This is a genomic window from uncultured Lacinutrix sp., assembly GCF_947500605.1.
In the GTDB taxonomy this organism is placed as follows: domain Bacteria; phylum Bacteroidota; class Bacteroidia; order Flavobacteriales; family Flavobacteriaceae; genus Lacinutrix.
In genome coordinates, this window is sequence record NZ_CANMSJ010000002.1 from 288,358 (window position 1) to 346,028 (window position 57,671).

38 protein-coding genes (2 of these 38 only partly in view) are annotated in these 57,671 nt (G+C 32.3%); 20 read left to right on the forward strand and 18 right to left on the reverse strand.

The window, feature by feature from the left end:
• Both Q0935_RS04490 and Q0935_RS04495 read right to left on the reverse strand, forming a co-directional pair.
• Positions 1–610, reverse strand: the 5' portion of a protein-coding gene (locus Q0935_RS04490) for a hypothetical protein (RefSeq protein ID WP_299382749.1). 98 nt of this gene lie to the left of the window's left edge; only the first 610 of its 708 coding nucleotides appear in the window; it begins with the start codon at positions 608–610; the stop codon falls past the left edge of the window.
• Positions 611–732: 122 nt separating this feature from the next.
• Entirely contained in the window at positions 733–2,286 is a 1,554-nt protein-coding gene (locus tag Q0935_RS04495) for an aldehyde dehydrogenase family protein (protein WP_299249753.1), read from the reverse strand.
• A 347-nt stretch (positions 2,287–2,633) separates the two neighbouring features.
• Between Q0935_RS04495 and Q0935_RS04500 the strand changes: the two genes are divergently transcribed.
• The 7 genes from Q0935_RS04500 to Q0935_RS04530 all read left to right on the forward strand — a co-directional run bounded on the left by Q0935_RS04500 (position 2,634) and on the right by Q0935_RS04530 (position 20,041).
• Positions 2,634–8,216: an Ig-like domain-containing alpha-2-macroglobulin family protein gene (locus Q0935_RS04500; protein WP_299382751.1), complete on the forward strand. Its 5,583-nt coding sequence runs from the start codon at positions 2,634–2,636 to the stop codon at positions 8,214–8,216.
• A 152-nt stretch (positions 8,217–8,368) separates the two neighbouring features.
• The gene (locus Q0935_RS04505) at positions 8,369–9,232 is read left to right on the forward strand and encodes an SH3 domain-containing protein (protein WP_299382754.1); all 864 of its coding nucleotides are present in this window, start codon (positions 8,369–8,371) and stop codon (positions 9,230–9,232) included.
• Positions 9,233–9,259: 27 nt separating this feature from the next.
• Positions 9,260–9,568 (forward strand): antibiotic biosynthesis monooxygenase, encoded by a 309-nt coding sequence (locus tag Q0935_RS04510; protein ID WP_299249051.1) that lies wholly within the window; start codon positions 9,260–9,262, stop codon positions 9,566–9,568.
• Positions 9,569–9,678: 110 nt separating this feature from the next.
• Positions 9,679–12,027, forward strand: coding sequence for a penicillin-binding protein 1C (pbpC, locus tag Q0935_RS04515; RefSeq protein WP_299382757.1), 2,349 nt, complete (start codon positions 9,679–9,681; stop codon positions 12,025–12,027).
• A gap of 157 nt (positions 12,028–12,184) precedes the next feature.
• Positions 12,185–17,164: a choice-of-anchor L domain-containing protein gene (locus tag Q0935_RS04520; RefSeq protein ID WP_299382760.1), complete on the forward strand. Its 4,980-nt coding sequence runs from the start codon at positions 12,185–12,187 to the stop codon at positions 17,162–17,164.
• Positions 17,165–17,195: 31 nt separating this feature from the next.
• Positions 17,196–18,101: a type IX secretion system membrane protein PorP/SprF gene (locus tag Q0935_RS04525; RefSeq protein ID WP_299249042.1), complete on the forward strand. Its 906-nt coding sequence runs from the start codon at positions 17,196–17,198 to the stop codon at positions 18,099–18,101.
• A gap of 32 nt (positions 18,102–18,133) precedes the next feature.
• Positions 18,134–20,041, forward strand: coding sequence for an OmpA family protein (locus Q0935_RS04530; RefSeq protein ID WP_299382762.1), 1,908 nt, complete (start codon positions 18,134–18,136; stop codon positions 20,039–20,041).
• A 165-nt stretch (positions 20,042–20,206) separates the two neighbouring features.
• Here the strand turns inward: Q0935_RS04530 and Q0935_RS04535 are convergent, their stop codons facing one another.
• Positions 20,207–20,815 (reverse strand): superoxide dismutase, encoded by a 609-nt coding sequence (locus Q0935_RS04535; protein ID WP_299382765.1) that lies wholly within the window; start codon positions 20,813–20,815, stop codon positions 20,207–20,209.
• Positions 20,816–21,018: 203 nt separating this feature from the next.
• Between Q0935_RS04535 and Q0935_RS04540 the strand changes: the two genes are divergently transcribed.
• The 5 genes from Q0935_RS04540 to Q0935_RS04560 all read left to right on the forward strand — a co-directional run bounded on the left by Q0935_RS04540 (position 21,019) and on the right by Q0935_RS04560 (position 30,616).
• Positions 21,019–24,183, forward strand: a complete 3,165-nt coding sequence (locus Q0935_RS04540; protein WP_299382768.1) for an exodeoxyribonuclease V subunit beta — start codon at positions 21,019–21,021, stop codon at positions 24,181–24,183.
• 40 nt (positions 24,184–24,223) lie between these two features.
• Positions 24,224–25,420, forward strand: a complete 1,197-nt coding sequence (kbl, locus tag Q0935_RS04545; RefSeq protein WP_299249030.1) for a glycine C-acetyltransferase — start codon at positions 24,224–24,226, stop codon at positions 25,418–25,420.
• 120 nt (positions 25,421–25,540) lie between these two features.
• Positions 25,541–26,953 (forward strand): OmpA family protein, encoded by a 1,413-nt coding sequence (locus Q0935_RS04550; protein WP_299382771.1) that lies wholly within the window; start codon positions 25,541–25,543, stop codon positions 26,951–26,953.
• Between the two features lie 70 nt (positions 26,954–27,023).
• Complete coding sequence (locus tag Q0935_RS04555) at positions 27,024–29,777, forward strand: PD-(D/E)XK nuclease family protein (RefSeq protein ID WP_299382774.1); 2,754 nt, start codon at positions 27,024–27,026, stop codon at positions 29,775–29,777.
• Entirely contained in the window at positions 29,777–30,616 is an 840-nt protein-coding gene (locus Q0935_RS04560; RefSeq protein WP_299382776.1) for an alpha/beta hydrolase, read from the forward strand. Before Q0935_RS04555 ends, Q0935_RS04560 begins: the two co-directional genes overlap by 1 nt.
• Positions 30,617–30,619: 3 nt before the next feature.
• Here Q0935_RS04560 and Q0935_RS04565 read toward each other — a convergent pair whose 3' ends face one another.
• A complete protein-coding gene (locus tag Q0935_RS04565) occupies positions 30,620–32,986 on the reverse strand; it encodes a hybrid sensor histidine kinase/response regulator (protein WP_299382779.1) in 2,367 nt (788 codons plus the stop codon).
• Positions 32,987–33,155: 169 nt separating this feature from the next.
• Positions 33,156–33,953, reverse strand: coding sequence for a universal stress protein (locus Q0935_RS04570; RefSeq protein ID WP_299249016.1), 798 nt, complete (start codon positions 33,951–33,953; stop codon positions 33,156–33,158).
• Between the two features lie 90 nt (positions 33,954–34,043).
• On the opposite strand from Q0935_RS04570, the gene Q0935_RS04575 reads away from it, so the two are divergent.
• From Q0935_RS04575 to Q0935_RS04585, 3 genes are all read left to right on the forward strand, one after another.
• Entirely contained in the window at positions 34,044–35,378 is a 1,335-nt protein-coding gene (locus Q0935_RS04575) for an MATE family efflux transporter (protein WP_299382786.1), read from the forward strand.
• Between the two features lie 139 nt (positions 35,379–35,517).
• Positions 35,518–35,967: a 6-carboxytetrahydropterin synthase gene (locus Q0935_RS04580; protein WP_055436306.1), complete on the forward strand. Its 450-nt coding sequence runs from the start codon at positions 35,518–35,520 to the stop codon at positions 35,965–35,967.
• Between the two features lie 197 nt (positions 35,968–36,164).
• Positions 36,165–36,917: a UDP-2,3-diacylglucosamine diphosphatase gene (locus tag Q0935_RS04585; RefSeq protein WP_299382791.1), complete on the forward strand. Its 753-nt coding sequence runs from the start codon at positions 36,165–36,167 to the stop codon at positions 36,915–36,917.
• On the opposite strand, the gene Q0935_RS04590 is transcribed toward Q0935_RS04585, so the two are convergent.
• From Q0935_RS04590 to Q0935_RS04610, 5 genes are all read right to left on the reverse strand, one after another.
• Positions 36,914–37,555: a hypothetical protein gene (locus Q0935_RS04590; RefSeq protein ID WP_299382793.1), complete on the reverse strand. Its 642-nt coding sequence runs from the start codon at positions 37,553–37,555 to the stop codon at positions 36,914–36,916. The two genes, Q0935_RS04585 and Q0935_RS04590, sit on opposite strands and share 4 nt — an antisense overlap.
• Before the next feature lie 128 nt (positions 37,556–37,683).
• Positions 37,684–38,343: a peptidoglycan-binding domain-containing protein gene (locus Q0935_RS04595; protein WP_299382796.1), complete on the reverse strand. Its 660-nt coding sequence runs from the start codon at positions 38,341–38,343 to the stop codon at positions 37,684–37,686.
• 81 nt (positions 38,344–38,424) lie between these two features.
• Positions 38,425–39,696 carry an MFS transporter gene (locus Q0935_RS04600; RefSeq protein ID WP_299382798.1) on the reverse strand — a complete coding sequence of 424 codons (1,272 nt, stop codon included), beginning with the start codon at positions 39,694–39,696 and terminating at the stop codon, positions 38,425–38,427.
• Between the two features lie 18 nt (positions 39,697–39,714).
• On the reverse strand, positions 39,715–41,406 hold the full coding sequence (gene recJ / locus Q0935_RS04605) for a single-stranded-DNA-specific exonuclease RecJ (RefSeq protein ID WP_299248995.1): 1,692 nt from the start codon (positions 41,404–41,406) through the stop codon (positions 39,715–39,717).
• A 136-nt stretch (positions 41,407–41,542) separates the two neighbouring features.
• A complete protein-coding gene (locus Q0935_RS04610; protein ID WP_299382801.1) occupies positions 41,543–41,965 on the reverse strand; it encodes an OsmC family protein in 423 nt (140 codons plus the stop codon).
• 57 nt (positions 41,966–42,022) lie between these two features.
• Between Q0935_RS04610 and Q0935_RS04615 the strand changes: the two genes are divergently transcribed.
• A complete protein-coding gene (locus tag Q0935_RS04615; protein ID WP_299382804.1) occupies positions 42,023–42,613 on the forward strand; it encodes a carboxymuconolactone decarboxylase family protein in 591 nt (196 codons plus the stop codon).
• 200 nt (positions 42,614–42,813) lie between these two features.
• Here the strand turns inward: Q0935_RS04615 and Q0935_RS04620 are convergent, their stop codons facing one another.
• The 8 genes from Q0935_RS04620 to Q0935_RS04650 form a co-directional block, all read right to left on the reverse strand.
• Entirely contained in the window at positions 42,814–45,492 is a 2,679-nt protein-coding gene (locus tag Q0935_RS04620; RefSeq protein WP_299382807.1) for a carboxypeptidase-like regulatory domain-containing protein, read from the reverse strand.
• A gap of 9 nt (positions 45,493–45,501) precedes the next feature.
• Positions 45,502–46,191 (reverse strand): GLPGLI family protein, encoded by a 690-nt coding sequence (locus Q0935_RS04625; protein ID WP_299382810.1) that lies wholly within the window; start codon positions 46,189–46,191, stop codon positions 45,502–45,504.
• Between the two features lie 72 nt (positions 46,192–46,263).
• A complete protein-coding gene (locus Q0935_RS04630) occupies positions 46,264–46,491 on the reverse strand; it encodes a hypothetical protein (RefSeq protein WP_299382813.1) in 228 nt (75 codons plus the stop codon).
• A 493-nt stretch (positions 46,492–46,984) separates the two neighbouring features.
• Positions 46,985–47,449: a GLPGLI family protein gene (locus Q0935_RS15905; RefSeq protein WP_367275010.1), complete on the reverse strand. Its 465-nt coding sequence runs from the start codon at positions 47,447–47,449 to the stop codon at positions 46,985–46,987.
• An 894-nt stretch (positions 47,450–48,343) separates the two neighbouring features.
• On the reverse strand, positions 48,344–50,701 hold the full coding sequence (locus Q0935_RS04635) for a transglycosylase domain-containing protein (RefSeq protein ID WP_299382815.1): 2,358 nt from the start codon (positions 50,699–50,701) through the stop codon (positions 48,344–48,346).
• Between the two features lie 82 nt (positions 50,702–50,783).
• Complete coding sequence (locus Q0935_RS04640) at positions 50,784–51,269, reverse strand: gliding motility lipoprotein GldH (RefSeq protein WP_299248983.1); 486 nt, start codon at positions 51,267–51,269, stop codon at positions 50,784–50,786.
• Positions 51,259–52,641 carry a regulatory iron-sulfur-containing complex subunit RicT gene (locus tag Q0935_RS04645; RefSeq protein ID WP_299248980.1) on the reverse strand — a complete coding sequence of 461 codons (1,383 nt, stop codon included), beginning with the start codon at positions 52,639–52,641 and terminating at the stop codon, positions 51,259–51,261. Before Q0935_RS04645 ends, Q0935_RS04640 begins: the two co-directional genes overlap by 11 nt.
• Before the next feature lie 216 nt (positions 52,642–52,857).
• Entirely contained in the window at positions 52,858–53,925 is a 1,068-nt protein-coding gene (locus Q0935_RS04650) for a rhodanese-related sulfurtransferase (protein ID WP_299248977.1), read from the reverse strand.
• A 524-nt stretch (positions 53,926–54,449) separates the two neighbouring features.
• On the opposite strand from Q0935_RS04650, the gene recA reads away from it, so the two are divergent.
• The 4 genes from recA to Q0935_RS04670 all read left to right on the forward strand — a co-directional run.
• The gene (gene recA / locus Q0935_RS04655) at positions 54,450–55,457 is read left to right on the forward strand and encodes a recombinase RecA (protein ID WP_299248973.1); all 1,008 of its coding nucleotides are present in this window, start codon (positions 54,450–54,452) and stop codon (positions 55,455–55,457) included.
• Positions 55,458–55,602: 145 nt separating this feature from the next.
• The gene (locus Q0935_RS04660) at positions 55,603–56,007 is read left to right on the forward strand and encodes a hypothetical protein (RefSeq protein WP_299382819.1); all 405 of its coding nucleotides are present in this window, start codon (positions 55,603–55,605) and stop codon (positions 56,005–56,007) included.
• A 29-nt stretch (positions 56,008–56,036) separates the two neighbouring features.
• Positions 56,037–56,582, forward strand: coding sequence for an RNA polymerase sigma factor (locus Q0935_RS04665; protein ID WP_299382821.1), 546 nt, complete (start codon positions 56,037–56,039; stop codon positions 56,580–56,582).
• A protein-coding gene (locus Q0935_RS04670) for a hypothetical protein (protein WP_299382824.1) crosses the window boundary here: on the forward strand, positions 56,583–57,671 show its 5' portion. It continues 597 nt past the right edge of the window; the window shows 1,089 of its 1,686 coding nt (coding positions 1–1,089); the start codon lies at positions 56,583–56,585; the stop codon falls past the right edge of the window. It begins immediately after the preceding gene.

Sequence of the window (57,671 nt, forward strand, 5' to 3'; positions counted from 1 at the left end):
CCGTTATAAAAGAGCTTGAAGTATTTTCATAGTCAGGACTATCATCATTTAGAGTTCTAAATACAGATACCATTCTATTACAATTACTAAGAGCTTCGTCTAAAACACCATTTACAAAAACCTCTTCACACAATGGACTTTGGTAACTTATATAAAAGTCAAGAGTTGATCCTGGAGGACTTGTTCTTGTGATATTAAAATTGATATTTGCTTTCTTTTTTAAACTCACCTCATCAAGGTTGAAAATAAAATTTTGAGGCTCAAAATCAAAAGTATCTGAAGAATAAATATAATTTGTACGCGAATCTCCTCCATCTACAAAAATGAAAAAATCCTGATCACTATCAAACAAAGACGCTACAGAGAAATCGCCATTCTCATCACTATTACTACTTCCTAAAAGATATTCTCTATCTCCATTTAAAGTAGGATAAAAACCCGTAAACCTTGCAGCTTCTGTATAAACACCAACAAATACATTTGGAATAGCAACGACATTCTCATCTACCGTTACACCAGTAACCTCTATCCTAACATTTCTATCGAATTGTACTTCGCAACTAAATACAAGAAATATTATTAATATTATAAGCGTGGTTTTTTTATACATGAGCGATTTGTTTGGTTAGTACTACTTTTCTATAGATGCAAGAAAACTAAAAGGTTGCGTCTAGAAATAAAAAAAGCCACATCTTTCGATGTGGCTTTACAATATAACTTAATACTTAAATATTATAGATCAAATTTAATACCTTGAGCCAAAGGCAATTCGTCTGAATAATTTACTGTATTTGTTTGTCTTCTCATGTAAACTTTCCAAGCATCAGATCCAGACTCACGTCCACCACCTGTTTCTTTTTCACCACCAAAAGCACCACCAATTTCGGCACCAGAAGTTCCAATATTTACATTAGCAATACCACAATCTGAACCAGCGAATGACAAGAACTTTTCAGCTTCTTTTAATTCGTTTGTCATAATTGCAGAAGACAATCCTTGTGCAACACCATTTTGAGTATCGATAGCATTTTCAACGTCTCCAGAATATTTTATTAAATATAAAACAGGAGCAAAAGTTTCAGACTGTACGATTTCGAAATCATTTTCAGCCTCAATAATTGCTGGTTTTACGTAACATCCAGATTCAAATCCTTCACCTTCTAAAACACCACCTTCTACTAATACGTTCCCACCTTCAGCTTTAGCTTTTTCAATTGCAGCTAAATAAGTGTTAACAGAGTCTTTATCTATTAATGGTCCGATATGATTTTTTTCATCTAAAGGATTACCAATTGTTAATTGCCCATAAGCTCCAACAATAGCATCTCTTACTTTATCGTAAACCGATTCGTGTATAATTAATCTTCTTGTAGATGTACAACGTTGTCCACAAGTTCCTACAGCACCAAAAACAGCACCAGGAACAACTACTTTTAAATCTGCAGTTGGCGTAATAATAATTGCATTATTCCCTCCTAACTCTAATAAAGATTTTCCAAAACGTTCTGCAACTGTTGCACCAACAATACGTCCCATTCTTGTAGAACCTGTAGCAGATATTAATGGAATTCTATGATCTGTAGTCATCATTTCTCCTACTTTGTAGTCTCCATTAATGATACAAGAAATGCCTTCTGGCAAGTTATTTTCTTTTAAAACCTCAGCAATTATGTTTTGACAAGCAATAGAACAAAGCGGTGCTTTTTCTGAAGCTTTCCAAACACAAACATCACCACAAACCCATGCTAAAGCTGTATTCCAAGCCCAAACTGCAACTGGGAAGTTAAATGCAGAAATAATACCAACAACACCTATAGAATGCCATTGCTCACGCATAACGTGACCTGGACGTTCAGATGGAATTGTTTGCCCATTTAATTGTCTAGATAAACCTACTGCGAAATCACAGATGTCAATCATTTCTTGAACCTCTCCATAACCTTCTTGCAAAGATTTTCCCATTTCGTAAGAAACTAACTTTCCTAAAGGTTCTTTTAATTCTCTTAATTTATTTCCAAACTGACGCACAATCTCACCTCTTTGAGGCGCTGGCATTGCTCTAAAAGATGTAAATGCAGCTGTTGCTGATTCCATTACTTTCTCGTAGTCTGCTTTTGTAGTTGTTGTAACTTTTCCAATTAAAGAACCATCTGTTGGTGAAAATGAAGAAATTGCCTCTCCACTACCAAAGTTATTAGAACCTGTAGATGTTCCATCGTTTACTTCTTTAACACCTAATTGTTTTAGTGCTTCTTTTATTCCGAAATCAGCTGAAATTGCCATAATATATCTTGAATTTTTAAGAATTATTAAATTTTTAGCGAATATACTAATAAATCTATGTTTTTAAGGTTATAACTTTCTTAAAAATAGTAACTTTATTGCGGCTAATAGTCGAACCTAAAAACAAAGAAAAATAACGCTCTACAATCCCTTTCTTCATAGAGTAAAGCAACGTATTTAGTTTTTTAAAGATGACACCTAAGGCTATTAAAATTTACTAATAAAAAAATTTAACAAAAACATAACAATTAACCAAAGACTAAATACAAACTTTCTAGCGTAATTATATTAATAAGAATACTCTTACCTGTTTTCTTCCATCGTTATTAATCTTTAAAACCAACACTCCTATGCAATTAAAATCAATTTTTGCCCTAATTCTCTGTATCGCTCTAGCACAGTCTTGTAAGAAAAAGGTAACCGAAACCGACAACCTTTTTAAGTTTAAAGACTACATAAGCTACACAACTTCTGGTTTAGTTTCTAAAACTAGTAGTGTTCAAATTAGCTTAGCTAAAGAAGTTGAAGCATGGGAAGTTGGCAACGAAATTGATGCTAGCATAATCTCCATTTTACCTAATGTTTCTGGAAATTTAAAAGTAGCCAATAAACACGCTTTAACTTTTACACCTAACGAAAATTTAAAACCAGACACAGAATATTCGGTAACCGTAAAATTAGATAAGATTTACAACGATATGCCTTCTGGTTTTTCAGAATATACTTTTCAATTTAAAACCATAGCACCAAACTTTAATGTAAGCACAAACAATTTACAATCTTACGACAAGGAATGGCAATATTTATTAGGTGTTGTAAAATCTGCAGATAATATTACCACAGATCAAGCAAAGGAATTAATTGAAGCATCACAAGGAGGAAGACAATTAAACATAGAATGGAACGAAGAGCGCGTACCTGCAAGAGCTTTCGAATTTAAAATTGATAGCATAAGTCGTAAAATTGAGGATAGTGAAATTTTAGTAAAATGGAATGGAAAAGCAATAGACGCAGATAATTCTGGTGAAAACACAGTTATTATACCTGGTAAAAACAACTTTACGATTACCAAAATAGATGTTGTACAAAATCCAGAACAATATCTTTCTATTAATTTTTCTGATCCTATTAAAAAACAGCAAAATTTTGATGGCTTAGTAACTATTCAAAATACAAAAAACCCAAAATACATTGTAGATGGTAATGTTTTAAAAGCCTATCCAGATTCTAAAATAACAGGAAATGTTCAAGTAGATATTTTTCAAGGCATAAAAAACACGGAAGGTTATAAATTGAAAAAACCTTTTTCTGAAACCATTTCTTTCGAAGAAGTTAAACCTCAAGTAAGATTAGTAAATAGCGGTGTAATACTACCAAACTCACAAGAATTAAAATTTAATTTTGAAGCCGTAAACCTTAAAAAAGTAGACTTAAGGGTTATTAAAATATACGAAGACAATGTGCTCCAGTTTTTACAAGACAACGAGTTACAAGGCGGTAATAACAACAGCATAAAACAAGTTGGTAGAAGAATAGCAAAACAAACGATTACCCTAGTAAATGACGGCGTAGAAAACACTGGCAAATGGAAAACCTACAGTGCAGATCTTTCTAAAATATTTAATGCAGATCCTGGTGCGCTTTATAGAATAGAACTAAGCTTTAAAAAGGACTATTCTTTTTACGATTGCTCTGTAAACCAAAACATAACAAATTCTGAAGATAATGACGATTACTACGAAGACGAGTATTACGAAGAGGATTACTACGGAGATTATAATGAAAGCACAACCGAAGACGACGACCTTCGTGAAGAAGAATACTGGGATAACATAACTTACAGGTACAGAAGTAGAAACTATAACTGGAGAGAATACGACAACCCATGTCACGATGCTTATTATAACGAAGATCGCGAAGTGTCTCAAAATTTATTAGCATCAAACCTAGGTGTTATTGTAAAAAAAGGCGCAAATAACAATTACTACTTTGCGGTAACAAACATATTAAATACCAATATTGAAGCTGGCGCTAAAATAACATTATACAACTACCAACAACAAGAGATTTCTAGTACAACAACAGACCAAGAAGGTTTAGCAAAAATAGAAACTAATAGTCATGCTTCATTTGTAATTGTAAGCAAAGGCAACAACAAAACATATATTAAACTAAGGGACGGACAAGCTTTATCCCTTAGTAAGTTCGATGTTTCTGGAAACCATTTACAGCGCGGTCTTAAAGGCTATATTTATGGCGAACGTGGTGTTTGGAGACCTGGAGACTCACTTCACCTTACATTTATACTAGACGATAATGGTAACAAATTACCTAAAGGTCATCCTGTAAAAATGGAAGTTACAGATCCTAATGGCAAATTAGCTTACAAGAAAATAACTAGCGAAAGTGTTAACGATTTTTACACCTTTACAGTACCAACTTCTACCAATAACAAAACAGGTAATTGGAACGCTAAAGTAAGTGTTGGTGGCGCTACTTTTTACAAAGGTTTAAAAGTTGAAACAGTAAAACCAAACCGATTAAAAATTAAAGTAGATTTTAAAGATGAAATACTCTCTGGTAGCGAAGCATTAAAGGGAACACTTAATGTAAACTGGTTACATGGAGCACCTGCCAAAAATGTTAAAACCGAAATTAAAGCAAAATTTAGCAACGCATATTATCCTTTTAAAAACTACAAAGAGTATGTGTTTAGAGATCCTTCGCGTTCTTTTTCTCAAGAAGAATTAAATGTTTTTGAAGGTAATGTAGATGAAGACGGTTTTACTGAAATCAAGAACAAACTAAGTGTAGGACAAAACGCACCCGGAATGTTAAACGTACAATTTTTAGTACGTGCTTTCGAGAATGGCGGCGATTTCTCTATGGATGCTTTTACAAAACAATATGCACCATACAAATCTTTTGTAGGACTGCGTTCACCTAAAGGTCGCGCTTACGATTCTTTTTATACCGACGAAAACCAAACCTTTGATATTGTTGTAGTAGACGATCAAGGAAATCCTATAAAAAGAAACGGATTAGAAGTAAAAGTTTATAAAGTAGAATGGCGCTGGTGGTGGAACTCATCTTACGACAATTTATCAAAATACACATCGAGCTCGTTCCACAAACCTTTTATTAGCAGTAAACTAAATACAGATTCCAAAGGAAAAGCAAGCTTAACTATTAATGTTCCTGAAGAAGAAGGCGGACGTTATCTAATTCGTGTTTACGATCCTAAAAGTGGTCACGCTACAGGTCGCACAGCTTATTTTTACAAAAATTGGTGGAAAAAACAACCAAGCGGAGACAAAGAAGCTGCTAAAATGTTAGTTTTTTCAGCAGATAAAGAGAACTACAATGTTGGTGAAACAGCAAAAATAACATTCCCATCAGGAACAGAAGGTCGTGCATTAATTTCTATAGAAAACGGCACAGAAGTTATTGAGTACAAATGGGTAAAAACAAAAGCAGGAGAAACTGTTGTAAATATTCCTATTACTAAAGCAATGGCACCAAATGTGTTTGTAAACATTTCATTATTACAACCACACGCTCAAACTGCTAACGATTTACCATTACGTTTATATGGTGTAATCCCAATTCTAGTTGAAGATCCAAACACTAAACTAGAACCAGAAATTAGAATGCCTAGCGTTTTACGTCCAGAGGAAGAGTTTACGGTTATTGTTTCAGAAAAAAACAATAAAGCCATGACTTATACCATTGCAATGGTAGAAGAAGGTTTACTCGATTTAACTCGATTTAAAACACCAAATGCGTGGTCTGCCTTTTACGCTAGAGAAGCTTTAGGTGTAAAAACATGGGATATTTATGATGATGTTATTGGCGCTTATAGCGGAAGTATAGATCAAATATTCGCTATTGGTGGAGATGGAAGTGCCGCAGATGGAAAAAATAAAAAAGCAAACCGTTTCAAGCCTGTAGTAAAAGTACTAGGTCCTTTTAAAATGGAAGCTGGCGGAAGAAAAACGCACAGCATTAAAATGCCAAATTATATTGGAGCTGTAAGAACAATGGTTGTTGCAGGTAATACTAAAACTGAAGCTTATGGAAGTACAGACAAATCTGTAGAAGTTAAAAAGCCATTAATGGTTTTAGCAACATTGCCAAGAAAATTAAGTCCTGGTGAAAAAGTAACACTTCCTATTACTGTTTTTGCAATGGAGCCTAATATTAAAAATGTTGATATTGAACTTAAATTAAGTAACGGCATTAAAATAATTGGTGAGCAATCTAAAAAACTAACTTTCGCTAAACCAGATGAGCAAATGGCTTATTTTGAGTTAGACGTAAGTCAGGCAAACGGCATAAATACTGTAGAAGTTATTGCTACTGGAAATGGAGAAAAATCAACCTACAAAGTAGAATTAGATGTTGAAAATGTAAACCCAATTAGTTCTAAGGCGCTAGAGCAAACACTAGAAAAATCAGCCTCAGCTAGTCTCGATTTCGATACGTTTGGAGTAGTTAATTCAAATAGTGCAACGGTTGAGTTTTCAACTATGCCACCAATGGATTTCTCTCGTAGACTTCAATATTTAGTACAATATCCTCATGGTTGTGTAGAACAAACGACGTCAGGAGTGTTTCCGCAGTTATATTTAAATGAGATTTTTGATATTCCGTTAAAGAAAAAACAAGAAATTCAATCTAATATCGAAAGTGGAATTAAACGTCTCGGAAATTTCCAAAGACCAAATGGTGGCATGTCTTACTGGATGGGAGAAAATAATGCTAACGATTGGGGAACAAGTTATTCTGGACACTTTATGATTGAAGCCGAAAAACTAGGATTCGTTCTTCCGCTTACTTTTAAAAGCAATTGGATTAAGTACCAAAAAGAAGCCGCCAGAAGCTGGAGACCAAGCTACAAAACATATAATAGCGATTTAGCACAAGCCTACAGATTATACACATTAGCTTTAGCAGGAAGCCCAGATTTAGGAGCAATGAACAGACTTAAAGAGTTTAGTGAAATCTCTAACGAAGCAAAATGGAGATTAGCAGCTGCTTATGCATTAGCAGGACAAACAGAAGCTAGTAAAGCTATTTCTAAAACAGCAAACATAGAGTTTCAAGCACCTAGACATAATTACTACACTTATGGATCTATAGATAGAAATCGTGCCATGGCATTAGAGACTATGGTTTTAACCAAAGATTCTAGAATGAAAGAATTATCTAAAACTTTAGCAAAAGATCTTTCAAGTAACCGTTGGATGAGTACACAAACTACAGCCTACAGTTTACTTGCTATGTCGAAAATGGTTAAAGAAAACGGAGGAAAATCTCTTGATTTAGAATATACTATAAATGGTAAAACCGAAAGCATAAATACCAAGAGCGCTATTGCACAAAGAGAACTAAAAATTAACGATGGTAATAATAAATTAAGCTTTAAAAACAAACAAGGCAATGTTGTTTATGTTCGTGTTTTAAATTCAGGAAAACTACCTCTAGGAGAAGAGCTAGTAGAGCAAAGAGGCTTAAGCACAAGTGTTGTTTATAAAGATTTAAAAGGAAATACTATAGAAATAGACAACCTAAAACAAGGTCAAGATTTTGTTGCAACAGTAACGGTTTCAAATCTTAAAAACGAACGTGTTACAGATGTTGCATTAACTCAAATATTTCCTTCTGGTTGGGAAATTGTAAACACTCGATTTACCGCCTTTGGAAATGCCGCTAAAAGAAGCGATGCGCGTTTTACAGACATTCGAGATGATAGAGTTAATTTCTATTTCGATTTAAACAAAAAAGGACAGTATGGAACCAATACATTTAATGTTATGCTAAACGCATCGTATTTAGGAACCTACTATTTACCAGGAGCTCAAGCCGAAGCAATGTACGATAACGAGTTTCTAGTACGTACAAAAGGAAAATGGGTAACTGTAGAAAAGTAATTTAATTCCTGCGAAAGCAGGAATCTAAGATAAAAAAACCAATATGATTTGAATATGAATATTAATAAAGGACGCTTTATTTACAACACTTTCAAGTGATAACAAACCAACTAGAATGTTTAAATGTCATATTAATTTTAAAACAACACATTATGAAAACGACAAAACATTTTATCACAGCAATTTTATTATTATTCGTAGCATTTTGCTACAGTCAAGATTATGCGTATGTAAACGCAGATAGCGGTTTAACCGTTAGAGAAAGACCAGATATTGGAGCCTCAAAATTAGGCAAGCTTATGTACAATGAAGCTGTTGAGGTAATAGAGAAAACCGATGTAAAATTGGTTGTAATAGACCAAGGCAATAAAGTTTCTGGAGAATGGGTGAAAATAAAAATGAATGGTTACCAAGACTTAAAAGGCTATGTTTTTAATGGTTTTTTATCTAAAAATAAGCTAGCGAAAATTGTTAATATAAAACTCACAGAAGCAGATATTCACATTAAAAACCTTTCCATTTATAATGACGACGAGCTTTTAGATCTAACAACTAATAATAGTCTAAATATTGGAATACATGTAAAAAACACACCTGGCAAAAAAACCATTGAAGTTAAAAACAACAACTATAAGAGTGTGAAAATTTTACAACGCTACCAAAACACTTTAAATATTATAGGTGAAGATTTACGTTGTGATTTATCTGAATGGAAACAATATGAATCTGAATGGAAACCAATCAAAAAAATTAATAATACAAGATTTCAAACATTAACTTACACTGAAGCTGATGCAAAACAATTTGTTCCAATTTCTATCGAAAATTTAAAAGCAATTGTAACAGAAAAATGTGGAGAAGATTGGTCTAAACGCATTGATAAAATTTCTAATATCAATCAATTTCCTATTAGTGTCGACACAAATGAAGTATTCTTAAAATTTATCTTAACCGATTTTGATGATAATGTTACAGAAAAAACAGTAACCTTTACAGTACCAAAACACGAGAAATAAACACAACTATTTCATAGAAAATAAATTATGAACAATTTTAAACCATACTACGCAGTGATCTTTACTTCTACCAGAACTGAAGGCGACAACGGTTATAACGACATGGCAGATTTAATGGAAACTTTAGCTAAAAAACAAAACGGTTTTATAAGCATAGATTCTGCTAAAAACGAAGTAGGAATCACTGTTAGTTATTGGGAAAGCTTACAAGCAATACAACATTGGAAACAACAAACCGATCATGCTTTAGCACAACAAAAAGGAATAAAAGACTGGTACAAATGGTATAATGTGCGTATTTGCAAAGTAGAACGTGAATATGAGTTTAATAAATAATTCAGCTCTCCTCTTATTTTAAGAGGACAATGAATTATAATTTTCACTAAAAGGAAATTATAATAAAGAGGAGTTAATATGATAAGATTTCTGTCTTTGCAGGAACTAAAATGAAAATAATATCCTACATAAAACGAAACAAAATAAAGTCGATAATTATCGCTTCACTTTTACTTGCCTATTATTTTTGCCTTCCAAAAGAACTTTTTAAAGATCCTACAGCAACAGTAATTACAAGTGCTAATAACACTTTATTAGGTGCACAAATAGCTAAAGATGGACAATGGCGTTTTCCAAAAAACGATAGTGTTCCAGGAAAATTTGAAGTTTGTATTATCAATTTTGAAGATGAATATTTTTACAAGCATCCAGGTTTTAATCCTATTTCGATAGTTAAAGCTTTAAAACAAAACATTAATTCTGGAGAAGTAAAACGCGGAGGAAGCACACTTACACAACAAGTTATTCGTTTATCGCGAAAAGGACAATCGAGAACGTATTTTGAAAAAATTAAAGAAATAATTTTAGCAACACGTCTAGAATTAAAAGAAAGCAAAGGTCAAATATTAGCCTACTATTCTAGTTATGCACCTTTTGGAGGTAACGTTGTCGGGATTGATGCAGCTTCTTGGCGTTATTTTAATAGAAATGCTCACGACTTATCTTGGGCAGAAAGCGCAACACTAGCTGTTTTACCAAATGCACCAAGCTTAATTTATCCTGGTAAAAACCAAAAACGATTACTAAAAAAACGCAATAGATTACTTGAAAAACTACTTAATAAGGAAATTATAGACTCATTAACTTATAGCTTATCAATAGCAGAAGGTTTACCACAAAAACCATATCCATTACCACAAATCGCACCTCATTTACTTCAAAAAATAGCAAAGTCTAATTATGGAGAACGTACACAAACAACAATAGACTGCAAGCTTCAAAGGCAAGCAAATAATGTAGTTTACAACCATTATAATTTACTGAAACAAAATGAAATTCATAATATTTCTGTTTTAGTTTTAGATGTAAAAACAAGAAAAGTACTTACCTATATTGGTAATGCTCCAACAACTAGCAAAAACCAAAAAGATGTTGATATTATAGACAAACCACGTAGTACCGGAAGTATTTTAAAACCCTTTCTATACGCTGCAATGTTAGATGCAGGAGATTTATTACCAAATGCTTTGGTAGCAGATGTACCAACACAGTTTGGGAATTATGTACCCGAAAATTACAATAAAGAATTTGATGGTGCAGTACCAGCAAGTCGCGCCTTGTCTCGCTCGTTAAACATACCAGCAGTAAGAATGCTTAGAGATTTTGGACTGGATAGATTTCATCATTATTTAAAAGATTTAAAACTTAGAGATGTAAAATACAATGCCAATCACTATGGCTTATCTTTAATACTTGGTGGTGCAGAAAGTAATTTATGGGATTTATGCAAAAGCTACGCGAGTTTTTCTTCAACATTAAATCACTTTAACGACTCTTCAAGCGAGTATTTTTCTAATGAATTTTGCGAACCTATATTCTATGCTTCGGAAACTATTGACTTCGGAAAAAAATCAGCAGAAAAAACACTGTTTGATGCCGCTTCAATTTATTTAACCTACGAAAGTTTAAAAGAAGTAAACAGACCAGAAGGTAACGAAAATTGGGAGTTTTTTGACGATTCTAAACAAATAGCATGGAAAACAGGCACAAGTTTTGGTTTTCGAGATGCATGGGCCATTGGCACAACAAAAGATTATGTTGTTGGTGTTTGGGTTGGAAATGCAGATGGAGAAGGAAGACCAGGTTTGGTTGGTGTTCAAGCAGCTGCTCCTATTCTGTTTGATGTTTTCGATTTATTACCAAATAGCGATTGGTTTAACAAACCATTTGACGAAATGCAAGAAATAAGTATTTGCAAAGAAAGCGGTTTTAGAGCTGGACAATATTGCGAGAATAACATTAAAAAGTTTGTTCAAAGAAGCGGACTTAAAACTAAACCGTGTCCTTATCATAAATTAGTCCATTTAGACGCTACAAAAACACATCAAGTAAATACATCATGCGAAGAATTAAATGCAATTACAAATACCTCATGGTTTATATTACCTCCTTTAATGGAATATTACTATAAATCTAAAAATCCGTTTTACAAAACACTACCTCCTTACAGAAATGATTGCGTTGGAAATCAACAAACAAGTATGCAATTCATTTATCCTAAGGACAATAGCATTATCTTTTTGCCAAAGGATTTTGATGGAAAAATAAATGCACTCATTTTAAAAATAGCACACTCTAAATCAGAGACTAAAGTGTTTTGGTATTTAGACACTCAATTTATCGGAGAAACCAATGGAATCCACGATTTACCTGTGACTCCGAACGAAGGGAAACACACCATTACAGTTGTTGATGAATTCGGAAACGAAATCAATAAAAGCATAGAAATTAGCAAGTAAAAATGTTAATTTTATTAGAATAATTTTTTATTACCCAAACAAAAACTCCTTTCATCGAATAAGAGTGCACTTTATCTATCTGTAAGCATATAGTTTGACAAATTAGTATATATTTAACATTCAATTTTGTAACAACACATCTAACACTAACCATAAAATGAAAAAAATTACTTTATTGTTGATTTTACTTTGTTTAAGTTTATCAATTAATGCACAAATTACAACCTATCCATACTCTGAAGATTTTGAAGCAGGTGATGGTGGATGGATTGCCGATAATGCAACAAATGGAACATGGACTTTAGGAACTCCTGCTGCAACTGTTATTAATAGTGCTGCCTCAGGAGTAAACTCATGGACTACAAATTTAACAGGAGATTATAATAATTCAGATAACTCTACAGTTACAAGTCCTATTTTTGACTTTTCAACTTTGGCTGCACCAGCTATTTCTTTGAGTATATGGTGGGAGTCAGAATTTAGTTGGGATGGCACAGTTTTACAATCTTCAATAGATGGAGGTACAACATGGGTTAATGTTGGAGCGCTAGGTGATGCAGGCAACTGGTATACAGATGGAACAATAGGCGGAAACCCTGGTGGTCAGCAAACAGGTTGGACAGGACGAAATGGTACAGGATCTAATGGTTGGGTAACAGGCAATCATGCACTAACAGGTTTAGCAGGACAATCTAGTGTAATATTACGTATCGCTTTTGGTTCAGATGGATCAGTTTCTAGTGAAGGTGTAGCTTTCGATGATATATCTGTTTTCGATGTAACATGTCCAGAACCTTCTGATTTTGCTTTAGTTAGCGCAACTTCAACTACCGCAACTCTATCATGGACAGCAGGTCCAACGACAGCATGGGAAATAGTAGTACAAGCTCCAGGAACAGGATTGCCTTCGGCAGCAGGTACAGCAACTACAAACAATCCACATACTGAAACGGGATTAACGCCAGCAACAAACTACGAAGCTTATATACGATCAGATTGTGGTGGTGAGTTTAGTATTTGGGTTGGCCCAATAAATTTTGCTACAGAATGCACAACATTTGTTGCTCCTTATACAGAAGGTTTTGAAAATGCAGGAACAATTCCTTTATGCTGGACAATGGATGGTGGTGAAGATTGGGAGTTTGCAGATAATGGAGGTTTTGACCATATTGGTAATAATGGAACATTAACTGGTTCTACTGCTACAAATGGTTATTTTGCTTGGGTAGATTCTTCAGGAACACAAGCAGCTGCAAATTTAACTACGCCTTTAATAGATGTTTCGGGTTTAACTACTCCAGCAATAACTTTTTATGAGATTAGTGATAATGAAGGTGATGCTAACTCACAACTAGACGTAGAAGTTTGGGATGGTGCTGCATGGAATCTAATGGCAACATATAATACAAATACTAGTGGTTGGGAACAGCGCACAATTAATATAAGTACACTAACTATTACTGGAGATGTTCAAGCTAGATTTGTTTTCTCAGAATTAGTGTCTGGTGATTTTAGTGATGATATAGCTATAGATGATGTTACTTTTGATGAGCTACCTACATGTGTAAACCCATCAAACTTAGTTGTTGATAGTACAACATCAACTACAGCTACTTTATCATGGACTGCTATCGGATCTGAAACAGTATGGGAAGTAACAGTACAAGCACTTGGCACTGGTACACCTACAACAGCAGGTGATTCTACTACATCTAATCCTTATGTTGCTACTGGATTAACACCAGCAACTTCTTACGAATATTATGTAAGAGCAGATTGTGGAGGTGGTGATTATAGCGACTGGATAGGAATAGGAACCTTCGATACAGAATGTACAACATATATAGCACCATATACAGAAGGTTTTGAAAATGCAGGAACTATACCTTTGTGTTGGACAATGGATGGTGGTGAAGATTGGGAATTTGCAGATGATGGAGGTTTTGACCATATTGGTAATGATGGAACATTAACTGGTACTACAGCTACCAACAATTACTTTGCTTGGGTAGATTCTTCAGGAGACGATGGACCATCAACATTATACACACCATTTGTAGATGTTTCTCCTTTAGCAACACCTACACTTTCATTTTATGAAATTAGTGATAATGAAGGTAATGCCAATTCTACTTTAGAGGTAGAGGTTTGGGATGGAGCAGCTTGGAATCTGATGGGAACATATAACACAAATACTAATGGTTGGGAAGAAATATTTATAGATTTAAGTGGGTTAACCATTACTGGAGATGTACAAGCGCGATTTATCTTTTCTGAAACAACTAATGATTTTTTCGATGATATTGCAATAGACGATGTTACTTTCGATGAGGCACCAACTTGTTTTGATCCAACCGCTACTTACACTATTATAGATGACTGTATCAATGGTTCTCAATTTTTAGTAGATATAGATGTAACTTATTTTGGTGGTGCAACATCTGTTTCAGTACAAGATAATCAAGGAGGTACTCCTGTTTCTGTTTCAACAACAACCGGTGTAACTCAATTTGGACCATATCCATTGAACACAGATGTTATTTTTACCGTAAGTAGCGAGCAAGACACTTGTTCTTCCACAAGTCCAACTATTAATCTTCCTACTTGTCCACCATCAAACGATAACTGTGAAAATGCTATTTCAGTAACTGCAAATGCAGATGGAAACTGTACTAATTTTGTAAGTGGTACTTTATTTGGAGCTACAACATCTCCACAAACTAATCCATGTACAGGAACAGCAAATGATGATGTTTGGTATACTTTTACAGCAATAAATACAGATCAAGCTATTAGTTTTAGTAATATTACAGGTCCAACAACATTTTTATCACATGGATTATATGAAGGAACGGATTGTAATAATCTTACAAACTTATATTGTAGTACTGCTGACGAAAGTATTGCAAATGGATTAACTGTAGGAAACACATACTACATAAGAGTCTTTACATTTAATAACGATCCTTTTCAAGATGTAACTTTCGATTTATGTGTGTACTCTATTCCTCCTCCAATTACAACTAGTATAACACAATACACTGTTACAGAATTAGTAGAAGATATATTAGTAAATTCTCCATGTTCAACAATAAGTAACGTAACATCATCTACAGGAACGGATTTTGGTTCAGACAATGGTATTGGATATTTTGAAGCAAATGGCTCTGGATTCCCTTTTGAAAGCGGAATTATAATGACGACTGGTAATGCAGAAAATGCACCAGGACCAGAAACGGGATCATTGAGTGATGGAGATAATAGCTGGCCGGGAGATGCAGATTTAGAAGCTGTTATAAATGAAGGAACAACTAATAATGCTTCTGTTATTGAATTTGATTTTGTACCATTCATTGAAGCAATGTCTTTCGAATTTATTTTCGCTGCTGAAGAATATGGAGGTTTCCAATGTGGATACTCAGATGCATTTGCATTTTTACTTACAGATACTGTAACGGGTATAACTACTAATATTGCTGTAGTTCCAGGAACAACAACACCTGTATCTGTATTTACAATTAGAGATGACGCATACAATGCAAGTTGCCCTTCAGCAAATCCAGAATTGTTTGATGCCTATTATGGGAATGGCGGATTACCTGCATTAACAAACCCAACTAACTTTATAGGTAGAACTGTACCATTAACAGCAATGTCTACAGTAATCCCAAATAGAACTTATCATATTAAATTAGTAATTGCAGATGATGGAGATACCGCTTTTGATTCGGCAGTATTTTTAAATGCAGGTAGTTTTGAAATAGGAGAAGTAGATTTAGGAGAAGATATTCTTTTAGCAAATGGAAATGCAAATTGTGAAGGAGATGAAGTTACCTTAGATGTTGGCGTTCCTGTAGGAGACAATGCAACAATTACATGGTATACTATTGATGAATTTTTAATTCAAGAACCTGTATTAGACGAAAATGGAGTTCCTGAAAACGGTTTAACATTAGATGTTACAGAAAGCAACACCTACCAAGTAGAAATAGTTTTAAACTCAAGTGCTTCATGTTTTGTAATTGATAATATTATTGTAGAATTTTTCCCTAATCCAGAAACACCAGAAACACTTCCAGATGTTCTTGGGTGTGATATTGATAATTCAGGTCAAGCACTATTTAACTTAACCGAAAATGAAGCTCTTATTTTAGGCACACAAACAGATGAAACTGTTACTTACTACGAAACTGCAATCGATGCTGAAGACGGAACTAACCCAATAACAAATGCTACAGCATACCAAAGTATTGCTCCAACTATAATCTATTATAGAATAGAGACCAATACTACTGGTTGCTCTAAAACATCTACTTTTAACCTAGCACTAGCTCCTAAACCTATTTTAGTACAAGCTAATGACATATTAGGTTGTGATGATGATGAAGATGGTATTTCTAATTACGATTTAACATCAAATGAAACAGTAATAGCTAATGGTCAAGCTGGTTTAACATTTGCTTACTACATGACTTTAGTTGATGCTGAAACAAGTTCAAATCCTATTTCTAACCCAACCGATTTTGATGGAGGAGCACAAACTATATTTGTAAGAGCTGAAAATGCAAACGGATGTTTTGAAACAACAACATTTAATTTAATATTTGGAACTTCACCTATAACTTCATTCAATATGGATGTAGATTACGAAGTATGCCCTAACGCAACAGCACCAATTACTGTAACGGCATCAGGCGATAATTATACAGAAAGCGATGTAACTATAACTTGGTACAATGAAGGTGTATTAGTAGCTGGCCAAACAGGTTTAAGTATTAATAATGTACTTACTTCTGGAACCTATACTATAGAAGTTATGTTTAATGAAACTGGCTGTACTGCTAGTGAAGACATTTTTGTAGATGAACTAGAAACTTGTATTATACCGCAAGGTATCTCTCCTAATGGAGATGGATTAAACGATACTTTTGACTTAAGTAGTTTTGATGTTCAACGCTTAACAATCTTTAATAGAAACGGTGTTAAGGTTTACGAGAAGACTAATTATACAAACGAGTGGTATGGTCAATCTTTAGATGGCGATGAGTTACCAGTAGGAACTTATTACTATGTAATGGATTACCAAGGAAACAAAAGCAAAGCTGCTTGGGTATACGTCAATAGAGAAAACAAATAATCGAACCAACTAGAAACCAATAATAATACAGATGAAGAACATACTATATATAGTATTCCTAGTAGTTATAGGCGTACAAGCGCAGCAAGATCCGCAGTACACGCAATACATGTACAACATGAATGTAATTAATCCTGCATATGCAGGATCAAGTGAAAGCGTATCCATAGGTGCATTATACCGCAGTCAATGGGTGGGTTTAGAAGGCTCGCCAAGTACAGGAACCTTATCTATACATTCTCCGGTAGGAAATAGAGTGGGTTTAGGTTTATCGTTAATTAATGATGAAGTTGGACCAGTAAGAGAAACCAATGCTTATGTCGATTTCTCTTATACTTTACCAGTAGGAAACATTACAAAATTAGCTTTTGGTTTAAAAGCCGGAGCTACTTTCCACGATATTGGATTAACAAGTGTAGAAACTATAGATGCTGATGATCCATTTTTCTCGCAAGATGTTAATGAGACTACAGCAAATGTAGGTGCAGGTGTATACTTATACCAACCTAACCGTTGGTATCTATCTGCTTCGATGCCTAACATTTTAAATGGAACACATTTAGATAGAGATGGTAGAAAAATAGGATCTGAAAGTGAACATTTATTTGCAGCTGCAGGATATGTGTTTGATTTATCAGAAAACTTTAAATTAAAGCCACATGCTTTAATGAAGTTTGCTTTCGATGCACCAATAAGTTACGATGTAAACCTAAATCTATTCATGTACGATGTTGTAGAAATAGGCGCAGGATACAGACTGGACGATTCTTTTAGTGGTATGGTAAACTTTATGGTTTCACCATCAATGAGAATTGGTTATGCTTACGATGCTATTCAATCAGAATTAAACGTAGTTACAGATGCTTCTCACGAGATCTTTATAAACTTCGATATCGATTTACCAAAAAAAGTATCACGTTCACCACGTTATTTCTAAACCACATAAGCTAACACAAAAGACACGACCAGATGAAACATTTAAAATTAATTATAACACTAGTCATTCTAACTAGCTTTAGCGTTACAGCGCAAACTAAGGCAACAAAGAAAGCCGATAAGCATTTTGCTAAGTTTGAATTTGTAGAAGCCATAGAGGACTATACTAAGTTAACAGAAAAAGGAGAGGCAGATACTTACGTCTATGGACGTTTAGCAGAAGCTAATTACAATATATTTAATACTGTAGAAGCAGAAAAGTGGTATGCAAAAGCCTTAGAAACTTCTCAAGAACCAGAAATGCTTTTTAAATATTCTGAAATGCTAAAAGCAAACGGAAAGGACAAAGAAGCAAATGCACAAATGCGCAATTTTGCGGCGATTAAGCCACAAGATGATAGGGCTGTTATGTTTTTAGCTAATCCAGATTACTTAACAAAACTTCAAGCCAAAGAAGAAAAGTTTACAGCTAAAAACTTAGACATTAACTCTTCTGCTTCTGATTTCGGTGGTGTTATACAAGATGGGAAATTATATTTTTCTTCTGCTAGAAATAATAGTAGAAAAAAATATGGATGGAACGAAGAGCCATTTTTAGATATATACACTTCAGAAGTCACTTCAGGAGACACTTATGCAGAACCAGAATTAATTGGAGGTAAAATTAATACAAAATACCATGAAGGTATTACTACTTTCTCTCCAGATGGTAAAACTATGTATTTCTCAAGAGAAAGTTTCTTTGAAAACCTATACGAAAAAGACACTTTGACGAATACTAAAATAAGTGTTATTCACTTATTTAAAGCAACAAAATCTGAAGTTAACAAATGGGAAGACATACAACCTTTAAGTATTAATAATAAAGATTACTCTGTAAAAAATCCATCTGTAAGTTTAGACGGAAAAACACTATATTTTGCATCTAACATGCCAGGAGGCTCTGGATTGTTCGATATTTACATGGCCCCTATTCAAGATAACGGAATGGTTGGTACTCCTGTGAATCTTGGAAAAAAAGTAAATACTCAAGGACAAGAAATGTTTCCTTATGCAGGTGATGGTGAATATTTATACTTCTCTTCTAACGGTCATTTAGGCCTAGGAAATCTTGATGTTTTCTACACAAACTTATCAGGAACAGAATCTGTAAAAAACATTGGAGCACCTATTAATAGTAAAGCCGATGATTTTGCCTTTGTAATTAACAACGATAAAGATGGATATGTTTCATCTAACAGAGCGGGAGGAAAAGGAAACGATGACATTTATGCAATAAAAGAAATAAAGCCTTTATGTGATGTTGATATGATTGTAAGTGTAGAAAACGTAGAAACAGGAGAAAAAATCCCTAACGCTACAGTTACACTTCACGATGATAAAGGAACTGTATTAGATACCGCAACTACAAATGCACAAGGTATTGTAAACTTCAAAACAGATTGTGAAATTGAAACGAGTTTAAAAATAACAAAAGAAGCATTTGAAGATGCATCTCAAACTGTTTCAGGTACAAAAGAAGAAACTTTAAATGTAAGCGTTGACTTAACACCAATTAAGAAAATTATTATTGAAGACCGTGTAGTATTAGAGCCTATTTATTTTGACTTTAACAAATCGGATATCACAGTACAAGGAGCAAACGAATTAGATAAGTTAATACTAGTAATGAATAAGTATCCTGATATGGTTATTTACGCTACTTCTCATACAGATAATAGAGGTAAAGATGGATACAACCTTCGCCTTTCTGAAAGAAGAGCACAATCAACAGTTGCTTACGTAATTTCAAAAGGTATCAATGCTGAAAGAATCTCTGGTAACGGAAAAGGAGAAAGCGAACCTTTAATAGATTGTAAAAAATCATGTACAGAAGAAGATCATCAACTTAATCGACGTTCTGATTTTAAAATCATAAGTGGTGGACCATCTACCAATTAAAACTTAATAACCTGTTTAACCAACTTTATTAAAACCAGAAAAAAGCCACAACATATGTTGTGGCTTTTTTTATTACAACCTCTCTTTACTCAATTTAATCCAAAAAAAAAGGAGCTAATAAAATTATTAGCTCCTTTAAAATATTGTTTTGTAAGTATGTTTAGACTATTTAGCTAAAGCATAACGTCTCTCAACTTCGTTCCAGTTAATTACATTAAAAAATGCATTAATATAATCTGGTCTTCTGTTTTGGTAATTTAAGTAGTAAGCATGTTCCCATACATCTAAACCTAATATTGGAGTTCCTCCACAAGTTACACCTGGCATTAATGGATTGTCTTGGTTTGGTGTAGAACACACTTCAACCTTTCCTCCTTTATGCACACATAACCAAGCCCAACCAGAACCAAATTGTGTTGCTGCCGCACTACTAAAAGCGTCTTTAAAAGCATCTACAGATCCATAAGCTATCTCAATTGCTTCTTTTAAATCTCCAGATAAACGTCCTTTATCTTCTGGATTCATTACATCCCAAAATAATGAATGGTTATAAAAACCACCACCATTATTTCTAACACCTTTATTATCCATATCAAGATTAGTTAATATGTTCTCTATAGTCTTCCCTTCTAAATCTGTACCTTCAATAGCTGCATTTAATTTAGATGTATATCCATTGTGGTGTTTAGAGTGATGTATTTCCATTGTACGAGCGTCGATATTTGGTTCTAAAGCGTCGTAAGCGTATTTTAATTTCGGTAATTCGAAAGCCATAATTTTATATGTTTATGTTAATAATTCTTTGAGTGTAAATTTAACACTTTAACAAATCAATTAAAAATTAAACCCATATTATGTCTTTTGTTTTAATAATACTTTAACAACGTGATTTTTAATCGGTTCCGATTTCTTCTTAAAAAAATGAAATTTCATCAATCTTCACCCGAATTGTTTTTATCTTGTACTAAAAATATTAAATGTCGTCAAACTCTTCATTTCAAGTCTATAATGCCTCTGCTGGAAGTGGTAAAACGTTCACTTTAGTTAAGGAATACCTTAAAATTTTATTTTCCTCTTCAGGAAATTATCAATTCAGAAATATTCTTGCCATTACATTTACCAATAAAGCAGTTGGCGAAATGAAAGCGCGTATTTTAGAAATGTTGAAGACTTTTTCTGAAGACGATTCTTTAAAAAATCCGCATCCAATGTTTTCAAATATTGTTGAAGATTTAAAGATGAAACCTGAGGTGCTTCAAAAAAAAGCTAAAGATATTTTAAATACCATAATGCATAATTATGCTGCTTTCGATATTTCTACTATTGATGGCTTTAACCATAGACTAATTAGAACCTTTGCACACGATTTAAATTTACCATTAAATTTTGAAGTAGAATTAGATACAGAGTCTCTATTAAATGAAGCTGTAGATCGTTTAATAGCTAAAGCAGGAACCAATAAGGAGCTAACAAAAATACTAGTAGATTTTGCTATAGAAAAAGCTGATGATGATAAAAGCTGGGACGTTTCTAGAGATTTTAATAATATAGCAAAATTACTAACGAAGGAAAGTGATTTAGAATATGTAAAAACCTTGAACAACAAATCTCTTAACGATTTCTCATTACTTAAAACAACTTTAAAAGAAACAATTAAAGACATTGAAAAAGAATGTATGGACATTGGTGAAAAGGCATTAACTTTAATTGAAAACAATAACATTCCTCAAAACCATTTTAGATACGGCGACCTTCCAAAACATTTTATTAAACTAAAAAACATTAAAATAAGTGATTTAAATTTTGAAGGCAGGCTAGCTACCGATTTAGAAAACGAAAAATACTATACAGCAAAAGCAACAGCTGACACGAAACAAAGTATTGAAAGTATAATAGAAGAGTTAAAAACATTATTTTACAAATCTAAAACCTTACCTGAACGTTATTTATTACCGATAGCTATATATAAAAATCTAACACCACTGTCTGTTTTAACAGTTATCAACAAGGAATTAATTGATATTAAAACCGAAGAAAATAAAATGCTAATTAGCGAGTTTAACGCAATTATTAGTAATGAAATAAAAGGTCAACCTACGCCATTTATATACGAGCGAATGGGTGAAAAATTTAAGCATTATTTTATAGATGAGTTTCAAGACACATCGGAAATGCAATGGGAAAACTTAACACCATTAGTGGATAGTACTTTATCTGGAGAAAATATTAAATCAGAAAAAGGAACTGCCATGATTGTTGGAGATGCGAAACAAGCCATATACAGATGGAGAGGCGGTAAAGCAGAACAGTTTATGGAGTTATTTAATAAAACCTCAAAACCATTCTATATAGAACAAGATGTTAAAAACTTAGGTTCAAATTTTAGAAGTTTTGAAACGGTAGTTAATTTTAACAATGCTTTATTTAAGCACATTTCTACATACGCTCTTTCAAAGAAAGATTATGCAAATCTTTATGAACAATCACATCAAGAACCATCTAAAGACACTAAAGGATATGTAAACCTTAATTTTATCGATTTTCAAGACGAAGACACTGATAAAGATGAAATTTACACGCAACATGTTTACAATACAATTTTAGCCTGCCAGAAAAATGGTTACGCCTTAAAAGACATTTGTATTCTGGTTAGAAAGAAAAAACATGGAGTTGCAATTGCAGAATTTTTAAGTAGTCAAAATCTAAAGATTACATCTAGCGAAACAATGTTAATTAATAATGCACCAGAAGTACAACTAATAAATAATGTGCTTACTGTGTTAGTAAATCCAAATGACACAGAATGCAAAGTAAATATTTTAGATTTTTTAGCTGATAAATATGCTATTAAAGACAAGCATGCATTTTTTAAAAACCATTTATTTTTAGATTTAGAACATTTCTTTAAAAGCTTTGAATCTTTTGGAATAAATATTAACCCAAATCTATTAGTACAACAAGGTTTATTCGATTTAGCTGAAACGGTTGTAAGAAGTTTTAAATTAGTAGAAAAATCAAATGCATACGTTCAGTTTTATTTAGATACGGTTTTAGAGTATTCACAAAAAAACATTTCAGACTTATCTTCTTACCTAGAGTATTTCAACTCTAAAAAAGACAAGTTAAGTATTGTTTCTCCTCAAGAACAAGATGCAATACAAATAATGACTATTCATAAATCTAAAGGTTTAGAATTTCCGGTTGTTATTTTCCCGTATGCAGAAGATGATATATCCAGAGCACATAAAGACCATAAAGAATGGTTTCCAATAGATGAAAAACAATATAATGGCTTTAAATACTCTTTGTTAAACTATAATAAAGAATTAGGTATTCTAGGCTCAAAAGGAAAAGAACTTTATTTAAAACACAAATCTGAATTAGAATTAGATAATCTTAATATATTTTACGTAGCATTAACAAGGCCTGTAGAACAATTATACATAATAGGAAAAAAAGACATTAGTAAAAAAGGAGAATTAAATTTAAAATCTTACTCCGGTTTATTAATAGATTATTTAATGAATACTGGACATTGGAAAGACACCGAAACCGTTTACAGTTTTGGAACTCCACAAAAACCAGAATCAAAAGAGAAAGAACTAAGTATTAAAACCATAGAACAACAAGAATTTATATCTACAGCAAAAGAAGATCATAATATTAAAGTGATTGCAAGCTCTGGATATCTTTGGGACACCAAACAGGAAGACGCAATAGAAAAAGGAAACTTGGTCCATGATATTATGGAACACATAAAAACAGAAAGTGATATCGACATTGCTATTAACGATTTTGAAAGCAATGGCATAATAAATACAACCCAAGCAAAAGCTTTAAAAGAATCAATATTAGAAATTATAAATCATACAGATTTAAAAACATATTTCTCTGAAGACAATATCATTTATAACGAACGTGATATTATTTCTAAAACAGGTAAACTATACAGACCGGACCGTTTAATTATAAACAATAAAAATGAAGCAGTCATTATAGATTACAAAACAGGACTACACAACCCTAAATACCAACACCAATTACAAGATTACCAAGACGTTTTAGAAGAGATGGATTTTAAAGTAACTAAAAAACTACTTTTATATATTAATAAGGGCATAACTATTAAAACTTATAATTAATGTTTTATAAATTTGTACAATCAACTAATAAAAAATAAGCATGTACGGTAAAATACAACAACACTTACAACAAGAAATAAAAGACATTAAAGATAACGGACTTTATAAAGAAGAACGTATAATCACATCACCACAAGGTGCAGAGATTACTTTAAGCACAGGCGAAACAGTATTAAATTTCTGTGCGAACAACTACTTAGGCTTATCATCTCATCCGGATGTAATCCAAGCAGCAAAAGATGCTATGGATACTCATGGTTTTGGAATGAGTTCTGTTCGTTTTATTTGTGGCACACAAGATATTCACAAAGAATTAGAGCAAAAGATAGCAGATTTTTACGGTACAGAGGATACAATATTATATGCAGCAGCCTTCGATGCTAATGGTGGTGTTTTTGAACCTTTATTAGGAAAGGAGGATGCAATAATTTCAGATTCTTTAAATCATGCTTCAATTATAGATGGTGTTCGTTTATGTAAAGCCGCACGCTACCGTTACCAAAATAACGACATGGCAGACTTAGAGCAACAACTAATTGATGCTAATAACAATGGAGCAAGACACAAAATAATAGTAACAGATGGTGTGTTCTCTATGGATGGATTGGTAGCACCTCTAGATAAAATATGCGATTTAGCAGATAAATATGATGCATTAGTTATGATTGACGAGTGCCATGCAACTGGTTTTATTGGTGCAACAGGAATAGGTACTTTAGAAGAAAAAGGAGTATTAGGTCGTGTAGACATTATTACTGGAACACTTGGTAAAGCATTAGGTGGAGCAATGGGAGGTTATACTACTGCAAAAAAAGAAGTAATAGACTTATTACGTCAACGTTCAAGACCATATTTGTTTTCTAATTCCTTAGCGCCTGCAATTGTTGGTGCTTCTATTAAGGTATTCGATATGCTTAAAAACGATACTTCTTTAAGAGACAAGCTTGAAAGCAATACCAATTACTTTAAAAAAGGAATGAAATCTGCTGGTTTCGATATTATTGATGGAGATTCGGCAATTGTACCTGTAATGCTATATGATGCTAAACTATCTCAAACAATGGCAAATATGTTATTAAAAGAAGGTATTTATGTTATTGGCTTCTTCTTTCCTGTAGTACCAAAAGAAAAAGCACGTATTAGAGTTCAACTGTCTGCAGCTCATGAACAAGCCCACCTAGACAAGGCTATTGAAGCGTTTATAAAGGTTGGTAAAACACTTGAAATTATTAAATAGACACTATTAATTATGATATTTTAATAAATTAATAAATATTTTTATATATTTATCTTTGTTAATAATGTTTAACAACTTATTTTTGCTTTTAATTAACACTTAAAAATTAAATTTTTGAATATGAAAAATCTTAGCAGATTATTATTCACTCTAGTACTTGTAGTAAGTTTTAGTAATGTGAATGCACAAGACCAAGACAATCCTTGGGCTATTAATTTTGGAATTAACGCGGTAGACTTTTTCTCAGGAGAGGATTCGTTTGATGCTGGAGTATTTGATGAATACTTTAACGCAGAAGATCACTGGAATATTCTTCCTTCATTATCTACAATATCTGTATCTAAGTATATGGGTAACAACTTTTCTTTACAAGCTGGTGGTTCTATCAACAAAATTGAAAAGTACGGTGATGTAGCTGTATCGAATTTAAATTATTATGCTATTGATGGTAACGTAAGATACCATTTTGCTGAAATAATAAAAAGTAAAAGATTAGATCCAGCAGTAGGTATTGGTGGTGGTTACACGTGGGTTGAAGAAGGTCCATTAAACACTAACGGAACTGGTGGAAGCAACAACAATGGTGCTGCAACTTTAAATGGTTCTTTAGGTTTAACTTACTGGATATCTGATAACATTGGATTATTCGTAGAGTCTAAATACAAGCATGCTTTTGAAGATTACTTAGATACTCACTTCCAACATTCTGCAGGAATAGCTGTGAAATTTGGAGGAACTGATACTGATGGTGATGGTATATTCGATAAGAATGATGCTTGTCCAGAAGTTGCTGGTTTAGAAGCTTTCAACGGTTGTCCTGATACTGATGGTGACGGAATCGAAGATTCTAAAGATTCTTGTCCTAACGAAGCTGGTTTAGCTGAGTTTAACGGATGTCCTGATACTGATGGTGACGGAGTTGTAGATGGTAGCGATGATTGTCCTACTGTTAAAGGTCTTAAATCTTTAAACGGTTGTCCTGATGCTGATGGCGATGGTGTAACAGATGCTAAAGATAAATGTCCTAAAGAAGCTGGTCCAGCTGCAAACAATGGATGTCCTTGGCCTGATACTGACGGTGACGGTGTAACTGATAATGTTGACAAATGTCCTAAAGTTGTAGGTACAGTTGCAAACAACGGTTGTCCTGAAGTTGTTGAAGTTGTTCAACCAACTCAAGAAGTTATCGAAAAATTAAACGCTTACGCTAGAACTATCTTATTTAACTCTGGAAAATCAAGTTTCAAAGAACAAGCTTACCAGTCTTTAAAAGATATTACAGCAATCTTAAAAGAATACCCAGACTCTAACTTCTCTATCGAAGGTCATACTGATAGTGTAGGAGCAAAATCTTCTAACCAGTTATTATCTGAAAGAAGAGCGAACGCAGTAAGAGATTACTTAATCGCTAATGGTATTTCTAAAGCTAGATTAACATCTTACGGTTTTGGTGAAGATTACCCAGTAGATTCTAATGCTACAAGAAACGGTAGAGCTAACAACAGACGTACTGAGATTAAACTTAAAAAATAAGTTTCTCAATACTTTCAAATAAGTTTTTAAAAACGCTTCGGTTTACCGAAGCGTTTTTTATTTTTATACAATGAAATCATTTATTTTCGATGTATTAAAAAACCTTAAAGACAAAGGAGAAAACTTATCTACTCTTACCTTTGTATTACCTAGTAAACGTGCTGGAGTATTTTTAAGGCAAGAACTTTCTACTGTTGTTAACAAAACCATATTCTCTCCAACTATTATTAGTATAGAGGAATTTGTTGAAGAATTAGCGCAGTTAAAATCTATCACAAATACAGAGCTATTGTTCGAGTTTTACAACTCTTACTTAGAATTAACTCCAAAGAAGGAACAAGAACCATTCGAAAGCTTTTCTAAATGGGCACAAATATTACTTCAAGATTTTAACGAAATAGATCGTTATCTTATTCCTCAAGACAAAATATTCGATTACTTAGGAGCCATTAAAGAATTAGATCATTGGTCGTTAGAAGACAACAAAACCGATGTTGTAAAAAACTACCTTAAGTTTTGGGACAAATTAAAACTATACTACAAACATTACACTAAAGCCTTAATAAGTAAAAAAACAGGTTATCAAGGTTTAATTTATAGAGAGGCTGTAGAAAACATAAATGACTATTGCTTAACAAATACACAAAAGCATATTTTCTTAGGATTTAACGCACTAAATACTGCTGAGGAAACTATTATCCAAGCTTTACTTAAAAATGAATTAGCCGAAGTGTTTTGGGATATAGACGAAGTGTTTATAGAAAACCCAATTCACGATGCAGGACTATTTACAAGATCACATAAAAGGAATTGGAAATATTTCGAAAAAAATCCATTTAATTGGATAACTGGTCATTATTCAGAATCTAAAAATATTGAAATATTAGGTGTTCCTAAAAATATTGGACAAGCAAAAACCATTGGTTCTATTTTAAAAATAATAGAAACAAAAAATCCAAAATTAAAAAGTACAGCTGTTGTTCTTGGTGATGAAAACTTATTAATCCCAGTATTAAACTCTATACCAAAAACAATAGATAAACTTAACATTACTATGGGCTTTCCTTTAAGCTCAATACCGCTTGCCTCACTATTTGAACAACTATTTGCTATTCATAAAAAAGCATCAGATAAATATTATTACAAAGATATTATTAGCCTTTTATCTCATCAGTTTATAAGACCTTTATTTACTAACGAAGAAACCAACAACGCATCAATCTTAATAGAAATAATAAAAAAGAACAACCTTGTATATTTATCGCTTGCAGATTTAAAAACATATAACAATGGTAATTCAGAAATATTAGAACTTCTATTTAGTAATTGGAAAAATAATGCAAATCAATCTATTAATAATTGTTTTGAAATAATTAATAAGATAAAAGAACACCTAGTTTTAAAAAAAGAAGAAAACTTAATCTCTTTAGAATATCTATACCGCTTTAACAAGCTATTTAACGAGCTCTTTAGACTTAATGAAAGCTATAAGCATATAAATGATATATCAGCATTATTTAGCATCTATAAAGAGTTACTTTCTAGCGAAACTTTAGACTTTCAAGGAGAACCTCTAGAAGGCCTTCAAGTTATGGGAATGTTAGAATCTAGAGTGCTAGATTTTGAGACTGTAATAATCTCAAGTGTTAATGAAGGCGTATTACCATCTGGTAAATCTAACAATTCATTTATACCGTTTGATGTTAAAATAGAAAACGAGCTACCAACCTACAAAGAAAAAGATGCTGTTTACACTTATCATTTCTATAGGTTATTACAGCGTGCTAAAAACGTTTATATTCTTTACAACACAGAAGCAGATGTATTAACTGGAGGAGAAAAAAGTCGTTTTATAAATCAATTAGAATTAGAAGGAATACATGATTTTAATCATAAAATAATGACTCCTCAAGTGCCAACATTTAATGTTGAATTAAAGGAAATTATTAAAACCGAAGCCATAATAGATCAATTAAAAGAAATTGCTAAACAAGGCTTCTCACCTTCATCATTAACAAATTACACAAGAAACCCGTTAGATTTTTATTATCAAAAACTATTAGGCATAAAGGATCTTGAAGACGTGGAAGAGACTGTCGCTGCAAACACAATGGGAACCGTAGTTCATGATAGTCTAGAAGCGCTTTATTTACCTTTTATTGGGATAGAACTAAAAGTGGAGGACATTAAAAGCATGAAACCTAAAATTGATAGTAATATTACAAAGTTTTTCCAAAAAGCTTACGCAGATGGAGACATGACAAAAGGTAAAAACCTAATTGTATTTGAAATTGCAAAACGCTACGTTCTAAACTTCTTAAATCTAGAAATTGAAGACTTAAAAGAAGGAAATACAATTAAAATAATAGCTCTAGAGTCACGTACAGAAATACCATTAAATATACCAGAATTAGGCTTTGAAGTTAAATTAAAAGGAACTGTAGATCGCGTAGACGAGTACAACGGCATTACTAGAATTATCGATTATAAAACAGGTAAGGTAGATTCTGGACAGGTTGCTATTGTAGATTGGGAAGACATGAATTCTGATTACAAAAAATTCAGTAAAAGTTTTCAAATTTTAGCTTATGCCTATATGATGAATGCAATAAAACCATTAGACTTCCCAATTGAAGCAGGTATCATTTCATTTAAAAACCTTAGTGCAGGCTTTTTAAAATTCACAAAAAGAGAACAACAAAGAGGTGGCAACAAAGAAACCCTTATTACTCAAGAGACTTTGGATTTCTATTTTGAAGAACTAAAAAAACTAATTATTGAAATTTGTAATCCAGACGTAAATTTTATTGAAAAAGAGGTGTAATGATTATAAAAAATGAAACTTTAAGCAGAGAAGAGCAGAAACCTATTGTTTTTGATGTATTTTTTATCGAAACTAAAAAACCGAAACCGTTGGTTATATTTTGTCATGGCTATAAAGGTTTTAAAGATTGGGGAAGTTGGAATTTAATGGCCGAAGCTTTTAGAAAAGCAGAAACATTCTTTGTTAAATTCAATTTTTCACATAATGGTGGCACACCTGAAAACCCAATAGACTTTCCAGATTTAGAGGCTTTCGCTGAAAACAATTACACTAAAGAACTAGACGACTTAGATGCCATACTAAATCATTTTTTATCCAAAAATTACGAACACAAAAATGAAATAGACACTGCAAATGTTACTATAATTGGACACTCCCGTGGTGGTGGAATTTCAATTATTAAAGCATCGGAAGATTCTAGAATTACCAACCTAATAACTTTAGCTAGTGTTTGCGACTTTGCAAAACGCACAGCAACAATTGGAGATATAGAACAATGGAAAAAAGATGGCGTTAAATATGTTTTAAACGGAAGAACGAAGCAACAAATGCCACACAACTATCAGTTTTATGAAGATTTTAAAGCACACGAAGAAAGATTAAATATTGAAAATGCTGAAAAATCATTACAAATTCCACATCTTATAATTCATGCAAAAGACGATCCGTCGGTTAAATTTAATGAAGCAGAATCTCTTCATTCATGGAATCCTAAAAGCATATTAATTCCTCTTGAAAATAGTGATCATGTTTTTGGAGCTAAACATCCTTGGTTAGACAAATTACCACCAAAAGCGTTAGTGCAGGTAATAGAAAATTGTATTGGGCAAATTTGTTAAAGGCTATGCTATTTTTAAAACATTTTTATTATGCTCATTAATCTTTCTTGAGAGCAACTCTCTATTAACAGGTTTTGTAATATAATCGTTCATTCCTACATCCATTACTTTTTGTCTTGCCGTATCTGTAGCATCTGCAGTAACAGCGATAATTGGTATATTTTTATTAATATTACCAGGAGGATTATTTCTAATAATTACTGTTGTTTCATAACCATCCATAATAGGCATTTGTAAATCCATTAAAATAATATCGAACGCATTATTTTCTAAAAGATATAATGCTTCTTTTCCATTTGCAGCAAGTTTGTAATCTGTTATAGATAAATTATTTAGCATTTTACGCATTATCATTTGGTTCATTAAATTATCTTCAACAACCAATACCTTTAGAGCATTTATGTCTACTCCTGCAATACTGTCTTTAAACTTAGTATTTACTTGCTCTATAATTTTAAACTCCATTTTCATCGAAACGTTTGTGCCTCTACCTTCGTCACTATCTATAGTAATAGTACCTCCAAACAAATCTATTAAATGCTTTACAATACTTAAGCCGAGACCTACTCCACCAAAGCTACGTTTATCATTCAAACGCATTTGACCAAAACTATTAAATACATTCAGTTTTTTATCAGTAGAAATTCCTACTCCCGTGTCTAAAATATTAACTATTATTTCAGAGAGACCGTTCTCTTTTTCAGTAGCCTTTATAGCGCAAACTATTTTCCCATAAGCAGTGAACTTTACAGCATTACTTAGAACATTATTTACAACTTGAGTAAAGCGCTCTACATCACCTTCAATTTTATAAGGAATCGAATCGCTAATACTTAAAGTGTATTTTAAACCTTTACTTTCGGCTGTTCGTTGCCAATTTTTACTAATTTGGGTAACAACTTCTTTAGGATTAAAAACTTCTTTTCTAAGTTTTAACTCTCCTTTTTCTATTTTTTCAAAATCTAAAATATCGTTTATATTACTCAATAAACTCAGCGAAGCATGTTTAATTACTTCAAAGTTTTTTTTACTTTCTGGATCCAATATTTTATCAAGTTCATCTTCTGCAATACCCATAATTGCATTAATAGGTGTTCTTAATTCATGGCTAATATTAGACATGAAATAACTTTTAAGCTCACTAACTTCTTCCGATTTACTAAGTGCCAACATCTGAGACTCTTCTTTCTCTAAACGTAAGTCTTTAATTAAATTTGTCATCGATAACGATAAAAATATAACTTCAAACGTAATACCAAATTTCGCACTATTTAGTGTAACAAAATTATTAGGCAACAAGCTTAAATTATTCATAACAAAACCCATTAAACCAATCACTAAAAAGAAAATGCCTGCAGAAAAGAAAGTGTCAATTTTATGGTCTTTATAACGAGAATAAAACAAGGTTACTAAAATTAATATTAAGCTCATTAGACCATTAACATTAGACATGGGATACACCATAGCTTTGGTCTCGTTATTAATAAACAACAATACTCCTAATACTATTATTATTCCATAAAGTATTTTAAAAGCAATTTTAATAGTTTTACTTATAGATTCTACCTTTAAAAAATACTCGCAATACTTTAATAAAAAGAAGTTAGAAAATAACGCAGTAATTAAAACAGCACGATCATTTATAAAGCCTGCTGAAGGTAATAAATATTGAAAAATCAAACCATCGAGAGCAGACTGTAATAATGCAATAGAGAACACATAAATACTATAGTATAAAAATGTTTTATTAGATAAGCTTGTATAGAAAAACAAGTAAACTACTGTAGCCAAAAACAATAAGCCGTAGAAAAAACCTAAGAACAATTGCTCTGTGTAATTAGATTTCCAAAACTGACTTTCTGTATGTAATACAAGTGGAAGATTTAAAGTCTCTCCATCACTCCTTAAATGTAAATAAAATTGTTGTGTACTGTTTTTTGGCAACTCTATTTTAAAAATAGTTTTTCGGTGTTCTACTTGGCGTTCGCTAAAAGCTATGGCATCTCCACTTTTAAACTCAGTAATATTATTTTTATTAGCTACTTGAAACAAATTAGCTACATCTGTAACTGGCCTAGCGGTTTGTAAATAGTAAATTTCAGGTGTATTAGAAGAATTTTCGAGATCGAAAGTTAACCAATAATTATCTGTAGAAAATCCTACACTTTGGTTTTCGGAAGTTAAAGTAGTAAACTTTAAATTACTCTCATCTTCAAGGATAGAATTTATGTTTATATCTCCATTCTCTGCCTTAGCAAGTTGGGCATATTCATAAAGTTTACCTTTACTTTTATTTGGATTGTATGCAACATTTTGTGCAAATGATGCATAACAAACTAGGCTCATAAATAATATTAATACTTGACGCATTTTGTTGATTTAGGTTTATTATCAAAAAAATCAAGTACAACTACTTATTGAGGGAAATAATAGTTGAACAGTCTACATACGTAATAAAACAAAAAATAGTTTTAAAAAAAATTAATTTTTGTTTTATTACAAAATACTGAAATACAAATACTTGTAATAAAAAAAAGGCTTACTTTAAACCACTAAGTACAAGCACAGGAAACTCACTTACATGAAAATCTTTTTTAAGCATAATATTCTTTTCCCATAGTTTTTTAAAAAAACCACGCTTACGTCTTACAACGCATAACATATCTGGGTTACTAGCTTTATAGTTTTCTAAAACACCTTGGTAAGTAGTAGGGTTTTCAGATTTTGTAATATTAGTAATGATACTTTCTAACTCACTACTAACAATAAAATCTTCATCATTATAAAAAGGCGTTTTTACTAATAGCAAATCTACTTTAGCATTAAAGCTATTTTGTATAGATTTTAATGGTTTTAAAGCTTCTTCTCTTTTAATAACCGCAGATTTTAGCGCAAATAAAACAGAATCAATTGGCTTAAAAACATAGTCTTCTGGTACAATTAAAGCTGGAATATTTGTTTGCTTAATAATTCTTCCAGATGTTTTTCCTAAATAAACCTCATCTTTAATAGAGTTTGTTCTTGGCTCTAAAATAATCATATCAATATCAAAAGCCTTACTAATTAAGTTTATAGTATCAATTAATTTACCTTTAAACGTTTTGGTAACAACCTCAACACCTTTATGGTCTATTTGCGATACATGATGCTCTAAAAAAGCTTTACTTTCTCGCTCTAGAATATGATCTATTTTTATCATTGTTCCGGCTTTAGTATAAAAGTTATACACTTGTACAACAAATAGTTTAGCGCCTGTTGCTCTTGCAAAATCAACGGCGTATTGCAAGTGACTTTTAGCGTTTTTTGACGATCCTACAGGTACTAAAATATTTTTCATGATATATAAATTTAAGACTATTTAGACAACAAAAATACAGTTTTTATACTAAATCTTCCGACATTCGCATTGTCTAAAAACCAATTCCTTTTGAGTACTAATATAAGCATAAAACATATAAATAAATTAGCTATTCCTGCACTTATTGCAGGAATAGCTGAACCTATACTATCATTAACCGATGCTGCAATAGTTGGAAATGTAAGTTTAAATGCTACAGAATCTCTTGCTGCGGTTGGTATTGTTTCTACTTTTTTATCTATGTTAATATGGGTATTTGGGCAAACAAGAAGTGCTATTTCTTCTATAGTTTCGCAATATTTAGGAGCAAATAAATTAGACGAAGTTAAAAACCTACCTGCTCAAGCTATTTTTATTATTACCTCTCTAAGTATATTAATTATAGCAGCCACTTATCCTTTTGCCGAATCTATATTTAAACTCTATAATGCCAAAAATCTAATTTTAGATTATTCGGTAGACTACTATAATATTCGTGTATTTGGTTTTCCTTTTACACTATTTACCATTGCTGTTTTTGGTGCCTTTAGAGGTCTGCAAAATACATATTACCCAATGGTTATTGCAATAATAGGTGCTACTGCAAACATTATTTTAGACTATGCATTTGTTTATGGAATAGCAAACATTATTCCTGCAATGCATATTCAAGGAGCAGCTTATGCAAGTGTAATTGCTCAATTTTTAATGGCATTACTTTCCGCTTACTATCTTCTTAAAAAAACAGACATCCCATTAGTTTTTAGTTTCCCTTTTAACAAAGAAATAAAACGTTTCTTATTAATGATTGGTAATTTAATTATTAGAACCATAGCCTTAAACGTAACACTTTACTTCGCTACTAGGTTTGCCACAGGATATGGCAAAGAATACATTGCAGCATATACTATAGCTATTAACTTATGGTTTCTAGGTGCTTTTTTAATAGATGGTTATGCCAGCGCAGGTAATATTCTTTCAGGAAAATTAATAGGTGGTAAAGAATACAGTAAACTTATACTTTTAAGTAACCGGTTAATAAAATACGGCATCGGCATTGGGCTTATTATTGCCATTTCAGGAGCTTTATTTTACTATTCTATTGGTGAAATATTTATAAAAGAACCAGAAGTTCTAGATCAATTTTATAGTGTTTTCTGGATTGTTTTAGCAATGCAACCTTTATGTGCTTTAGCATTTATTTTCGACGGCATGTTTAAAGGCCTTGGTAAAATGGCCGATTTAAGAAACCTACTATTAGCATCCACCTTTTTAGTTTTCCTACCTACACTTTACGTTCTGGACTACTACAATTTAAAATTAACAGGTATTTTTATAGCATTAACTTTATGGATTGCTGTTCGCGGACTACCATTAATCATAAAATTTAGAAAAGAATTTTTACCACTATCACAAAAGAATTAACTTTGGCGCAAGCCTCTGGCTTAATAAAATAAAACAAAATGGAAATATTAAACTTTTTAGGAGGTAGTGGCTTTTTTGCCATCTTAGCCTTCGTTATTATTATAATCTATATTTACAATAGATACAAGAACCGCAGATAATGGGAAATATACGTATAACTAAGCTTTTTTCTTTCGAGACTGGTCACGCACTTTATGGCTACGACGGAAAATGTAAAAACGTTCATGGACACAGTTACAAACTATCGGTAACCGTTTTTGGACAACCAATATCGGACAGTACAAACGTAAAATTCGGAATGGTTATAGACTTTACGGATCTTAAAAAAATTGTAAAAGAAGAAATTGTAAACGTCTTCGATCATGCCACCGTATTTAATAAAAACACACCACATGTAGAGCTTGCAAAAGAACTTCAAGATAGAGGTCACAATGTGCTTTTAGTAGATTACCAACCAACAAGTGAGATGATGGTTATTGATTTTGCTAAAAAAATTAAAAACCGTTTACCAGAAAATATACAACTACACTCTTTAAAACTTCAGGAAACCGATAGTTCTTATGCAGAGTGGTATGCAAGTGAAAACTAGAATTCTGCGCAGGCAGGAATCTCTTTATTAATAAGCTATAATTTTTGTGAAGATAAAGGAAACAGCAAGTAGGTGCGTTAGGGATTGAGCAATTGTTGAAGCTCCTCGCAGAGAGCGACTTGCGAAAGCCCGACCTTTAGGTAACGCCCAAATAATTATAAATTCCTGCGATTTTAGTAATTAATTATATTTACAACATGCAAATTCCAAAAGGAAAAAAAATATATTTTGCTTCAGATAATCATTTAGGCGCTCCTACAAAGGAGTTGTCTTTTCCTCGCGAACAAAAATTTGTTGCTTGGCTAGATGAGATAAAAGAAGATGCTGCAGTAATTTTTTTACTTGGCGATATGTTCGATATGTGGATGGAATATAAAACCGTAGTTCCTAAAGGCTTTACTAGAACCTTAGGTAAACTAGCCGAAATTAGCGACTCTGGAATCCCAATCCATTACTTTGTTGGGAATCACGATTTATGGATGAATGGTTATTTTGAAGAAGAACTAAATATTCCTGTTTACCACAAACCACAAGAATTCACTTTTAATAACACCTCATTTTTTATTGGTCATGGAGATGGCTTAGGTCCTGGAGATAAAGGTTACAAACGCATGAAAAAAGTGTTTACCAATCCTGTTTCTAAATGGCTTTACAGATGGCTACATCCAGATATTGGTATACGTATAGCGCAACACCTGTCGGTTAAAAATAAAATGATTTCTGGAGACGATGATGCTAAATTTCTTGGAGGAGACAATGAGTGGTTGGCACAATATTGCAAGCGTAAATTAGAAAATAAACACAGAGATTTCTTTATTTTCGGACACAGGCATTTACCTTTAGATATTAAGCTAAACGATAAATCTCGGTATGTAAACCTTGGAGATTGGGTAAGTTATTATACCTACGGAGTATTTGATGGTGAAACTATGGAGCTAAAAAACTACTAAACTTCGAAAGCCGTAATGTTTTTATGTTTGAGTATTTCTTCAAAATCAATCATAAAAAACACAAAACAAAATTGGGCTACAGTTGTACTTAGATTTATAAATCCAAAAAGCATTACATTCTTCACTTGTAAAGCCAAAACAATAAGACCAAGAAGACACGTTATACTATATCCTATACCTGTTAAAAACAAATAAATACTTTTAGAGTGACTATATACAGAGGTAATGTAAAAACAACTTACTAAAAAAGCAGTAAACGGAAGTATTCCAAAAGCAAAAAATAGACTGGTATTAAGTTCGCTAAGAAACGTTATATAGGTAGAGAGTATAATGTATCCTAAAGAGGCAATTACTATTAAAGCAAAGAGACGATTTATTCCTATAAGCCTTAGTTTTCCTTTTTTTAACAAAGGAAATAATAATACAACACCACTAATAAAACATATTGAATATCCCAATATGACCCAGAGCATACTAAAGACAATGGTAGATTTATCCATGAACTCTACAGTCATAGCACTTAGGTAAAACAAATAAAATAAGGGCTTAATTTTTTTTGATAAAACACTGTAAGCAATCAATAGAACAACGTGAAACAATGGTTTAGAGTAAAACTCAAGCCCACTATATGTTGTCATTGAAATAGCGATACTAAATCCACCTAACAGTAATGCAAGGTTCTTAAAAAGTACTTTAGTTAACAGTGTTATAGGTTTTTATAATTAAAAAATTATGGGCAATAATCTATTATGATAAATATAGTAATTTAATTTAGTAATAAATCTAAAGTCATTAAATCAATTTTACCATCTGGAAATAAACTGTTCTTTTCTTCAAAACTTTTAAGTGCATCAGATGTAATAATTTGATAAACTCCATCCAATGGAATATCGTAACCTTTTTTAACTAACAATTTCTGTATTTCGAAAACAAATGGACTCTTTTCTCCCATAAACAATGCTTTCTTCGGCATCATATCGAGTAATAATTGTTTTTGCTTACGCTTATCTTCGGCTTTATTATAACTATCTATTGATAGGCCATTAGTTTCTAAAAACTTTACACCATCATTATCTAAACCTTGAGATTTAAGCGTTTTTGATTGCTCCAAAATAGATTGGTAGTAATTTACTTCTGCTACCTTTTCTCCATACTCTGCTACTACCAATGTCGTTTGCTCATCGTCATTTTCTGGACTTCTTACATCTATGCCATTAGCACTCCATTGCATTTGCATGTAATTATTTGCCTTCTCTAAAGCTGCATAGTAATTAAAAACTGTTTCTTGATTATGATAGTTAACATCTATAGTTTTAGAAGCTTCTAAATTTGCGTTTTTAGGATGAAAACGTTGATATTCTTTGTATTGAGAGTATCCAAAAATTAAAACAATAATAGCAAGTATAACAAGAAGTATTTTTTTCATGGAAGCATTTATTTAAAATAAAAACAGATTATTAGCGAAAACAAATATAAGAGAATTTGAATTTATAGACCGTTATAACGATTAAGACTCATTATTAGATTCGAAATCTTTAGTTAAATCTAGTTTTCTAAAACTTGGAGATACAATAGCAGTGGTTACCACTGTAATTAATGTCATAGTTCCTCCAAAAACTACTGCTGCTGCTGTTCCCATTAATTTTGCTGTTACACCACTTTCAAAAGCACCTAGCTCGTTAGAGCTACCAACAAACATAGAATTTACTGAAGAAACACGACCACGCATATTATCTGGTGTTTTAAGCTGTAATATCGTTTGTCTAATAACCATAGAAACACCATCTGTAACACCACTAAAAAACAGTGCTACAACCGAGATCCAAAAGCTTGACGATAAACCAAACACAACAATACAAACACCAAAACCAAAAATAGCAACTAATAATTTTATACCTGCATTTTTACTAATAGGAATATACGCTGTAACCAACATTGTTAAAAAAGCACCAACAGAAGGTGCTGCAACTAAAATACCAAAACCTTGTGGTCCTACTTTTAAAATATCTTCGGCAAAAACCGCTAAAAGCGCTACTGCTCCACCAAATAAAACCGAAACCATATCTAATGTTAAAGCGCCTAATATTGCTTTTGTTTTAAACACAAAACTAACGCCCTCTTTTAAACTTTCCATAACAGGTTCACCTATTTTAGGATTTAATATTGGTTTTTTAGAAATTTGAAACACCATCGCTAATGCTGCCATTACTAAACAAAAAACAATGCACAAAGATAGATGCACACCAATCCAACCAATAGAAAAACCTGCAAAAGCAACACCTAAAACACGCGACATTTGCCAAGTAGAACTATTCCATGTTGCAGCGTTTGGATATATTTTTTTTGGTACAATTAAAGCTACTAATGAAAAAATAGTAGGTCCAAAAAATGAGCGTAAAAAACCTCCAAAAAACACTAAAGCATAAATAGAATATAATAAACTGTTTTTAGACCATGTTTGAGAAACTGTTTCTGAAGTAAGCCAAAACAAAGCAAAACTTATAATAGAAAAAGCTGCTAAACAAATAGCGAGTAGGTTTCGTTTTTCGCGCTGATCTACAATATGCCCAGCAAATAATGCCATAGTAAAAGCTGGAATAATTTCCATTAAACCAATAATACCAAGCGACAAAGGATCTTTAGTTAAAGCATACACCTGCCATTCTATAACAATAAATTGCATAGACCATGCAAAAACTAAGAAAAAGCGCATGGTTAAAAAGGTATTAAATTCTTTAAAACGCAATGCTGCGTAGGGATCGTTTTTAATTTTATTCATTGTATTAAAACACTATTTTTATTCCTGTATATCTCGCAATTTCAACTGTAAAGACACATTGCCTTGCCACTCGTTTTCGTCTATAGAATAAGTTGCTTTAAAAGGTTTAGTACTTTTAACCACGCTTAACTTATCGCCTAAACCAAAACCGATGCAGACTATTTGATTGCTATTGGGTTGTTTTACGGTAATTCGTAAGTGTTTATCGTCTTCGCCAACACATTTACCATAACCGGTATCTTTAAGATTATCGCTCATAAAAACTGGCGACATATTACCTGGTCCAAAAGGTGCAAACTGACTTAATATTCTGTAGAATTTATCTGAGATATCGTTAAGTTCAATTTGTCTATCTATTGTAATTTCTGGTGTTAATAATCTTTTGTCTATTGTAGCCTCTACTACTTCTTCAAATTTTTGTTTAAAGGCTTCGTAGTTTTCTTCTTTAAGCGTTAAACCAGCAGCGTATTTGTGGCCTCCAAATTGCTCGATATGTTCAGAGCAAGCCTCTAACGCATTATAAACATCAAAACCTTTTACAGAGCGTGCAGAAGCTGCTAATTTATCGCCACTTTTTGTAAACACTAATGTTGGTCTGTAATACGTTTCTATTAATCTACTAGCAACAATACCAATAACACCTTTATGCCAGTCTTTGCTATAAACAACAGTAGTAATCCTTTTCTGTTCTTTTTGTTTTTCAATATGCTCGAGAGCTTCAATTGTAATTTGTCTATCTGTTTCACGCCTGTCGGTATTAAAATCTTCTATTTCTTTTGCACAAACCTCGGCAGCTTTAACATTGGTTTCGGTTAATAAATCTACCGCGTATTGACCATGTTTCATTCTACCAGCAGCATTTATTCTTGGCGCAATAACAAATACAACATCTGTAATAGTTAGTGTTTCTTTTTTAATTTGATTTATTATCGCCTTAAAACCAGCTCTTGGTTGTTGATTAATAACTTGTAAACCAAAATAAGCCAAAATTCTATTTTCTCCAGTAATAGGTACAATATCTGCGCCTATTGCTGTGGCTACCAAATCTAGATATTCTACTAAATCTTCAATCGTTTTTCCTTTTCTAGAGGCTAAGGCTTGTATTAGTTTAAAACCAACTCCACAACCACAAAGCTCATTATAAGGATAATTACAATCGTTTTGTTTAGGATCTAAAACGGCTACTGCATTTGGTATTTTATCTCCTGGCCTGTGGTGATCGCAAATTATAAAATCGATGTTTTTTTCTTCCGCGTAAGCGACTTTATCAATTGCTTTTATACCACAATCTAAAGCAATAATTAGCGTAAAATTATTGTCTTCGGCAAAATCGATGCCTTGAAAAGAGACACCGTAACCTTCTCCATAACGGTCTGGAATATAAGTGGCAACATTGGGATATTCGCTTTTTAAATACGAAGACATTAACGATACTGCTGTTGTACCATCTACATCGTAATCGCCATAAACTAATATATTCTCGTTATTTGCTATTGCTTTTTCAATACGCTCGACCGCTTTTTGCATATCCTTCATTAAAAAAGGATCGTGCAAATGACTTAAACTTGGCCTAAAAAAATCTTTAGCTTGCTCGTAAGTTTCTATTCCTCTCTGTACTAAAAGTGCTGCAACGGGCTCATCGACCTGCAATGCTTGCTGTAAAAATTGTACAGTTTCAAGATTTGGTTTCGGTTTTAAAGTCCAACGCATGGTTAAGTGAAAATGAATAGTTATAAGTGAGTAGTTTGCTTACTCAAACTCTTGTTTGTTTTAAGTGTTATTCAGAGCATAACGAAGAATCTTTTCTTTACATGGGAATCCTCAATTCGCTCTGAATGACAATAGTTTAATTATTATGAAAATTGATTTTAGTTTCAACTTTAGAAAACTGACGAAACATTTCCATAACACCACAATATTTCTCTACCGAAAGGTTTACCGCTTTTGTTATCTTTTTCTCGTCTAAATCGCTACCATAAAAATGATAATCTACAGTTACTGTATGATATATTTTTGGGTGCTCGTCTGTTAATTCTCCAACAACTTCTATTTTAAAATCGCTAAACTCTGTTTTCATTTTTTCGGCAACAGAAACCACATCTAAACCAGAACAAGCTGCTAAAGCTGATAGCATTGCTGCTTTAGGTCTTAAAGATTTGTAAGGGTCGTTATCTTCTTCCGACACACCTAAATTAAAACTAGAACCACTTGGGTTATCGCTTTCGAAAATCATTTTTTCTTTCCAAACAGTTGTTACTTTATCTGCCATAATTGAATATTTTTTCGTTTATTGATACATTCAAAAATACTATTAAAAAACAAATATATGCCATTAGTAACGCCTTTAGATGCCGAACACGATTTAGAAACTAAAAAACTAGCAGAGTTCTTTAATGAAACTTTAGGTTTTTGCCCAAACTCTGTGCTTACCATGCAACGCAGACCAGCCATTTCTAAAGCTTTTATAAATTTAAACAAAGCCGTAATGGCTAACGAAGGTAAAGTGACCTCAGCCTTAAAACGTATGATTGCTTGGGTTTCTAGTAATGCCACAGGTTGCCGTTATTGCCAAGCACACGCTATTCGTGCTGCAGAGCGTTATGGAGCAGAACAAGAGCAGTTAGATAATATTTGGGAATATAGAACACATGCTGCTTTTAACGAGGCAGAGCGTGCTGCGTTGGACTTCTCTTTAGCAGCTTCTCAAGTTCCAAATACTGTTGATGCAGATATACAAAAACGTTTACACGAACATTGGACCGAAGGTGAAATTGTAGAAATGTTAGGTGTAATTTCTTTATTTGGATACCTAAACCGTTGGAACGATTCTATGGGAACAACACTTGAAGGTGATGCTATTGAAAGTGGAGATCAATACTTAGGGAAACATGGTTTTGAGGTTGGAAAGCATGTTTAGATAGTCTCGATTATTAGATTTTTAGAGCGCTTTGCTTTTAGATACAATAGATTAAACCTTGCTAGAAATAGTGAGGTTTTTTAGTCTATTATTTTGGCGAATTTTTGCTGAAAAAGCAAAAAACGGGCTGTCACTACTCAATCTTTTTTCAAAAAAAAAGGATTTCAAACAAACCGTTCCATCCTTTTCGCGGGCAGCATTTACAATTTATAAGCCACTTTAAACATGATTATTCTTGGTAGAATAAATGTTTTACTATCGCTAATTAAAAAGTCACTAAAACTATTGTCTTGTTTAAATTGTGTGTTAAACAAATTCGTTGCATTAATCTCGAATCCCCAAGCGCTATCTTCTACTTGGTAAAAAAGTGATGCGTTAGCAGTGTCGAAAGTGTTCTTAATGTTTAAACTTTTATTTTGGTAGTTATCTAAATTGTAATCGGCTTTAAAAATAAAATCTTCTAAAAAATCGTATTCAAGATTTACAAAAAAGGCATCGTTTTCGAACTTAGAAATACTTCCGCTTGAGCGATAATTATTAAAATCTTTAGTGTACCCAATTTCTATGTTTGGATGCTTTTTAAAAGATGTTTCTGCACTTAATGTTCCAGATACATTTTTAGAAATATTTTTATTGGTTTCGGTATTTACAATCTGAAAGAAATCACGATAGCGGTAACTGCCTCTAAATTGATATTTAATTTTATTAATTTTCTTGGCAATTCGTCCATTTATATTCCAACTATGTTCTGGTTGCTCGAATAAAATTTGTGTATTAAATTGATTTATACCATCTAACTGCGTTACACTTTTATAGTCTTTTATTTTTTTATTAAAGCTTGTACTTAAATTTAGATTTAAGTTTTTGAATAAACTAAATTTGTAATATGTTAAACTTGCTGAGTGATATAACGTATTATCTAAATCTGGATTCCCACGAGAGACACTATTAAAACTAGATAACATAAAATTGTTTGCCAAACGGTTTACGGTTGGAAAACGTGCATTTAATTTATACTTGAAATTTAATTTCTGACTAGAATTAAATTCGGTTTTAATGGTTAGCTGCGGTAACGCTAAGGCTTTTGTTTTACTAATTTGAGAGTCTTGCTGGTTAACTTGCCAATTGTAAAAATGATAGTATAAAGCAGGTTTAAACGTAGTAATACCTGTTTGGAATTTATATTCTAAACCTACAAACGTATCTATAAAATTGTACTTTAAAGCGTTACCAAAACCAGCTGAGTTAAAATTATTAATTTCTCCATTACTTAACTGTTGTACATCTTGGTTCTCGAAACTATTAAATGCTGCATTTACACCTAAACTCGTATACAAATGGTTAAAATTATTTACAACCCAATAGTCTTTTACAATAGCACTTGCATTGTGCGTTTTTACGGTTTTTGTTTGCAAAATATTAAAAACGGCATCGGTTTGTAATGGTATTAATCCTGGTAAAATTTCTTGGTTGGTAAGCCAGTTTACTAGAGGTTCGTCGTTTTTATAATTGTATGTTGCTTCTAGCGTTCCTGTGTGCTTTTTAGATAGTTTCCTGCTATAACTTACGTTTTGTTTAAGGTTTAAACCTACAATATCTGTAAGTGTATTAATGGTATTATTTTGGTTTATACTATTTGTGTTTATTAAACCATTACTAGTGTTATTGGTTACTTTTACAAAGCTATTATAAGCAAAGTCTTCTTTAAATGTTGGATCGTAATCTATGGTTACTTTACCTATTGTAAAAAAGGTATTGGCATTATTTGTAGTCGTTCTGTTTTCTGTAAAAGGCTCGCCAAAATTGTATTGGTTAGTGATGTTGTTTTGGGTTTCTACTTTTGCTTTACTAGAAATAACATAACCAGAAATATCTGTGACCTCGTTAATAGCTTGCCTAATGTTTAAGGCACCAAATTGGTTGGTATTGCTCTTAAAATCTTGGTTTGTTAAATACTGTGCAAAGTCGCTATTAAATAAATTAAAGTAGCCACCAGAATCGCTCATTAGCTTACCAAAACCACCTTCGAATTCTAAGTAATCTCTAAACGTAAAACTTTTGGAGCCTGTATTATTTAAATCGCCTATTAAGTTTACATTTGTTTTTGGGCTGTAATAAAATAAGTTTGGGTGTATTACATAACGGTCTTTAATGCCTGCTCCAACCTCAACGTCGCCAAAGGCAAAGTTTTTTTTGTCTTCTTTTAGTTTAATATTCATGGCAAGGTCTTCGGTATCTTGCAAACCTTTAAGCATGGCAACGTCGTTGTAATTGTCTAAAACCTCGATCTCGTCTACAGCATCTGCAGGAATGTTGTTTACTGCTAGTTTACTATTGCCTGTAAAAAAGGTTTTACCTTCTACTAATACTTTGGTTACTTTTTTACCTTGAACCGTTACATTTCCGGCTCTATCGACCTCTACACCTGGTAATTTTTTTAAAACGTCTTTTAGTTTGCGTTCTTCACCTGTTACAAATTTATCTACGCGGTAAATAGTAGTGTCTTTTTTTACAGTTATTGGTGGTGTGTAGTTTAATGTAACCTCGTCTAGCTGATTGTGATTTACTTGTAGTGTAAAGTTTTTAGTTAGGTTTTCTTTAGTTGTAGTAATAACTATTTCTTGAGGTAAATAGCCTAAATAACTTACTGTAATTTTATAGGTTTGGTTTTGCTCTAATTTTAATTGGTAGCCACCATTGTCTTTGGTAATAGCAAAACGGAGTTCACTATCTCTTTCTGGTACTGCAAGAATATTAGCGTAATCTAGTGGTGTTTTTAGGCTGTCTTGTACTTTACCCGAAACGGTTATATTTTGGGCGTTTAGAGAAAATCCTGCTATAAAAAGCAAAAAAAGAATAAAATAAAGTTTAAAACTCATTAATGTAAGTTAAGATTTTCTGTCTTGATACTTTTTTTTATTAAATTCTTCAAATTCATCTTCCGTCATTCTCTCTCCTTTTGATGGCTCTTTAATTTTTTCTAAATCTTCTTTAACAAAAATGACTTTAGTAGCGTAATATTTAATTTTTGCAATTTGTAGTTCTAAAATAGCTCCTGGCAAACCGTCATAACCTAAAGGACCAATAGAATAGTTAATTTCAGGGCAATACCAAGCAATAATATCTGTTTTGACCTTCTCATCTTTATAATTTTTCTTTGATAATACTCCAGTAGCTTTAAAACAAATGTAATTTCCAATTTTCCTATTTTCTTTTGTAATTTTCCACTTAATAAAATTTCTCTTTTTTTCTATTAGATAAATTTTTCCTGATACTTCTTTTTCTAATATTGTTTTTTTAGAATCAATATAAAATTTATCATTACTTCTTGTATATATACTTGCTATTTTTTCAGCCTTAGTAATTTCATTACTTATTTTTTTTATTCCAAAAAATAAACTTTGTGACCTTGAAGCAAAAAGTTTAAATTTTTGACTTTCAAATGCTCTAGAGAGCTCTGTAGAACTAGAGTTACTCTTGTTATCTAATTTTAGGTTATAATTTATATGAACCTGATGATTCTGAGCAGAAATAAAATTAACTAATAATAATATAAAAAATAAAAAAGATTTTTTCATTTTTGATTTTGATTTTGATTTTGATAAAAAGCATACTAATTATTTAATTAATATGCTTTTAAAAATTTAGAACTAATTCATACAAGCATCATAAAAAACAAGCCATGTATCATACCATTCCGCATGTGTAGATGCATGTCCAGTCAGTTCTTCTACTTCACAAGCTACATCATTTGCGTTAATATCTGCAATTTCAAAACAATCAATATTCTTTTTTAAAAGATTGATTGAACTAGAACTCATACTCATCAAAAGTAATGTCACAGCAAATACTCCGAAAAATTTATTTAATTTTTTCATAATTTAAAATTTTACACCAGTTTTTAGTTTTTACTGGTTGGTTAATAAAATTTAAGAAGCTAAGAAGCATTTTTTAAGAAGCTGTATTATTGAAAAATAAACCTGCGCAGGTTATTAAGTTGCAACCATATTCTCTATTAATTTGAGGCTTCTTAATTCTCAAACTAATATTGAATACTTTGTAAACCTAAAAAAAAAAAAAAGGAGCAACCTCACAAATTTTTATAGGAGTTTTTGTGCATTTTATCGAAAATATGAATTTTTAGTCAATTTGTATTACGGTAAAAACCGTAATTGGTGTTAAATGTTGGTTTTAGAATATACATTTTGTAATATTTTTAATTATGTAAATAGCTAATCACTTTCTGGTACGGCTAGAATATTAGCGTAATCTAATGGTGTTTTTAGGCTGTCTTGCACTACGCCAGAAACGGTTATGTTTTGGGCGTTTAAGGAAAATTTTATAGACACTTAATCGATACAAGTTTTGTTATTAGTTTTTTCTGTTTTTGTAAATTTCTGAAACTCTCTTTTTAAATTCATCTTCTGACATTTCTTTGCCTGTTGGTATAAAATCAATATTTAAATTTTTATTAGAAAACTCTATTTTTTTTAAAGAAGTTGTTGTTCCGTTATTATCTAATTGAAGAATTAATCCTGGTAAACCGCAATATCCATCTGGACCATATGGTAATGGAATTTGTGGAGCATACCAAGCCGTAACTTTTAATTTATGTTTTCCTTCTTGATTTTCAATAATTCGAGTTGTTGATGCTTTGTAGCATGTGTATCTATCAATATTTAAAGTGTCTTTTGATAAAATCCATTTAATCTCATTTTTTTTTATAAGATAATTACCTCCAGCAAATTCTCTTTTGTGAAGATTTTTATTCTTTTTTTTATTAAAATAAACCTCTCCATCAAACCCTGATATACCTTTAAGGAATGCTTGAGCTATTGGGCTATATTTAAATCCATATTCTTCACTTTACTATACAAAGATCCTGACTCATTAAACGATAGCTTATATTCACTGTTTTCTAAACTACTTAATGCTTTTTTCATGTAAGCATTGTCAGAGTGATTCGTATCTAAAGAAAGCTGCTTTTTGTAGTAGGCGTTTCCAACTTGACTGTATAACAAACTTGTTAAAAAAAACAGTAAAATGAAGATGTTTATTTTTAATTTCATAACATAATTATTTAAAGAAATAGTGACAATAAATTATACTTATTGTGCTTTTTGTATTTTAAATACAGCCTAAATATGCTGCTTCCCAAACATTATAAGATTCTAAATGAGTTGGAATCTGGTTATTGTTTACCATAGCGTCTTCATATGCTGCTTGAGTAATATCTGCTATTTACCAACAGTCTTTTTTCTTTAAAAATTGATTGCTCGAAGCCATACTCATCATAAACATTGAAACTGCAAATACAGCAAATCCTTTTTGTAATTTTTTCATAATTTAAATTTTAAACCAGTTTTTTAGTTTTTACTGGTTGGTTAATAAAATTTAAGAATCTAGAAGCATTTTTTAAGAAGCTGTATTATTGAAAAATAAACCTGCGCAGGTTATTGTGTTGCAACCCTATTCTCTATTAATTTGAGGCTTCTTAAATCTCAGACTAATATTGAATACTTTTTAAACCTAAAAAAAAATAACAAGCCACACAAGTTTTTATAGGCGTTTATGTGCACTTTATCGAATATGCATGTTTTTAGTCAATTTACGTTACGGTAAAAACCGTAATTTTATGAAAACACGATTTTTAATATAATAAAAAAGCCATCCTGTAAAAGAATGGCTTGTAAATTTTTAAGCAAAACGAATTGCTAAATAAATTATAATCTATAACTCTAGACCATCAGGAATTGCTTCTGTTGGTGTATCGTTATCTCCATCAGGATTATCTTCTTGGTATTTATCACAATCTACTTCTATAGATAAATCTTTAGGTTTCTCGAAGGCTTTTGTAGAAACTTCTAAGGCTTCGTCTTCGTAGCAACTTTTCATATACATTCCCCAAATAGGTAGTGCCATTGCTGCTCCTTGACCATATGTTACACTCTTAAAGTGTGCTGCTCTATCTTCTGCACCAACCCAAACACCTGTTACTAAATTTGGAACCATACCCATAAACCAACCGTCACTTTGGTTTTGTGTTGTTCCTGTTTTTCCTGCTATTGGGTTTTTAAACGCATACGGATATCCTGTAATAATTTCTGGATAAACGCCTGTTTTTGGCATCCATGTTCTACGTAATCTAGCTCCAGATCCACTTTGAGTAACACCTTCCATTAGCTTAACAGTTACATAGGCAGACTCTGCACTTAAAACATCTCTAGTTTCTGGTGTAAATTGGTATAAAACGGTTCCGTTTTTATCTTCAATACGCTCAATCATTACTGGTTTAGTATAAACACCTTGATTTGCAAAAGCAGAATATGCTCCAACCATTTCGTAAACACTAATATCTGGAGTTCCTAAAGCAATAGATGGTACCTCTGGAATTTCTGAAGTAATACCTAAACGTCTAGCTAAATCTACAACTGGCTGTGGCCCTACTTTATCCATTAAACGCGCTGTAATAGTGTTAACCGATTTTGCTAATGCTTCTTTAAGTGTTTTTTCACCTCCATAACCACCTCCTTCATTGCCAGGCGACCATGGTTCTGGATTACCATATTTATTAGCCTCAATTGTTATTTGAGATAATGGTAACTTATCGCAAGGTGACATGTGTAATTGATCTATAGCAGTTGCATAAACAAATGGCTTAAAGGTAGAACCTACTTGTCGCTTACCTTGCTTTACCATATCGTATTGAAAATGTCTATAATTCATACCACCAACCCATGCTTTTACATGTCCTGTTTGTGGATCCATACTCATCATCCCTGTACGTAAAAATGATTTATAGTAACGCATAGAATCTATAGGCTTCATGATAGTATCTACTTCACTAGCTTTACCATCTACCCATTTAAAAACAGTCATTTTTGTTGGTTTTTCAAACGACGCTTCTATTTCCTTATTACTTTTTCCTTGCTTTTTAAGTATTCTCCAACGCTCACCTCTTCTCATCCCATCTTTTAAGAGTTTTTCTACTTCAGATTTATCTAAATCTAAAAATGGAGCTGTAGGATTACGTTCTGGTGTATTTTGATTAAAAAATTCTGCTTGTAATCTAGGCATATGTCTACCAACTGCTGTTTCTGCATATTTTTGCATACGAGAATCTATGGTTACAAATACTTTTAAACCATCGCTATTAATATTGTATTTCTTACCGTCTGGCTTTCTATTCGCTTTATCGTTTGCCCAATCTTTCATCCAGCTCCTTAAATACTCTCTAAAGTATGTAGCTGTACCATCTCTGTGAGATTGTGGTGAATATTTTAAATCTAATTCTGTTTTTTGAAGTGAATCTTTAACCTCTTCTGTAATGTAACCGTATTTTTCCATTTGGGATAAAACAACATTCCTTCTGTTTTTTACACCAACTGGGTTTCTTCTTGGGTTATATAAAGATGAATTTTTAAACATCCCAACCAACATTGCTGCTTCTTTAATACTTAACTCACTTGGTTCTTTATCGAAATAAATGTTTGAAGCAGAACGAATACCATCTCCATTGTTACCAAAATCGTAAATATTAAAATATTGAGTAATAATCTCTTCCTTAGTGTACTGGCGTTCTAATTTTGTAGTTATTACCCATTCTTGTGCTTTTTGAGTAATTCTTTCAAAAATATTTTTAGAAGCTACACCTACAAACAGTTGTCTAGATAATTGTTGAGACACCGTACTTGCTCCACCTTTAGAACCAAGATAAACTATAGCTCTTAATGTTCCTCTTGCATCTATACCAGAGTGCTCATGAAAACGTGCATCTTCCGTTGCTATTAATGCGTCGATTAAACTTTTAGATAAGTCTTCATATTTTACTGGTGTTCTATTATCATCGAAATAAAATTTACCTAATGTTTTACCATCGCTAGAAACAATCTCTGTTGCTAAGTTTGTTTTAGGGTTTTCCAACTGCGTGTAATCTGGTAATTCACCAAATACACTCCAAGAAGCTAATAAAAACAATAATGCTACAGATAGGATACCTCCTAAAAATAACATCCAAAACCAACGAACGTATTTTTCGAAGCCTTGATGATCTTGTGTTTCTTTTGTTTTTGTGTTTTTCTTTGCCATTTAAATAAGTGCCTAATGTATTTAAAGTTATTATGTGTGCTATTACCGTTGTGTTTAATACAAAACGCTAGAAGCCTTTATTTTATTCTGTTTTTTCTATTCTAAAGCCAATGTCTGTAATACCTTCTAAATTAGCAATACCATTAACCTCTCCATTCTCACGCATAGCGTGTTTTATATTTACTGTATACTCGCCTGTTTCACTAAACACAACGCCTTCTTTATACCACAATTTATTTTCTTTTACACTAGACAGTCCTTCTCCTAAAAACTCACCATTTGGCTTCGCCATTTTATATTCTAATGTGTCGACAATTCTTTTTCCGTGAGGGAAATTCATTTCAACAATCAAAAAAAGATTATTGTATTTATATGCGTTGGTATTGCGTAAATTAACAAACAAATCATAGGCTTTTGTTGAGTCTGGAGGACTCACTTTAAAGCTTATGGTTTTATCTTTATTCCATACTTCTGGAACAGTTTCATAATTATCGAACACACTTTTAGTGTCGCAAGACACTAAAAGTAAAGACAATAATAAAAAACAATAAAACAATTTATTTTGCATCCTTATCTCTATTTTGTGGCTTGTTTTGAGACTTACTTTCTGGTCTAGGTCTTGGTTTAGGCCTCGGTTTTGGTTTAGGTCTTGGCTTTGCTTCTGACTTAGCTTGAGGATTTGGTCTCGGTTTTGGCTTTGGCTTTGGTTTCGATTTAGCCTGAGGATTTGGCCTAGGCTTAGGTTTTGGTTTATTTTGCTGCCCACTTTGAGGCTTTTTATCTGTACTATTTGTGTTATTACTCTTATTGCGATTACGGCTCTTATTGTTTTTACGTTTTTTATTGCCTTTTGGACCATCGAAACGTGTTAAACTATCTTGACCAACCACATTTTCGAAAGCTACAGCTACTTCTTCTTCTAGCTCTGATGCATATTCTTCAAGGCTCGCAACTTTTTCTTTTTTTCTGTTGATATCAATAATTTCTCTGGCTTGGTCTGTGGTAATTTTGTGCCAATTCATCCATTCGCCTTCATAAGCATACCACATGTGACCTTGAAAAATATCTGTTTTCTGGCAAACCGCAGTTCCTTTTTCTGTGTATAATTTAATATCTGTTTTTGGGAATGCTTTTAAAGCATCTTGATACGAATCTAACTCGTAATTTAAACAGCATTTTAACTTACCACATTGTCCTGCTAATTTTTGAGGATTTAAAGATAATTGTTGGTAACGTGCTGCACTAGTGCTTACAGATCTAAAATCTGTTAACCACGTAGAACAACATAATTCGCGACCACAAGAACCTATACCACCAAGTCTTGAAGCTTCTTGTCTAAAGCCAACTTGTTTCATTTCTATACGCGTTCTAAACTCACGAGCAAAAACTTTAATTAAATCTCTAAAATCTACACGTTCTTCGGCAGTATAATAAAATGTTGCTTTACTAGCATCTCCCTGAAATTCTATATCAGAGATTTTCATGTGAAGCTTTAACTCGATAGCATATTGTCGTGCGCGAACCTTCATTGGCTCTTCTTTATCACGTGCATCGCTCCAAATATCTATATCTTTTTGAGACGCTTTTCTGTATATTTTAAGAACATCTTCTGGCTTTTCATTGATTTTTTTGCGTTTCATTTGTACGCGAACCAATTCACCGGTTAAGGTTACCATACCAATATCGTGACCAGATTGTGCCTGAGTAGCTACAATGTCTCCAATGGCTAATGTTAAATTCTCTGTATTTTTATAGTAATGTTTTCTTCCGTTTTTAAAACGAACCTCAACAAAATCGAAAGGTTTTTCTCCGTTAGGAATAGACATATTTGCTAACCAATCGAAGACGGTTAACTTATTACAACTGTCTGTACCACAAGTACCATTATTTTTGCAGCCCTTAGGTGAGCCGTCTTTAGTTGTGCAACTAGCGCAAGCCATATGTGTAGATATATTGATTCTGAATGTTTTACCACTTAATAAAAGTTAGATTAAAACATCAGAAGACGATTAATAATATTTTAATTGAAGCTGAAATATTCTGCTATCAGCTTACAATAAAATCTAACGGTAAAGATAAGATTATTATTATGACTTATAAAATATAAAAAAACCTGAGAAAGCTTTCTCAGGTTTATATCTAAAACATTGAATGTATTAGTCTTTTTTAAAGGTTTCGAAAATGTTTCTTAAATCTTTTTTATACGGCAAATGGTCTGCTCTTCCTTTTTTAAAGATATCGTTACTATTTCCTTGTCCTTTTCTTAATTCTTTTTGTTCTTCAAAAGGCAAAGCGTGAATTTCTTGACAGGTTGTTGAGCAACAATTATTCATTTCCTCCTTACAGGCATCACATTGTAAAAATAACAAATGGCAAGCATCGTTTGCACAATTGGTATGAATATCGAATGGATCTCCACATTGGTGGCATTTAGCAATTACGTCGTCACTTATTTTTTCGGCACGTCTATCATCAAAAACAAAGTTTTTTCCAATAAATTTATTTTCAATACCGTCTGCATTTACCTGTCTTGTATACTCTATAATTCCGCCTTCAAGCTGGTATACGTTTTTAAAACCTTTATGCTTGTAGTATGCACTTGCTTTTTCGCAACGTATTCCACCTGTGCAATACATTAAAAGATTTTTTTCTTCTTTATGTTCGCGTAAATCGGCTTCAATAATATCTAAACTTTCTCGAAATGTATCTACATCTGGTGTTACAGCTCCATCAAAATGACCAATTTCGCTTTCGTAATGATTTCTCATATCCACACAAACCGTATTTGGGTTTGCCAACATAGCATTAAAATCTTTAGCAGAAAGATGAACACCTTTATCTGTTACATCAAACGTTTCATCATTTAAACCATCTGCAACAATTTTGTCTCTTACTTTTACTTTAAGCTTTAAAAAAGACATATTATCTTGCTCTACAGCAATGTTTAATCTAATTCCGTTTAAAAAATCTATACTATCTAAATGGTTTTTAAATGCTTCAAAATTTTCTGCTGGTAGAGATAATTGTGCATTAATACCTTCTTGGGCTACGTAAATACGTCCTAAAACGTCTAAACTATCCCATTTAATAAATAAACTATCTCGTAATTGTTGTGGATTGCCAATTTGGGCATAAGCGTAAAACGATAATGTTAAACGGTCTTTTCCAGCTTCTTCTATAAGCTCTGCCCTTTCTTTGGCGCTTAATTTGTTGTACAGTTGCATGCTATACTTAGTTTTTAAGGTTAAAGAATTCTCAACTAACTACCTAAAGAGGAAGTGTTTTGAGGTTAAGCCACAAAGGTATTGATTTAAATTATATTACCAAGTTTGATTGTATAAAATGAAATTTTAATACATTTTATATATACATGTATTTCTAAATCTTAAACAAAAAAAAATCCTTTGCGCTTTGCAAAGGACTTTTAATAGACTAACTCGTTATTAATTTTTTATTTCTAAAAAACAAACGAGTTAACCTCCATCGGCTTTACAGCTACTGTTTAATAAGACAGAGACTGAAACGCCTAATGCATTTGATGTTAATACTTTTTTTAAATATTTCATGCTGTTACATTTACAAATTAGACATGAACTCCTAAAAAATGAGGTTAATTTTTCTTTTTCATAGCCAAAACTTTCCCACCTTTATTAATAGATGCAAAAATGTTTAAAAGGTTGCGTGAGAAATTAAAAAAAAGATTAAAAAAGTAGTATTTTAGCACGAATAAAAGCTAAAAAAACATACTATGAGCAGTGAAAAAGACGCAAAACTAAAGGCACTAAAGCTAACTTTAGATAAATTAGACAAAGCTTACGGAAAAGGAACGGTAATGAAAATGAGTGATGCTGCAGTAGTAGATATTGAAGCAATACCTTCTGGATCTCTAGGTTTAGACATCGCCTTAGGCGTTGGTGGATACCCAAGAGGTCGTGTTATTGAAATATATGGACCAGAATCTTCTGGTAAAACAACATTAACATTACATGCCATTGCTGAGGCTCAAAAAGCAGGTGGAATTGCAGCCTTTATTGATGCAGAGCATGCTTTCGATCGTTTCTATGCAGAGAAACTTGGTGTAGATATAGATAACTTAATTATTTCTCAACCAGATAATGGTGAACAAGCATTAGAGATTGCAGATAATTTAATTCGTTCTGGAGCTATTGATATTGTAGTAATAGATTCTGTAGCTGCATTAACACCAAAAAGCGAAATTGAAGGTGAAATGGGTGATAGTAAAATGGGACTTCATGCACGTTTAATGTCTCAGGCCTTAAGAAAACTAACAGGTTCTATTAGTAAAACCAATTGTACAGTAATCTTCATTAACCAATTACGTGAAAAAATTGGTGTTATGTTTGGTAATCCTGAAACAACAACTGGTGGTAATGCTTTAAAATTTTACGCATCTGTTCGTTTAGATATTAGACGTTCTACTCAAATAAAAAACACAGATGGTGGAGTTCTTGGTAATAAAACCAGAGTTAAAGTTGTTAAAAACAAAGTAGCTCCTCCTTTTAAACTTGCCGAATTCGATATTATGTACGGAGAAGGTATTAGTAAAGTAGGTGAGATACTAGATGTAGCAGTAGAAAAAGAGATTGTTAAAAAAGCAGGTTCTTGGTTTAGCTATGGAGACACAAAATTAGGTCAAGGTAGAGATGCTGTAAAAGCAATAATAAAAGACAATCCTGAGCTTTTTGATGAACTTGAACAAAAAATAAAACAAGCAATTAAAGACGATATGCAATAGAATTGTATCCTGTTTTTTATTACTATTTTTAAGTATATTAATTAAAATCCCGAAAGTTTTCGGGATTTTTTTGTTTTTAGACGCAACCTTTCAGACTTTTATACATCTACATAAAAACACACATATTAAAACACGAAATTTAAAAATGAAAAAAATCCTTATTTTATTAATTGGTTTAGTGACTTTTTCGTGTAGTGTAAATGATGATTCTCTTGTTACCTATCAAGACCCAATGCCTATTGAAACGGCTGTATTACCAAACGCGTTTGTATTAGGTGAAATTTACGAAATTAACCTTACATATCTAAGACCTACAACTTGTCATGCCTTTAATGATATTATATATAAAAAGCATAATAACGAAAGAACAGTTGTTATAATTGGTACAGTTTTTCAAAGCAATGGTAATTGTACAGATTTGGGAACCGAACTAGAAGCGTCTTTTAATTTTAAAGCAACAGAAGAAGGCTCTTATATTTTTAAATTTTGGCAAGGTAAAGATGATAACGATGAAGACATTTACCTAACAATAGAAGTTCCTGTATTATAATAAATACTAATTAAAACGTGTAATTGATTTTGAGCTTAGACAAACTCATACATAATTGTAAGATTAATGATGCTAAAGCACAAAGTGAATTATATAAACTCTTTTCGAGTAAATTGTTTTCTTTATGCTTGAAGTATTCAAGGAATTATGCTGAAGCTGAAGATAATTTACAAGATGCTTTTATTACTATTTTTAAAAAAATAGGGCAATATAAAAACAAAGGTTCTTTTGAAGGCTGGTTAAAACGAGTTACTATAAACACAGCACTACAGTGCTATAGAACGCAAGGTGTTTTTGATATTGTAAACGAAGATTTAATTGAAGATGAAGCTATAACAATTGAAGATGAAGATAACATTTCGATAGATTATTTATTACAAATTATTCAAGAATTACCAGACCGTTATCGGCTAGTATTCAACCTTTATGTAATGGATGGTTATTCGCATCAAGATGTAGCAGAAATGCTTAAAATAACAACCGGAACGTCAAAATCTAACTTAGCTAGAGCTAGACATATTTTAAAAGATAAAATAACTGAATATAAAACGAGACTACATTCTCAATCTTTATAAATGAGTGATAAAAAACATATAGATAGACTTTTTCAAGAAAAGTTTAAGGATTTTGAAGTTAAACCAAATGCTAATATTTGGGATAATATTCAAAATAAAATAGAACAACCAAAAGAAGAAACCAAAACAAAATTTCCTATTTGGTTACGACTTGCAGGAGCAGCTGCTGTATTAGTTTTACTCTTTGCGGTTGGAAACTTATTGTTTTCTAACGAAAACATAAAAAACACTAATACAACGGTTATTGACACCAACAAGAACAATAATACAAAAAAACATAACAAGGTTAAAACCACCACAAACGAATCTGTTGTAACTAAACACAAGAAATACATAGACAGCAAAGTTAGCAACGAAAACAAATTAAAAAACAACGCAATAGCTACGTCAAACAAAATTAGTTTAGATAATAATACATCAAAAATAAATAAAGAAAGAAGTAACAATCTAAGTTCTCAATCATATAACACTGATAACAATTCTAAAGAAAGAAACAATACCTCTCTAGCAAATAAAAATAACGCCAACACTAATAGGAATAACATTGTAGGTAATTCAGGAAAAGAAAATATTACAAACTCCGTGAGCAATACGCAAAAGTATGCACAAAATAACACTCTAAATAATAAGAACAACACTACTTATAACAGTAATGAAACTAATTTTAAGAACAGCAATACAGTTACAAAAAACACTGTTATAAACAGTAATAATTCTAAGAACACGACTACAAATAATACTCGTGTAGCTGATAATAAAAATGAAATAAACACTAAAGCATTAGATGGTTTAGGAAATAATATTGCAACCTCTAACACAACAGTTGCATCAACAGATAGTAAAAAGAAAGAAGAAGAAGAAGAAGAAGAAAAAATGGTAGACCCAGACAGCGCAAACTCGTCTAACGCTATCGAAGAGGCTCTTGCCAAGAATGAAGATCTTGATGAAGAGGAAGAAGAAAATGTAAACAGGTGGTCTGTAAACGCAAATATTGCACCTGTTTACTATAATACTCTTGGCAAAGGCTCTCACATTCATGATCAATTTATCGACAATCCTAAAAATGGAGAGATTAATACTAGTTATGGT

Excerpts from the sequence above, each read along its gene's own strand:
- Q0935_RS04500 (WP_299382751.1), top strand. The coding sequence starts at position 2,634 with ATGCAATTAAAATCAATTTTTGCCCTAATTCTCTGTATCGCTCTAGCA.
- Q0935_RS04505 (WP_299382754.1), top strand. The coding sequence starts at position 8,369 with ATGAAAACGACAAAACATTTTATCACAGCAATTTTATTATTATTCGTA.
- Q0935_RS04510 (WP_299249051.1), top strand. The coding sequence starts at position 9,260 with ATGAACAATTTTAAACCATACTACGCAGTGATCTTTACTTCTACCAGA.
- pbpC (WP_299382757.1), top strand. The coding sequence starts at position 9,679 with ATGAAAATAATATCCTACATAAAACGAAACAAAATAAAGTCGATAATT.
- Q0935_RS04520 (WP_299382760.1), top strand. The coding sequence starts at position 12,185 with ATGAAAAAAATTACTTTATTGTTGATTTTACTTTGTTTAAGTTTATCA.
- Q0935_RS04525 (WP_299249042.1), top strand. The coding sequence starts at position 17,196 with ATGAAGAACATACTATATATAGTATTCCTAGTAGTTATAGGCGTACAA.
- Q0935_RS04530 (WP_299382762.1), top strand. The coding sequence starts at position 18,134 with ATGAAACATTTAAAATTAATTATAACACTAGTCATTCTAACTAGCTTT.
- Q0935_RS04535 (WP_299382765.1), bottom strand. The coding sequence starts at position 20,815 with ATGGCTTTCGAATTACCGAAATTAAAATACGCTTACGACGCTTTAGAA.
- Q0935_RS04540 (WP_299382768.1), top strand. The coding sequence starts at position 21,019 with ATGTCGTCAAACTCTTCATTTCAAGTCTATAATGCCTCTGCTGGAAGT.
- kbl (WP_299249030.1), top strand. The coding sequence starts at position 24,224 with ATGTACGGTAAAATACAACAACACTTACAACAAGAAATAAAAGACATT.
- Q0935_RS04550 (WP_299382771.1), top strand. The coding sequence starts at position 25,541 with ATGAAAAATCTTAGCAGATTATTATTCACTCTAGTACTTGTAGTAAGT.
- Q0935_RS04555 (WP_299382774.1), top strand. The coding sequence starts at position 27,024 with ATGAAATCATTTATTTTCGATGTATTAAAAAACCTTAAAGACAAAGGA.
- Q0935_RS04560 (WP_299382776.1), top strand. The coding sequence starts at position 29,777 with ATGATTATAAAAAATGAAACTTTAAGCAGAGAAGAGCAGAAACCTATT.
- Q0935_RS04565 (WP_299382779.1), bottom strand. The coding sequence starts at position 32,986 with ATGCGTCAAGTATTAATATTATTTATGAGCCTAGTTTGTTATGCATCA.
- Q0935_RS04570 (WP_299249016.1), bottom strand. The coding sequence starts at position 33,953 with ATGAAAAATATTTTAGTACCTGTAGGATCGTCAAAAAACGCTAAAAGT.
- Q0935_RS04580 (WP_055436306.1), top strand. The coding sequence starts at position 35,518 with ATGGGAAATATACGTATAACTAAGCTTTTTTCTTTCGAGACTGGTCAC.
- Q0935_RS04585 (WP_299382791.1), top strand. The coding sequence starts at position 36,165 with ATGCAAATTCCAAAAGGAAAAAAAATATATTTTGCTTCAGATAATCAT.
- Q0935_RS04590 (WP_299382793.1), bottom strand. The coding sequence starts at position 37,555 with ATGACAACATATAGTGGGCTTGAGTTTTACTCTAAACCATTGTTTCAC.
- Q0935_RS04595 (WP_299382796.1), bottom strand. The coding sequence starts at position 38,343 with ATGAAAAAAATACTTCTTGTTATACTTGCTATTATTGTTTTAATTTTT.
- Q0935_RS04600 (WP_299382798.1), bottom strand. The coding sequence starts at position 39,696 with ATGAATAAAATTAAAAACGATCCCTACGCAGCATTGCGTTTTAAAGAA.
- recJ (WP_299248995.1), bottom strand. The coding sequence starts at position 41,406 with ATGCGTTGGACTTTAAAACCGAAACCAAATCTTGAAACTGTACAATTT.
- Q0935_RS04610 (WP_299382801.1), bottom strand. The coding sequence starts at position 41,965 with ATGGCAGATAAAGTAACAACTGTTTGGAAAGAAAAAATGATTTTCGAA.
- Q0935_RS04615 (WP_299382804.1), top strand. The coding sequence starts at position 42,023 with ATGCCATTAGTAACGCCTTTAGATGCCGAACACGATTTAGAAACTAAA.
- Q0935_RS04620 (WP_299382807.1), bottom strand. The coding sequence starts at position 45,492 with ATGAGTTTTAAACTTTATTTTATTCTTTTTTTGCTTTTTATAGCAGGA.
- Q0935_RS04625 (WP_299382810.1), bottom strand. The coding sequence starts at position 46,191 with ATGAAAAAATCTTTTTTATTTTTTATATTATTATTAGTTAATTTTATT.
- Q0935_RS04630 (WP_299382813.1), bottom strand. The coding sequence starts at position 46,491 with ATGAAAAAATTAAATAAATTTTTCGGAGTATTTGCTGTGACATTACTT.
- Q0935_RS04635 (WP_299382815.1), bottom strand. The coding sequence starts at position 50,701 with ATGGCAAAGAAAAACACAAAAACAAAAGAAACACAAGATCATCAAGGC.
- Q0935_RS04640 (WP_299248983.1), bottom strand. The coding sequence starts at position 51,269 with ATGCAAAATAAATTGTTTTATTGTTTTTTATTATTGTCTTTACTTTTA.
- Q0935_RS04645 (WP_299248980.1), bottom strand. The coding sequence starts at position 52,641 with ATGGCTTGCGCTAGTTGCACAACTAAAGACGGCTCACCTAAGGGCTGC.
- Q0935_RS04650 (WP_299248977.1), bottom strand. The coding sequence starts at position 53,925 with ATGCAACTGTACAACAAATTAAGCGCCAAAGAAAGGGCAGAGCTTATA.
- recA (WP_299248973.1), top strand. The coding sequence starts at position 54,450 with ATGAGCAGTGAAAAAGACGCAAAACTAAAGGCACTAAAGCTAACTTTA.
- Q0935_RS04660 (WP_299382819.1), top strand. The coding sequence starts at position 55,603 with ATGAAAAAAATCCTTATTTTATTAATTGGTTTAGTGACTTTTTCGTGT.